Raw genomic sequence first — 57,671 nt, forward strand, 5'->3', positions numbered from 1 at the left:
TTGCCCAGCTTCCTGTGTAGGGCAGGATCAATAAGCCAATCAGGTAACCTACAGATACAGAAGTAAAGAACAAAAAGTAATCCACAAATCTGATTGTCATTCTGTACTCAACATCTGCGTAATATCTAAATACTGTCACTATCATAAGGATCAGCATCTGGATATAGCTTGCAAACGTTAGCTCTTTTAACATAAAAAGAGAAATGAAAGTCACAAGAAATGACACTCCGGCGATCATAGATAAAAACAAGTTATAGTCGCCGTTTTCATGAGTTCTCTCCTTGGCTGCCACCATTCGTGAATAGCTGGCTGCAGTGCCAAAGCCCGATCCCATGATTGATACAAATGAAATCAAATAAAGAACGGTGCCAAAAGCCTCCGCTCCAATCCTGGCATTGAGGCCAGGATTGATCACAAGCTGTAGGACACCGTTGTAAATTACTAGTGCAAGTACACTAAATATAAAATCTCTGGAAGCGCCCAGTACCAGGCTCTTCTTCCCAGTATTACCCATTATAATCATTCTCCTTGTGTCTCTGGAGCATGTTAAGCTGCATCTCAAACTGTCTTCTGTCACCTATAGCCATAGTTGACAATATGACGCCGGCAAAGAAGCTCTGCACCGCAGACAACATGATAAAGCAGCACACAATAAGCGTAGGGAACCTTGGCACAAGGTGTGTAGCCCAGTATTCCTGCAGAATTGGTACAAAGAAAATAACAGAAATAAGTGCCAAAAGCGCTGCTATAAGTGTAAAGAAGCCAAAAGGTTTGTAGCTTCTATATAGTCTCATGATAGTTCTTAAAACCTTGAAGCCGTCAGAGTAGGTGTTGAGCTTACTAACTGATCCTTCTGGACGATCTCTGTAATCAATGACAACATTATCAATCTGCATGTTGTTATATACAGCGTGAATAGTCATCTCAGTCTCAATCTCAAACCCCTTGGACAGTACAGGGAATGTCTTAACAAACTCATAGCTGAAAGCTCTAAAGCCTGTCATGATATCTCTGATATTGCAATCAAAGAGTTTGTTGATACTGCCTCTTACAAGGTTATTTCCAAAGTTGTGGAAAGGTCTCTTATTCTCCTGATAATAAGTTGAGGAAAGTCTGTCTCCAACAACCATATCCGCATTGTGGTTAAGAACTTTATCCACCATCTCAGGAGCTGCATCCATAGGATATGTATCATCTCCATCAACCATGACATAAACCAGGGCATCAATCTCGCGGAACATGCGTCTGATTACATTTCCCTTACCCTGCATATATTCATTTCTAACAATAGCTCCGGCCTCTGCAGCAATTTCAGCTGTTCTGTCCTTGGAATTATTGTTATACACATAAATAGTTGCATCAGGAAGAGCCGCCTTAGCGTCGCGAACTACCTTCCCAATAGTTTTTTCCTCATTGTAACAAGGAATAAGAACTGCAATTTTGTCCATTAAATCACCCTCATTTTGTATTTATGATATACGGATTGCTCGAATCATTTAATATTGTCATCCTGATTATTCTTGTTACCAATCTTCATTCGCTCATGTCCGCCAAGCTTATTGGCAGCATCCTGATCACCACGAAGAATAGCATTTACAATCTGCATTCTAAATCCGGCATCGATGAAGTCACAATGCTTACAGAATGGATAATTCTGACGGCCTGCTGCTATATCACGTCTAACCTTCTGGAATCTCTCACTGCCCCATGCCTCTTTAAGAGTCATCTTTGTAAGGTCACCAAAATCAGTCTTCTCGAAGTTATCACAGCAGCACAAGCCCATCTTGCCATTTGGCATGATCCACATATCTGTAAATGGTAAAAGACATGTCTCTTTAATTACCTTTTCTGTAGCCTGCTTGTTTGGCGCACTTCCTGCACGGTTTGTAAGAACTTCCTGAAGGTATCTCATCTGAATCTGGATATCAAGATTCTTAAACTCCTCAGGATTAGCCTTAACATAGTCATAAAGCTCCTGAATGTTCTTGTGGAGCTTCATCTCCATTGAATAGTTATTGATAATAAGCTGATTGATGTAAGGCGCTACCTCTTTTACCTTATCAATTGTAAGGATAAGACCGTTAGTAGACATAAAGATAAAGCTGTCAGGAAGCTTCTCTCTGGCATACTTGTGTCTTTCAACAATCTTGGTATCAAGAAGTGGCTCGTTGTTACCATAAAGTGTAAGATGTCCCTTGTAACCCCAGTCCGCAAGCTGATCGATTATGCTCTTGTAAAGATCGTCATCAATCTTCATAAGAGGTCTGCACTCAGCATGTACATTGGCGGTACAAAAAGAACAGGTTGAGTTACATCTGTTGATAGTCTCGATATTTACAACATTGGGCATTGGAACTTCCTTGGAATTAAGGAAGTAGTCGCAATACGCCTTCTGTGATTTACTTCTTGTAATAAACTGAAGCTTGAGGTAAGCATCACTTGCAAGGGTTGGAAAATGCTTTCTTGCAAACCAACCAAATTTTCCCATAAAACTGTTAACTCTAATTGGCATTTCTAAAATTCTCCCAAATTAGTTATTGTAATATTGCTTGTACCACTTGGCAAAAGACCTAAGTCCATCCCTAAGCGGTGTAGAAGGCTTAAATCCAAAGTCTTCCTGAAGTGGAGTCACATCGGCATAAGTTACTTCTACATCTCCAGGCTGCATTGGAACAAGTTCCTTGTGAGCCTCAAAATCATAGTCCTGTGGAAGAACACCAGCGCTTATAAGTTCCTGCTGAAGGATATCCACAAAATCAAGAAGATTTACAGGATCGTTGTTACCAATATTATAAACCTTATATTTTACACCGTTCTCGTTTTCAGAAGGAGCAGTTCCCATCACATTGATGACGCCTTCAACAATATCTGTAACGAAGGTGAAATCTCTTTTACAATTGCCATAGTTAAAGATCTTGATAGTCTCGCCCTTAACGAGCTTGCTTGTAAATCCAAAGTAGGCCATATCTGGTCTTCCTGCTGGTCCATATACTGTAAAGAAACGAAGACCTGTGCTAGGAATTCCATAGAGCTTAGAATAGGAATGTGCCAGAAGTTCATTGGACTTCTTGGTAGCAGCATAAAGAGATACCGGATTATCAACCTTGTCGTCTGTGCTATATGGAATCTTCTTGTTAGAGCCGTAAACGCTTGAACTAGAAGCATAAACAAGATGCTCAACGCCGCGATAGTCAGCATTATCTGCATCTATCCCATCATAGGAATGACGGCAGGCCTCCAAAATATTGTAAAAGCCAATAATATTTGACTCAATATAGGCATCAGGATTCTCTATTGAATAGCGAACCCCCGCCTGGGCCGCAAGGTTTACTACAACCTCAGGTTTAAACTCGGCAAAAGCCTTGTCCACAAAAGATCTGTCAGCAATGCTGCCCTTGTAGAATACAAAATCCGAAGAACCGATAGTCTCGCAAACTCCGTACTCTCCAGCCTGTCCATTGTCCTTAACAAGCTCTGCAATGGCCTTGAGTCTATCCTTCTTGATACCAACATCATAATAATCATTCATGTTGTCGATACCAAGAATCCTGATATCTTTATATCTTTTTACAAGTTCCATGCACAGATTAGCACCGATAAAGCCTGCCGCTCCTGTGACAAGAACTCTTTTACCATTTAAATCAATATTCTTATCTAACATTTCAAATTCCTATTATCTGCAATCAGCAGAAACGCACCTCACAGCAAGATGCGTCCACTGACCATATATTTATAAGTTACTTGGCGCCACGTCCGAAGAGAACAACGCCAACTGTCTTAAGAAGGATCTTGAAGTCCTCAGTAAGGCTCCAGTTGTCGATGTAGCGAAGATCAAGCTTAACTACCTCATCGAAATCCTCGATATCACTTCTACCACTGATCTGCCACAGTCCTGTAAGACCTGGTGTCATAGACAGACGTCTTCTGTAATGCTCATTGTACTGCTTAAACTCATTCTCTGTCGGTGGTCTTGTTCCAACAAGGCTCATATCGCCCTTAAGGACGTTGAGGAACTGTGGAAACTCATCAAGACTAGTTTTTCTGATGAACTTACCAACCTTAGTTACTCTTGGGTCGTTCTCCATCTTGAACATAAGACCATTCATCTCATTCTGAGCCTCAAGCTCTTTCTTGCGCTCTTCTGCATCAGTATACATAGATCTGAACTTGTAGATCTTGAAACGTCTTCCGTTCTTACCAATTCTCACCTGTGAGAAAAAGACAGGTCCTGGTGAATCAAGCTTGATTGCAGGCGCAAGGAAAAGAGTAATAATTCCTGTAAGTATGATTCCTACGATTCCGCCCAGGATATCGATGACTCTTTTGATGAAGAGTCTCTTATAGCTAGTGTGGAACATTGTATATGTAATAACTGAGTAATCCAGGAAATCTCCAACGTTTGTTGCAGCCTTGCCTACATCTGGAAGTTCAAGGTTATAGTGAGTTGTAACACCCATCTCCTCAAAGCCAAGGATAATATCCTGCATCTCGCGCTGAGGAATGTTAGGAGTGTTGATAAATACTTCATCGAAAGGATCAGTTATAAGGCGCTCTGTAAGGTTCTGGATTCCATGATGAATATGAACTCCATCGATGTACCATTCCTCTGATGAATCTCCATCAGCTTCTGAATCCACGCAGTATGCTCTTACAACCTTGTAGCCAACACCCTTACTGTTCTCCACAAGTTTCTTGATAGTCTGCTCCATCAGAGCCTTCTCTGAAACCACAACGACTCTCTCTACATTGAGGTCGCTTGAGATGTACTTTCTAAAGAACTTCTTGAAGATGATCCTCACTATATAAGTAAGAAGAATATCTCCCCAGATAAAGTTAAGAACTACAAATCTGGACAAAATATTGGACCAGCCCAGGAAGAATACCATGGACATTGAGGCCAGTATCATGATAGCCATAAAGCGTATCACATATAAAAATTCTGACAGATAACCCCTTATTATGAAGTCTCTGTTCCAGTCTGCCAAAAATGCGTAGCCCACGCAAAATAGGAGAAACACAACGCATACCATATAATGAAGCGTTTTATCTCCCCAGTCATTGTTGTTGTTGAATCGCAGCCACGAAAAGAAAATGTAGGTCACAATTATGCACGCCATGTCAATTGCAAGGAGTACATAGGTCTGAAGCGTCTTATACTTGTTGCTCATATGATTTTCCCCATATTTATAATAATATATGCAGGTTCCTAAAGATCATTGGAAGCATATATTGTCTCTCCCTGCAAAACAGCATCCAAATCATAGTCCCACGCCATAACATTGTAACATATTTATTCAATAATCCAAGTACTAGTGTGCTGACTTGTTCATCTCTGATATTCTTTTTTCTTTTTCCTTGTTAAAAGAACTACAGAAGCAAGGCCAGTAGCCATTCCCGCAAATACTCCGGTACTCAACCCGCGTCTTTCGTACTCCATAAGCGCTATCTGGCTGTCAAACTTATACATAGGCGTACTTTCATCAACATAGCCTACAATATAGTTTCCCTGAGTTTTCAATTCCTGAGCCTCTTCTTTTGTAAGGTAAGTAGCTTCCATTCCAAGGCTTCTGCCAGATTCATTTAATTCTCTGCTGCCGTAGAAGGCAGATGGTTCCTGGGTTAAAAGATAAAACAACATAATAGAAGCTATTCCGGCTGCCGCTCCAAAGCATATGCCCTTGATAAGTACAGCTACTGGCATGGAACTAATCCATGAATTTCCAATATCATCTGATTTTCTGTTGCCAGCCAAAGCCGTATAGATAGCTGCTCCCATAAATACAAATACAAAATTCTTGAATGAAAGATTGTATAAATGTGGCTCCCAGATACCCATCACCAGCATTCCCATTAAAACTGCAAGTTCAGCCATGTGGGAATTTTTCAGGCTGTAGTGGATAAACCACATAGTAAGGCAGGCCATGACTACAAAGGTCACAATTCCAAGCTGCAGGAAAAGATATAGCTGAGACATATCAATACCATAAGTAGACATCCACTCATCAGGATTATTCAACCTGATTCCAAAAAGCGCCGGAGAATTGTTGGACCAGAAGTACTTGGCTATAGAAAATCTGGTAGTAAATATTGTCGTATCAATTTTTCTAAATACGCTCTCTGGCAGTATAAATGGCATAACGATTGCTATAAAGCATGTCCCTGGAAAAGAAATATAACAAGCGATTTTTTCAAGGATTCCAGGTTTCTCCCTAAGACAAAACCACAGATTGATAATAAGGTAAGCTGTTCCTGCAAGAAGGCCAGTTCTACTGCCGGAATACTGGAATATATAGAGGTTAAATAAGAACGCAAGGACTGAGAATATTATGAGTTTAATTGTGTTTTTTTCGCGCATCAGGCTCTTGCTAACATAGTACATAACCAGCATCATAACTGACAACACTGTCATGTGAAGACTGTTTGGATGAGCATAGCCAAGTCCATGCCTGAACATCAGGCCAATGCCAGCTCTCTCCTGTGGATAATATATCTCTTCTGCCAGGCCAAACACACCAGTGAATATCTTAAATAACGTTATAATACCAGATACTATTGCGCCCGTCTTCACAACCTTAAGAACACTTACCTGCTTCATTCCAAGCATCATGCAAAAGTACAGGATAAGTCCCTTTTCGCCTGTGTTAACGTACACAATTCCTGCAAGCAGTATAAAGAATGCAACTACTGCGTATTCCTTTATAGTATGCTTTGTCATCAGCATCTTAATTGCAAATAGTCCAAATACAAATAAAAGAGACAAATTAAATATCATCTGTCCCTCATAAAATCCAAAGGCCTTAACAGCTATCATAACAGCAAAATAGAGAAGGTATATGCCTTCTCCAATCTGCGCTCTATTATCTTTAATTTTTTTTAGAAAATCTGATTTCATCTTTTTCCGCCGCAAATTTATCTATTATATCGCACTCTTTCTGTAGATCATACTTTAGTAAACTGTTGGTTCTTATCTTCTCAATTTATCAATCGTCTGATACCACAAATACTTCGCGTTAGTCACGAGATATCTTTTTACAAGACGCCTTGGATCCTGGAACAGTCTGTAAAGCCACTCAAAGCCGATATTCTGAATCCACTTTGGAGCTCTCTTAATTGTTCCTGCGTGGAAGTCAAAGCCAGCTCCAACCCCCATCATAACGCCTTTTATCTGGTCCTTGTGTGCATTCATCCACTTTTCCTGCTTGGGCGCGCCAAGACCAATCCAAACAATGTCAGCTTCTGAGTTGTTGATCATCTCAACATAAGACTTATCCTCTTCCTCAGTGATTGCTCTAAAAGGCGGAGAGAACATGCCCTTTATCACGATGCCAGGGTACTTTTCTTTCAGGTTCTTTTTAAGCTCATCCAGTGTTTTCTGGGATGCTCCGTAAAAGAAATGACTAAGGCTTCCATCAGCAGTTGCCCTGAACATATGCTCCATAAAATCAGGGCCTGCCACTCTTTCTGACAGTTCAAATCCTTCCTTGTGCTGGAACTGAGCTATAGGATTGCCATCAGGAAATACAAAAGCAGCTTCGTTAAGTACCTTTCTGTAATCCGCATTTTCTTTTCCCATAACAGAGGTATGTACATTAGAAAAGCAGATATACTGACCAGATAATTCCTTTATATGCCTCTTAACATGAAGAACCGCTTCTTCCGTCCTTGCAACAGCGTAGTGAATGCCGAAGACATCACATTTTTCAGAACGCACTGTAAAGGGAACTGCCGCATAATCCCTGATATCGCTGACAATACCGCCACGAACCTGATAATCCAGAGCTTTGAGGGCTACATAAGGATGAAGGCCACAGTCTTCAAGAGTTTTGATTACTCTATCTGTATCTCTATTTGTATCACTACATATATTTCTGTCATGAATAAGCGCCTTAGCGTAATTGCCTGACTTCACCATTTCTTTTATCTCTTGATCACTTGGAAATGGTGCATACAGCTCCAAAACTTCCTCTTTGATATCTCCAACTCGCTTTAAATAGCGGATGATAGCTACTTTTCTGAAAAGATATACAAAGATCAGGTCAAGGCCTATAAAAGCTGCGATGACAAATCTTGAGGAGTTCACTCCCTGCTGGAGAACATAGAGATATAGGATAACTGCGATGAAGAGCATTATCCTGCCCTTTACGATTGTAGCAATATTCTTGATCCCGTCATGGACAAAGCTGCCAACACGCTTTGCATCGTAAGCCATGAAAATAATAGCCTGCACCAGCACCACAAATATGGCAAGTGCCACGTACATGCCATCATAGATATCATCCCAGGTGTGAAATCTTTCTCTATATCTTATAAAAAGCGCACCGAAATAAGCCAGCAATAAAGCCAGCTCATCCAGTACTAATAATTTCTTTTTAGAAAATCCCCGAAGTCTCTCTGTCACTTTTTCAACCCGTCATTTGCTACAGCACACATATCGCAAGTGCTGCATTTATCTAATTCTTCCTTAGTAACCTTGCCATCACGCAAGTCTCTTACCACCTTGAGTTCATACATTGAGTAAGGCTTCTTCATGAAAAGAGCCTTGAACTTGTGACGAATTACCCACCAGGCAGGAACCCAGATGTATTTGTGCATCGCAGGTGAAACTGAACCAATCATCCAGCAGTTTCTGTCACAGTGCCTAACAACTTTTCTAACTCTTTCTGCCTGCTCTGAATTCCAGAGTTCATCCCAGCTCTGAGTGTTAAGGTTTCCCATAACCTCTTTATCCTTGGTTCCATTACAAGGCATAACGTCTCCGTATGGATCAATAAAGAAGGTATCAAAACTCATGTCGCATGGAAGAAGTCTCTTTTGCCCATAAATATAATTGATAAGGCCGTGGTTAAAGTACGCTCTGAACCACTTCTTGGGACTCTTTGACTTAAGGAGCATGTTGATAAGTTCCTCAAAGTGCTCAGCCACCATTGGCCTGTCATGTATGATATTCTTGGCTTCAACAAAATAGAAGCTATTGTGAAGTGAGGCTGTAGCAAACTCCATATCAAGCTCATCAGACAGCTTGTAAAGTTCGCACAGATCAGGAGCATTCCTATCCTGCACTGTCATACCAAAGCCTACATCCTTAAGTCCCATTTCACGGAGCTTTTTAAGAGTTGTATATCCTCTGTTAAAGCCATCCGGAAGTCCACGGATCTCGTTATTTGTCTGCTCAAGACCTTCTATGGAAATTCTGATTCCTATGTCAGGAAATTCCTTGCACAGATCAATTATCTTATCTGTGAAAAATCCATTTGTGGAAATAACGATTCTATCGCTCTTTTTGCGAAGCTCTCTTACTATATCCTTGATATCCTCACGGATAAAGGGTTCTCCACCTGTTATGTTAGTAAAATACATAGGCGGAAGCTTTTTTATTGTCTCTATTGAAATTTCATCCTTGGGATCAGATGGTGCCTTGTATCTGTTGCACATAGTGCAGCGGGCATTACATCTGTAGGTAACGATCACGGTTCCATTTAACTTCTTTGACATTTGAATAAATCTCCAATTGCTATAAATAATGTTGGTGATATGATAAATCAACGTACATTATAAAACATGCCGGACAACTTCTCAACATGTACGGCTTCTTGGGCTTTTGGAGGCTTCTTGAGTTCTCTCCAGCATCCTATTTCTGCTATTTTGCACGAAATCCGTCGTTGGACTAGCTTGCATATAAGCTTGCTTTTGTGCTTCTGACTCTGGGTTTTATACGAAAGCCAGCATTTTCCTTACTTGCGTATAAGCTTGCTTTCTTACTTCTGTCTGCGTGCATTATACGAAACCTGCATACATTAGATTTGCATGTAATCCTATTATCACCCACAAGTATTGCCTATTACACGAAAATCATAGCTTCCACAAATTTCATATAAGCTTGTTTGAAAACTTTCTCTACCGGCTATTACATGCAATCCCAGTTATTACCACTTTTCGTATAAACCAATTGTACAAAACCAATTTTATCTTATTACACACAAATCTATCTTTTTACTTTTTCGTATAAATTCCTCGTGCGCAATCCAATTTTTGCCTTATATGAAATCCCCTTTTCTTTCATTTTCATATAAACTAGTCCTGTTCAATCTACTTTTTACTATTATATGAAAACGGCAATTCCTCTTATTGCGTATAAACCACTCAATATCTTACTCAATAAAATGCTCAATACATTGCTCTGTGTATCACACTGTAAATTGCTTTGTGCATTTCTCACTAAACTGCTCAATGTACTGCTCGGTAATTTCCTCGATAAACGGCTAACTCCCCCTAAAATAGCAGGCTTACAAAATACACAACAACCTACAAACTTAACCATTCCATCACTTTTGCATGCATCACTCCGCAGAATAGTATCAAATACAAACCATCACACATCAATATTCTCAATCATCACCGGAATTCCGCGGTTTACGCACTCCCTGACAAGTGGCGCGGCATCGCCGTAGTAGCCAGCCCACTTGTCCATATGTTCAAGTGAAAAGCCATTTGGATCATATATACAATTAGATATATTCCCTTGTTCAAGCTTTCCTACAAGTTCCTGATACTTCTCCCAGAGTTCACCGTCAATCTCCGGAAGTTCAGTAATGACCTGGGCCTGAGGTACTATTACCGCCACAACCCTATCTCCAGCATCCGCAAATATCTTGAAAGACCTTATTATCTTGTCTATTGACCTATCCCTATCCCGCAAAAGAAATCCCAAGGTAATGTGGTATATGATAACCTTTCGCCCTGCATATTTCCCAAGAAACGCAGACCACCTGTCCTCCTCGCCGTCAGTACATCTTCCTCCATCACTTACGCCCGGAGATACTTGCTTGTTTCCTGCATTCTCAAGTCCATTCCTGCCATTTTCAAGATTTTCCCCTTCATTCCCAAGTCCATTCACAGCACTCTCAAGCTCCACCACTTTCTGATTCCAGAAGCTTGCAGTATCTGCCCCTGTCATCTCAACCAAGGACTCCACATAAAAGTCCCTAAGGGCCTTGTCTCTTACCACAACTCTGTCCGCATTAAAGACCCCCTCTTGCTGTACAAATGTCTTTATTGCTGTAGAAGCCTTGTCACCTGGCTCTGCTGGCGCATCCATATCAAGATAGGGCACATATACTAGCTCATCAGTGAATTTCAAAAGATTTGCAGAGTAAAAGAACTCATGCACAGTCATAGCCGTATTGTGACCGTCATAAGGAACCTGCATCACAATCACATCGGGGTGGATTCCTGCAAAGTCAAACTTCTCACAGTCAGAAACCTGCACATATTCAGGGAAAAGAGCTCTCTCATCATGCTTATCATAGATATTACCCTCAAAATCGCAGTCATAGTAAAAGATAGGTAGCACGTAAACTTCATATTCAGGATCCGCTGAGTATGCCTTCCACAAAGGCTCCATTGTATCCCACCACTTTGCCCTTACTGGAAGAAACACGGCGATTTTCTTTTTTTCTATTTCACCACTCCAATCACCTGTACTGGCTGACTTATCCACAATTTCTTCAAGGTTATCACCTGGATTAGTCAAATTGTTCTCTGCTTCTGCCTGATTACCTCGGTTATCATCTTTCACTTCAACCTTATCCGCCAGCATCTGGCTGGCCTTCTGCACATATCTCTGCACTGAAGAAAGAAGTTGCGTGGGCTCCCAGGTATAACAATAGGGATCTTTTCCAAAGTGGTCTCGAAGCATGCGCTCCTGCTCTGCATAAACAGGATACTCATGCATACCACCTGACTTTACGATCCGCATAAAATCACCGTATTCAAGTTCAAGAAGTTCGTCATATCTGGCATTTACATCGATATACGTGTTCTCAAAGGGCATTTTGACTATGTTCTTATAAAGGTCCTTGGGGAAAATATGATGTCCATAGGGGGCATAGAAAACCATGAGTGCCACATCGTCGGCTTGACTCACAGGGCACTCACTAAAAATCTTTTCAACCTTCTTCCGAAGTTCCCAGACAAGCTTCCCACTCTTACCGGTATCCTCGGCTTCCTTTAGCTTACTGATCGCAATATTTGCCCTTTCTCTTCGCTCTTTTTCTTTTGCCTCATCCTTGTAAAGGCCGTCCAAAGGGAAAATATCGATGCCAACAGTGTAAGGACAGCCGTAAAACTCTCTCATGTGGGCTATTCCAAAATCAATTGCATGGCTGTTGACAACGCGACCTATAAACTCGCGATATTCAGGTTCTCTGTCTATAGTAAGTATCTCAAAGCCCTCTGGCAGCTCTTTTGCCGCGACTTCAAAAAACTTGTTATAGTCATCACGCATCATACAAATATCAAAATCATCATCCCAGGGCACATATCCACCGTGCCGCACAGCCCCTAGAAGTGTGCCGTAATCTGCATACCACGTAATTCCGTACTTTTCGCAAATGGACGCAACTAAAGAAAGGACCTTTAACTGCGACGCGAAGTAGCGTTTCATCATCGTAGATATGTAAAAGCCCTCTCGAACCTCCGGCTGAAAATAAGCTGGAGGAAATGTTAAATTTGTCAGGTCATTCCGTATTTTCTTCATCAGTCAACCATAAGTGGTCCGTAGGGACGAAGTCAGCAGTCCATTTCTTGTCTCATCAACTCATATAATCAATTTTCTTTTGTGTTTTTTCATTCTTCAGATAGCTAAAATCCAGAGCCCTGGCAGATGAAATGATTTCCTTGTAGCTTGTCTTTTTCCCAAATAGGAGTGTTGTACCAAGTACAAATCCGTCCACACCGTGAGGTGCATATTCTTGCAGCCTTTCAGGCCCGCAGGCGCCATCCCAGTAGAGCTCAAATTTCATCTTGGAGCGTAACTTTAAAAGCTGCTCAATCTTTTCACCAACATAAGGGAGAAACACCTGGCTGGCATTTCCTGGATTTACCGCCATTACCAGAACCCTGTCCACAATTCTCAGCATCTCTTTTACCGTCTCAACAGAAGTGCCCGGATTTATGGCAATTCCCGGATACATCTTGGCATCAACTATCTTTTGAAGCGTGGTTGAGGGATGATACTCAGCCTCAGGGTGGATGTACACAGTATCGCCAGGACGGAGCCTAGATAGAAAAAGATCTATGTTGCGCCTAGGGTGTTCAATCATAAGGTGCACATCAAGGGGCTTTTTGCTGACCTTAGCGATGTAAGCCATATCGTAAAGTGACATAGCAAAATTATCCACATAACGACCATCCATTATGTCGATGTGGAAGGAATCAATCCCAGCCTCTTCCAGAGCTTTTACCTCTTTTTGCAGATTGCCGTAATCTGCGCACATCATAGATGCGCACAGCCTAAAGTCCTTCTTTTTATCACCCATATTCCGCTCCTCGCATGCTGAAATAGCTTCCTGAACTGTGTCTTTAACTTCTGCCTGCGCTGAATTCTGCCATGCTTAAATGCATTCGGTATTAAGTATATTTTATCACATTTTAATGATACAATATAGATGAAAACTATATTTGAACCCGATTACAAGGAGCACCTATGAAACCTGACTCATCCTTTATCCCAGCAGAGTTCTTTAAATCAGAAACCCGCTTAGACTTCGAGATTCCAGAAACCATGAAAAGAGCCTGGGCAATCCAGCTCACTCTTTTACACCAGGTTCTGGAAATTGCCCAGAAAAACCATATAAAACTCTGGCTAGACTATGGCTCGCTTCTCGGTGCAGTTCGCCACAATGGCTATATACCTTGGGATGATGATATTGATATTTGCATGGAGCGCCCCAATTATATGAGATTTCTTTTTATTCTGGAAAAAGAGCTGCCGGAATACTGCAGAATTCGAAGTTTCTACACAACTCCTGGCTACGACCAGCCCAAGGCCTTCATTTCCAACAGGGATAAGATTGACCTAGGCGGCATACGGCCTATGCAGCTTGAGAAAGATATCACTCCCCTCTCCGAGGCGGATATAACTGACATCTACTATGGGCTTCCCTATGTTGCCGGAATAGATCTTTATCCTCTTGATTATGTGCCAAAAAGACAGGAAAAATGGGAGCTTATCAGGCAGATTTATATTGCAGTCTACGATCTTGCCATGGATTACGAAAAATATAAGAATGCAGGGGAATTGGAAGGATATATTGAGCAGCTTGAAGACCTTCTAAACGTTAAGGTAAAAAGAGATGGTGATGTGCGCTTTGAACTATGGAAACTAGCTGACAGTGTAGCCCAGATGACAACAAGACAAGAAGCAAACTCCATGCTCTGGTACCCGGACGCCGCCATGCGCTCCAACGACATGCGCAGACCAATTTCTGCCTATAATGAGACTATAGAGACAGACTTTGAAATGCTAAAAGCCCCAATCCCTGCTGGCTTCAAGGAGGTTCTCAGCGCCTGCTATGGAAGCAGCTTCATGACTCCTGTTCGACAGGTCTCTACTCACGACTATCCATTTTACAAAATGCAGCAGGAATACATTGACAGTTGCAGATAATGTCGACAGTCAAAAAAAGAAATCATTTGAAAACGAAAATCTGACTCACAGCTCGTAATTTGCAATCATTACGGGCTTTTTTTGTGCGATAAATTCCTGGACGATGGGCAAGGAGCTTCCATAATATGCGGTAAAAGAGCTGACGAAACAAGCTGCTGCCCTAGAATCAGTCATTTCTCTACTTCCGTACACTACATCAATTGTTGCCTCTCCTGCCAGGCTCTTGACTTTAGCATAAAAAAGTTCCAGTTCATTACTACAAGTATCAGTTCCTCCAGGCACACAAACCTTAGGCTGATAGAGATAGATAGTAGCCTCCACTTTATCAGCATTCTCTTTAAATATCTTAATACGCTCTCTTAGCGCCTCTTCAAACCGATCCTTATTTTCAAAATACTCATAGGGAGCTATGCCAAAGAGAATTTCCTTTTTAGACTCCTCTTTTTGTCTACCATCAAAGCCATATAGCCCCCTTGTAGCAATAATCTTGTTCTCCCAATAATTTCTATATTCTATTTTCTCTGACGCTTTGTTTGAATTATCTGCATAAACCTGACCGGATATATTACATAAGTCCGAAGTATTTTCCCCAAGAGCAAATTCAGTAAGCGCCTTAACATAGTGACTTCTGATATTCTCAGACTGAACCAGCACCTTGTCAGCATAGATCACACCAGGCTTTAAGACATAGAACTGCATACCAAGCATATCCGGAAGATCATTTTCTGTATACTCACCCACAGGGCCAATAGGAATGTAAATAAGTTCACGGGTAAAGTTTCGAAGATTTCTTGAATAGTAATACTCTGGCACCGTGAGGACTGGATTCCACTCATCGTACGGATTTTGGATGTATATTCTATCTGGGCAGTGCTCTGCTAGATCAAAATCTGTAAAGCCAACCAAATAAACATGATCAAGATTCACACTACCGGCATCAGCACTGTTTTCATCGCTACTTTCATCATGGCAAATTTTGGTATCACATTTTTCGCCATCTCTGTTCCAGCCGCATTCTGCCTCATTGTTACAACAATCATTCTCACCTGATTCGTTATCGCGACTCCTACTCTCCAACTCTTCTAAAATCCTCACATAATCCTCAAAATGCTCAGCCTCAAGGATTTCCTCGTCTGTGCTCTGGATTCGTCCGTAGAAATCCCTGTGCATAAGAGGAAGTGGCACCACATATACGTCTGTATCAGAATCTGCACACTCTTTTATAAAAGAGTTCTCAAGGCTCTTCCACTCAGAAGGCCCAACTGGAAGAAACAAAACTTCTCTCCTATTTCGCTCATGTACAGCCATCTGCTCCGAACAGCTTGCACTAGCTGCTTCCGCCGGATTCAGATTTCGTCCCTTATCATTACAGAAAGGCTCTGGCCTCTCCAGCATTTTTTTATCAAAAGAAAACTGTGGAAGTGCCGCTCCTGTCTCACTTTCAAATGCCTTTCTCTGGCCTTCAAAAGAAGGATAATCATGGCCTGCTACTCCCTTTTTTACTACATTGTAATCACCATAGCGGCCGCTTAATACCTTGTTGTAGCAGGCAGGGACTGGAATAAGGGTATCTTCAAAGGGCAGGTACACAGTCTCTTTGTAGTATTCAAGTTTCTCTCCTTTTCCGCCCTTTAAAATCCAGGGAAAAATCTGCCCTATATGATGCGTATTATTCGAACCAGTCTTTTCATCTATTTCAGATGGAGACGCCACTTCCGCCATGATGCTTTCCGCACGCCTGTACAGATCCACTGCCTTTATAAGCGCAGCTTCATTATGTCCAGCGTCATTTCCAGTTCTACCAGAAATATCATTTGGGGAAATACTTCCCTTATCACCGCTTGTCTTCTCAAGCTCTGTAATATAGGGCTCTGCTTCTGCCAGAAGGCGCATTATCCTATCGTCTCTCTCTTTTTCTTTTGCCGGATCATCATAAAGATAGTCCTTCAGGAAGATGTCTACTCCTGAAAGCCACGGAAAATTATAGTTATTTAAAAGATGTTCATCATCGAATCTGATATGATTGTTGTTCACCACTCTTGCAAGAAAAAGCCAGTGTCCCTGATGTCTCTCGTAATCATGGATGCAATAATTATCGGGAAGTTCTGCGTCACAAACTGCCCGAAACTTCTCGTAATCATCCCTCAGCATGCAAATATCAAGGTCATCGTCCCAGGGCACAAAACCACCGTGACGCACAGCGCCAAGGAAAGACCCCCAATCCGCAAAATATCTGATATTGTGAGCGCAACATATCCTGTCAATCTCCCAGAGCACGTCAAGAGCAGCAGCCCAGGACTGCTTAACCGCTGTCGGTATGTAGAAACCATTCCTGATCTCATCTCGAAAGAAATCCACTCCGTGTCGCATTAGATGCACCACCAAATCACTATTTTGCCCACTACATCTATATATCCAATATTTTTCGCCAAATATTCATCTGTATGTTCATGTCACTATAAGTAGTCTTTATCTCTGGCATTACACACTTAGTAGTGCCTCAATCCTGTCCTCATATCCAAAGGCTTCTTGAATCCGGGCCCTACCTGCTGCCGCAATCTGCTGCCTGATATCCTCATGGGCCAGGTAAAAGTCCGCCTTGGCTATGGCATCCTCAAGGGATGTATACAGCACGCATTCCTGCCCATCATAGAAATACTCTGCCAGCTCACTCTGATAACTTGATAAAAGAAATCCACCAGCCCCCATTACATCTAGTGCCCGAAGGGGGATTCCTGACCTATTTGCCTTAAGAACTGGGCACAGATTGATCTTACTTGCCGCAAATACCTGCGGCATCTCATCAAGGTAGTCCACAGAGCCACAATACTCCACCTTTGGGAGAATTCGCCTCTCATCCTCAGTCAGCTCAAAGGTATAGAGTTTGACCTGATGTCGCCCTGACAATACGCTAAGTAGCGTCATCCTCTCCAGGTGCGTCACGTGGGAAGCCACCGCCCAAGCCAGTTCCATGCGGCTTATCTGGATAGCCTTCTCAGAAAGCTGGCGGTAGCGCTTTCTTACGCTTTCCGAAAATTCCTCTGTTATCACATCATCCACAATATATCCGCCATATAGCTGCAGCTGCGTCTTCACAACGCCATCAATGTATCCCCTCTGATATTCATCCATATGGGACATCATAGCCGGAAGCATGGACTCATATAACTTTCCAACAAAAGAAATCTCACAGCCATATTTTTTTTCGTCAACCCGCAAAGTGCTAAGCCTCTCTGCATTAACTGCAAGAGGCAGGTAATACACATTGGATAGCCCCAGAGCCTTATACCGCTCATAATCAGCCCTTGCGAAAAAGAAAATCCTATTGCACTCATACTCCATGCACTCCGCAGTTGGCAAATTGGGCGGAGAATCAAAGAACCATGACACATACTTGATTCCACGCCTGTTACAAACCTTTGACACCACCGGCCAGAAGTTTGTGGTCAGCACTAGATCAAAACTTCCGCCATCTAAGTCTTTTTCCATCCTGGCAGTAAACTTCTCGTCTTCGTACTTGTCAACACCCTCTCTGTACAGCACATTTGCGCACTTATGCCCTGCCTTTTCAAGGTAATGCACAAGGTCATACTGAATATATGAATTTAGGAAATCGTAGAGAAGAATGTTCATATAAACTTACCAGAATTAGCTCTTTGGCTATATTCATATCGTTGTTAGCACTAGGTCAATATTGCTTGACCATCCATCATTTCTCAGCTTCTTTACACTGTTCCAGATACTCTTTTGCCTTATCTTCTGTAAGTTCAAACCTAGACACAAGCTTATTTACAATAGTTTCATCATCTACGCCATCTTCAAGCTTATCCTCTATAAAAACACGTATTCCCTGTTCAACTCCCTGCTCAAATATCGCTTCTGTGGCTCTGCACATCTTGACCTTTCCTCCTTCTTGCTTATCTGTGGGGATGTTGGCACCAGTAAACTCATTGATCACATTAATCGACTCAACGCTCATGCACCAGTCCTCCTCATGCTCAGATTGCATTTCTGCTAATAAATTATCTTCATTCTGTCTTTTGATAAACTCAAAGACATCTCCAACTTCTGTCTTAAACTTTTTGAAATCAGTAATATCATGTGGTGTAATAATATTTAATCTGTAATCATTACAATACCTTTTAATTTCAGATGGAACCTCCAAATACAAATCTGATAGGTTTCGTGGTCCAGACCATTCCTTATCATTCCAATATACCACAAGAGTTATAATGGGGACTATTCTATCACTTACTTTTAGCCCCGATAAAAAATCATCCCCTTCGTCCAATAGTTTTTCAGTTCTGTTTTTCTCTGCTATTTTCCTAATCTGATTTGTATAGTTGATTGCATCATATAAGCTAGCCCTAACCGGCATTGAACGGTCCATAGCAGTCTGGTTCTCTATGCCCAAAAGAACATAAACCACCCTGCCATCCATTTTGATACTACACGACTTTATTATGTCTCTTAGCTTAGAAAAATAAGTAGACTTAACAGAATCCAAAAAAGCCATTAGCTCTTTAGAATCCAGTTCGACCAAATCCTCAGCTTTTATAACTCCTTTTCCATCATGCAGATAATAATCGAATATGTCAGCAAATCTCTCTGAATTACCAAGATATTCATTCGACAAAATATCCTTTTTGCCCAATCTCTTTTCTCCTTTGCTAGTTTTACCTAAACGTCATAAAGGAGTCAGATTCACTGAAAAAAGAAAGATTATTAAAATAATAAAACAAACTTCATAAAAAAACTCACAATATAGGGAATCACGAGCGAGTTGCTCAGATACCTTTATGGCATTTAGACTCGAATAATAATATATCCAATAGTCCTAGATGTCAATGTCTGGTAAAAGAACTCCCTCGCCCGAAAATACTTGAAATTCACGCCCCAAACCTCATCTCGCACTCTTTCAGGATTGCCAGGTCAAGCTCTGCAATCTTGCTCATAATAAAATCATTCTCTTCAAAAGGAATCTTTATTACTTCGTTTCTAAGAGCCACCAGCTCTTTTATCATAGAGAGTTCCTTGGAAGGAAGTCCTTCAAAATACCTCTTCACATTTCTCTTATCTGCCCCGAGCCTTGCAATCTGGTTGTACAAACATCTGTTGACTGCATATGAATACACATTGGCCATCATAAACTCAATGGCCATCTGGCATCCGGGGTATTCCGGCCTGTCATGGCACTTGTCATAAGTCCCCTGCATAGCCCTGTAAACTGCATCATAGTATTTATCCAGATCCATCATCTTGGTGTTAGACCCTGCCGTGTCACAATAGTTGTAAAAAATCTCTTTTACCGCGGCAATTCTCCTGGCTCTTAAAAACGAATAAGTAAAAATCTCAAGATCCTCTAAGGCCGCCATATTGCGCTGCATTCGGACTTTGGGTTCTTCAAAAATCTCACGCCTGAAAATCTTGGTGACTAGATAGCCACCGCTGACAATAAGCCTTGAGCGCTTAATATCATCAAGGTCTCCTGCCAGGTCATCACTTACCTTCAAAAGAGCTGTATCTGTAGCCTCTGCATAAAACCCTGAATCCACAATGTCTGCCCCAGTTTCAATGGCCTTCTCATATAACTTTTCATACATGGTCGGCGCCACATAGTCATCCGCATCTGCCATTCCGATAAACTCTCCGGAGGCTGCATCAAGTCCAAGACTCCTGGCTCCTCCGCAGCCAAGGTTTTCCTTGCTGTCAACAACAACCACCCTGTCAGGAAACGCAGCCTTGCACCTGTTACAAATATCGATGGTGTCATCCTTGGAGGCATCATTAACAACCACTACCTCCATATCCTGAAGAGTCTGATTTACAAGGCTTCCCAGGCAGCGAGCCAGTGTATCATGGGCGTTATAGGCTGGAATAACTACGCTTACTTTTTTCATATAATCTCCATCAGTTCATCCATAAAGTGTCTTGAAAAAGCATCCATACTAAAAAACTCTTCGTAGGTTTCTCTGGCTTTATCAGCTATTTCCTGATAATTTAAATCCTGCGCCGCGCAATTAGCTCTGCTTTCCGGATTTTCTCCATTTGTAAGTCTCAATGAAACGCAGTGCCTCAGTGCATCTGCCAGTGAATCCACATTTTCTGTTTCGAACACAAATCCATTTTCGCCGTGTTTTATCCACTCAGTCACGCCACAGACACTTGAAACCACAGGAATTCTCCCCAGCATCATGGCTTCCACCGCTGTGGCGGAAAATGGCTCAAGCCTTGATGGCACCACCACATAGTCGCACTTACTTATCATCAAAAGAGCTTCATCATGAGGAAGTGTACCTAGTACCTTAAGTTCTTTTACCTCCCGTTCAGCATTAAGGAGTGTAGAGTAATAATCATCCTCTGATTCCATGGTGGCACCGCACATTATAAACTCACACTTCTCTCTAACATCCGAAGGGAGCCTTCGGACCGCTTCGCATAGAAGATCCTGGCCCTTAACATGTGAATAGGTAGCCGGGCATATAAACCTGACTTTCCCGGTATCTTCATCCCCAGAGGCTGGCATTTTCTCTTTTACATCCTTTATTCCGAAGGAAAGAAGCTTAGTCTCATACCCGCAGTATTTCTTAATAAACTCATTGGTCAGAGGGCTTACCCCGTATACCTTGATATTTGAATGTAAATCCGCTGGCTTTGGCAAAATCTGCTGATAATACTCAAACCAGTACTCATGCTCATGAATCCACCACATAGTGGGAACTTTAGTTGTATTCAGGGCATAAACCGCCTCAATGCAGACCAGGGTATTGGCAACCACCGCGTCAAACTTTCCAAAAATCCCCTGCCACATGGAAAGCTCATCCAGGAAATTGTCCGCTACTGTTACAAATACGCCCTCATTCTCCATCACTTCACGAAGAGGCCCATCTTCCATAGCAACCACATCCACGGAATGCCCCTCTTTCCTGCAGGCCCTCATGGCATCCAAAAGGACCAGCGGAGCACCGGTATTATTAAGACTATGGGTTATGAACAGCAGCTTATATCCCAAATCAACCTCCAAAATTCCCTACAATGAAATACTGTCCAACTATCGATATTCGCCAGTCCATCACCTGCTTTTCGTGGCAATGTACATAATTGCCTTGATCCTATCTTCAAAAGAGAAATCCTTTTTGGCCCTCTCGTGTCCTTTGGCCGCCAAAAGAACCCTCTCCGACTCATGGGAAAGGTAATAATCTATCTTTTCAATTGCTTCCTCCACACATTCGTAGGTAGCAATTTCATCCTCAAAAAAGAAATCGTCAAGCTCCGCCTGATGGGTTGTTAAAAGAAATCCTCCAACTCCAAGAACGTCAACCACGCGAAGTGGAATTCCTGTCCTGTTGGCTCTGAGCGTCGGATTAAGATTGATTTTGCTACTAAGAAAGACCTGAGGCATTTCCCTGCCATAGTTAACAGGGCCATGTATCTCTACTCCCTGACTTGTTAACAGGTCCCTGTTCTGATCTGTCACACTGGAGGCATAGAGTCTTGTACTATACCCATTTCCCGCACTTAGCCGCAGTAGCGCCAGTCTCTCCATGTGAGTTATATGGGCACAGATGGAATAAAAGAGCTGGGCTTTATTTGGCTGTACTGCCATTTCCGACTGATCCTTATAATGCCTGCAGACCTGTTCCACAAAATCCTCCGTAATAGCAGAATCCAACACCATACTTCCGGCATGTTTAAGCTGCACCTTGACCATTGCTTCCAGAAACTGTTGCTGCTCAGGTGTCATAATGGCTTTAAGCCCCAAGTATGAATCCGAATGGTATAGTCCTCCTACCAGGGACACATCGCACTTATACTCGCCAGCTGCCCTAAACGAAGATAATCTCTCTATATTTGCTCCAAGGGGAAGGTAATATACATTATCAAATCCTTGATTTTTATAAGTCTCGTAGTCATATTTGCAGAAAAAGAAAATTCGATTTGTGGTAAAGGAAAGTGTTTCCAGAGACTGTATCTCCGGCGGGCTGTCATAAACCCAGGCGGCATAAGAAATGTTGTTAACATAACAAATCCTTGCAACCGCAGGATAATAGTTAGTTGTGAGCACCATATCAAAAGAGCCCTCTGACAGCTCTTTTTTCATAAAAGCTGAAAACTCATCGTTTCCCTCTTTATCTGCCAATATAAATTGGACAATCTTACAGTTATGTCCAAGCTTTTTAATGCAATACAGCATATCTTCGGTCAGAAAAGAACCAAAGAGGTCAAGTAGTAGGATGTTCACAGGATTCTCCCAACTGATATCACATAGTGCATCAAACTGTCACATTAGCATCTCATTAAGGATTCGAGAAAACTTTTTGGCTCCATCCATAGTTAAATGATCCTGATCCAAAAAATCCTCGATATCCACTATCTGTTCATCATTAAAATCAATGAAATTCACTTCAAATGGAAGCCCATTTAGAATCTCATAAACAATCTTTTTGTATTCTGGATTTATGTGCCTTATATATTCTCTGGAAAAAGGCATTATCATCACATATATCCTTACTCCGCTGTGAGATAATATCTGGCATAGTTTATAAAAAAGCCCAATATTTTCCTCAAGGGTTGCCTTGTGCTGTATGTGCTTGTTCTGAAGTAGCGCCCTGTTTTTTGCGAACTTCTCTCTCTCATCCTGAGTAATCTTGCTCCATCCGCCACTTGCTACCACAATATTGGCATTTGCATCTCTTTTTATCCTGTCATTAAAATATGCTCTGTCCTGTAGAAAAAATGAATGATATTCATCTACAAATGTCTCATCAGAAAGCCTGCTGACAGCCCCCTCTTTCTGCTCGTCAGTAACATAATAATTGTGGGTTGTTCCAAACAGAGGATAATATATATCAAGACACCTTTCTTTAAACATTGTCCGCGACAGATCATAGTGAAAACTATAATAACCCAGTGCAAATACTACAGTTTTAACAACATGCTCCGTATCATTTTTTAGAATATCGACCAGGTGATGCGTGTCGTAAAAAATATCCTGCGAATGCATACAAAAGCTAAGAGAAGCTTTACTTATGCAGGAACAATCGATAGATTCAAGGCCATAACTAAGCCCGGTAAACACTATTTCCGGCTGCACCTTGTGTGTATTAAAGAGCCAGTGCATACTTTCAAGATAGCAATAATCGTAGTTTGCCAAAAAAAATGGATTTTGCTCAATACCCATTACCCCAAAGCTCCTATCCAAATATCTGCAATCAGATCACAACCCAATTATCAAGATACAGCATTCTCGAATCTCTATTTCTAAACCAGTTCGCCGGTGCAACGGTTATTCCGTCTCTATTTGAAACGGCAGCTCCCCACCAGCTAAAAGTAGAATTTGCTATGATGTGGTGTCTTGCTCTGGTCAAAAGATATAAATCCTCATAATCCCTTCTCATAGGCATAAATACTGTTTTCCTCTGCCAAATATCATCCATAAAGCTCTTGCAGTATTGGATATCATCACTGAAAACATAAAGAGTAGTGTTGTCATCTTTTCCGGGAATTGCATCCATTGCTCTCTTATAATATTCCAGAGTTATATCCCCATATTTTCTGACATTATCTTCATCCAGATAATCTCCGCGCCTTACATGCAGGGAAATCGAATTGCCTTCTTCAATTTCCCTGGCCACATTTCCAAAATCAGGATCAGGGTTTTCTTCCCTCAATCTTAGATTCTCTCTGCACCAGCTAATGAGCGGATCACAAAACTTCTTATCCTGCCAGAATCCGCTGTAAAAAACTTCATCATCTCCCTGCATCACTGTAAAAGGCTCATATTCTCTGCATATTTTCGTCACATTAAGGGCACCCTTAACCTCTTTATATTCAAAGTTAAAGTTCTGCAAGGAGTAATCTCTTTTTACTATGTCAGGATTATCCTCCAGCCTGTCAAAGAAAGAGGTGTAAAGCGCTGATTCGTTGCCCGTCACCTCTTCAATACATTTAGCAAAAGCATATTGAAAAAGCTGGTTTCCCAAACCTCCCATAACTTCAACGTAATTCATCCTGGCCAAATCTCCTGTCACACTCTTCCATGATCTTTATATCAAGCTCTGAAATCCTGCTTGTCACCTCCGGATTATCTCTATAAGGAATCTTTATGACCTTTTCTTTTAACTTGGCAAGTTCAGATATCATCTGCCTTTCTGAGTCATTTATTCTATCAAAGTAATCACTGACATGCTTTTCATCTGCGCCAAGCTTTAATATCTGGTCGTAAAGGCATCTGTTGATTCCATAGGAATACCATACGGCCTGAGCATACTCTATTGTCTGCTTTGCAGCCTCATAACTTGGAAGGTCATGGCAGAGCCTATAGGTTCCCTCAATAACACCATAAATACTTTCAAAATACTTGTCCTGATCAATGATCTTAGTATCTGAGCCTGGGGCATCACTGTAGTAATATAGGACTTCTTTCACAGTCCAAATGTCTTTGGCCTTGAGATACAAGTACTTTAAAACATCATTATCAGATAAAATCCTTACATGATTACGCATTTTGATTGGTGGATCAAAAAACAATTCTCTTCTGATAAGCTTACTCCAAAGATAACCACCTTGAAGAATGAGAATACGCCTCTTCTCATCATCAAGAATGCCTTCAGCCTCATTTGGCGTTGAAATCGTAGTGGCATCAGATGCTTCCACATAGAATCCACAATCTACCATGTCTGCATCTTTTTCTTTGGCTTTTTGATAGAGAAGTTCAAACATGTTTGAAGCGCAATAATCGTCGCTGTCACAAAAGCCTATATATTCACCTTGGGCAATCTCAAGACCTGTATTCTTGGCTCCGCCGCAGCCAAGATTCTGCTCATTGTTTAGAATAATAACCTTATCCGGAAACTGTTCCCTACACCTTTGCATTATTTCCCAGGTATCATCCCTTGAGGCATCATTAACAACAATTATCTCTATGTCATCCAGAGTCTGATGAACAAGACTTGTAAGACATTTAGCCAAGGTGTTATGAGCATTATATGCACCTACAATTATGCTAACCTTCTTCATTTTTCTTCTCCAAAGAATAAAGATGCGCGAATTGTTAACGTATTTATGTATATTTTATCACAATTTATAATATAATAGTATTAGGCACATCCGCTTATACAGCTATATGGAGGTATTTATGTCAAACCCACTTGAACAAAAATTCGAATGTATCATTCCATCAATAGTTCCTGACTACCTTCGATCAAGATCTTTTATACCATCATTTTTCAAATACCTTCCCATCAAAAAAATTGTATTTATCGGACCTTTAAGTCTGAAGGAACAGATTGATTCTGATATTACTGATGGAGTATTTGATAACCATGATGTTTCTTTTCTTGAAGAGGGGGCACTTATACCTTTTGCGCCTGTAAAAGAGATATTTTCCAAACTAATAGCTGAAGGCAAAAGTTCAAATCCTTCATCGGTGAATTGGTACTATCAGCAATTTCTCAAAATGGGCTATAGCAATATCTGTGAAGATGAATATTACCTAAGTTGGGACGCCGACACACTTCCACTTAGAAAAATAGAAATGTTTGCGCCAAATGGTAAGCCCTTCCTCGATGTGAAATATGAACTTCAGGAAAGTTATTTCTTAACAATAAACAGACTTTTTGGCTTTACAAAAGTCATTGAAAATTCCTTTATCTCAGAGCATATGCTTTTTAACAAAGAGCTTATGCAGGAGATGATTTCGGAAATAGAAAAAACTGATTTTGAAGGAATTTACTTCTATGAAAAAATCATGTCAGCAGTTGGCCCTGACAATCTTTATATTGGCTTTTCAGAATTTGAAACCTATGGTACCTGGGTTGCCATGAGACATCAGTCCAAGTACAGATTGCGCAACTGGAAGTCCTTCCGAAACACTAATTTTTTTGTCAATATTTCTGATCTTACCCAGGAAGATATGGACTGGCTGGCAATTAGCTATGACGCTGCTTCTTTTGAAAAATATCAGGAGACAGAGGAAATATTAACAGAGCTTTTCAGAAATCCTCGTTACAGAGAAAAGCTCACCCCGGAGCAATTCTATCTGTCTATCTTAGAAAGCGGCGCAATGGGAGAATACAAGGACGGAAAACTTATAAACAATGACGGCTACGCTCCCATATAATCCGGAAATGTGAGGCTGCCACCATGATCAACAATAAAATATGCTTTATTTGCTGCATCACAGATATCGAAAACGACAGTAGAATCGCCCAAAATATAAGTATGCTCTCTATTCCGGAGGGTTATGACGTGGAATACCTTGGCGTAACGCAGGCCAAGTCTATTGCTGATGGCTATAATGAGGCAATTGATTCTACTGATGCGCTTATAAAGATATTTCTAAAAGAAAGCGTCACGATAACTAGCCCTGATCTTCTAGCTGATATTGTCCGCATCTATTCAGGAAGCGATAAAATCGCAGTAATTGGGGCCTTGGGTACTGACAAGATGCCTGTTGATATGGTAATGCAGCATGGAATAATGTATGGCCAGGAATCAGATAATACCTATGCCGTAAATGGAGAATATCAGGAAGTTCTATGCATATCTGATGATCTGTTTACAGTAAAAGGTGATTATCGTTTTAACAGTGAGCTTTTTGATGGTGACAGTTTCTATAATGTGGATCTATGTGCCAGTGTCCTTAGAAGCGGTAAAAAAATAGTTGTGGCAAGTCAGTCTCCGGTTTACTGGACGAATGGTACTACTCCTCCCGTATATGATGATTCTTTTGAAAAATACAGGAAAATAGCTCTTGATAGGTACTCAGGGATCTTCAGGATTGATAAATCTGCAAGACGAATTGGCGTAGCTTTCCTTGAGGAGATGTCTGCCAATGACATGTTGTGGGCTCTTCTGCAGACCAGACATGATGTAGAGATTATGGATCTTGGTATTTCAATCTATAGAAATACCCCTGAGGATGTTGATAAAATCTACCATTTCATCACTGATCACCACATTGATATTGTTTTTAGTTTCGACTTCTGTCCTGCCATATCTGCTGCCTGTGAAAAGAAAAACATTAAATATGCCTCCTGGATCTATGACGCACCACAGGAAGCACTTTTTGACGCGCAGGTTCTAAACTCCTGCAATTATGTTTTTTCTTTTGACAAAGATCAGGTTAAAGATACTACTGAATTTGGATGTCCCCATGTTTTCTATCAGCCCCTTGCAGCCAACACCACAAGAATGTCAACGCTCGCAACAACGGCACAAGATGTAGACAGATTTTCCTGTGAAGTTTCATTTATAGGATCCCTATATTCTGATAATTTATACCGAGATGTATTAGAAAGAGTGTGCAGCAACACTCATAAAGAACTTGACAGAATAATTAAAGACTCTATGGGAATTTGGGATGGTCAGGATCATATCAGTGGCAAGCTATCGGACTCAGCCAGAGACGAGCTATTGGCTCTTCTATGCCAAAATAAAAATCCTCTTGCCAGGTTTTCACCGGACGCATACATAAATGCCATTTTTATTTCCAGATATCTTACAAGCCTTGAACGAACCGAAATACTAAGACGCATTTCCAAGTATGGCCTTCACTTTTACACCAGAGAAAGTAATGTTTGTATAGAAAATGTCACCCCTCTCCCTGCACTAGACTACAACTTTGAGCTCCCAAAGGCCTATGCCCTTAGCAAGATAAATCTTAATATCACCCTGCACACCATCACTTCTGGAATCCCACTGCGGGTATTTGACATTATGGGCTCTGGTGGATTCATGCTGACCAACTATCAGCCTGAAATCCAGGATCTTTTTGTCATAGGAAAAGATCTTGATGTTTTCCACAATATAGATGAACTGGAAGAAAAGATACAATTCTATCTTGGACATGATGACCTTAGAAGGCAAATCGCCAAAAATGGTCAGGAAATAATTAAAAAGAGCCATTCCTACGAAGTAAGCATGAATGCCATGCTCAGTAAGATGGCTCTGTAATTAGCCTAAAAAAAATTATCCCAGATACTGAGCCACCAGATCAAACTCCTCAAGTTTCATAGGAAGTTCACTGACGCTCTTAAAAACTTTGACACAGGAAATAGTAAATCTTCTGGCATCATCATTTTCTTCTACGCCATACAAGTCAGCATTTGGATACATGAAATGTATTCTTCCAAGCATATTTCCGCAGCCGCAGCCTACATAAACAATGCTAAAGCTATCATCCCTCTTGTAGCCCTTTTTTTCTATCTCATTGATATATTTAAGCTCATTCACGCTTAAAACCGCGTATTTTGAAGAGTCAAAGCCCCACTTATCCACAAGATATTCACGGTGCTGTGCAAAAAGCTCCCTTAAGTCATTTCTCTTTATAAAGCTCTGGCTTCCCGCATGATAAATAAACGCGTTATGGCATACCATAAGCTTATATCCTTTTTCTCTGATCCTAAGGCTAAGGTCATCATCTTCAAGGAATCCCGGAGTAAATGCCGGATCGAAGCCCCCTACTTTATCATAAGCTTCTCTTTTTAAGAACATAGCAAAACCACAAAGTTTACTCTGTTCCTCAAGAGGATTATCCATAGGAACATTATTGGATGCCCCAAATTCCACATACTGCTCAGGAGCATCAAATCTCACATCCAGAAGCTGATCTCCCTCTGAATAGTTCTGAACCGCGCCCACAGCACCGATTTCCTCCGATGAATATAGTGCCATCCTCAACCAGAACAATGCATTTGCAGGAACTCTTGTATCGTTGTTTAGGTAAAAGACATCGTACCCTTCAGGGAGATACTCGCAGGCCGCATTATTTCCAACCGAAAATCCCAAATTCTCCTCATTAAGAATGATCAGAGCCTCGTCGTGGTCATTCCCCCACTGAGCAAGCCATTCACTGGTGCCATCCTTGGAACCATTCTCAAATACTACCAGTAAATATGCATCAGGATTACAGTTGGTATATATGCTCTCTATGCATCTTTGCAGGTAATAAGTGTTGTTGTAGGACAGTATGATAAAAGCAGCCTTATTGACCGCTACATTTCCGGATTCTTTCAAGCCATTCTTTTTCCCGGTAATACGCTCTTTCTCTGATGTATCCTCGCATAGATACTCAGCATTTTCATAACACAAGAAAGCCTGATTGATGTTCTTATCCTTCAGATCATCCCCAAGCTTCTCGTAAATCTTATAAGTGTCCTTATCAAGGTATTTGAGCCTGTCCTCTGGAATAACATCAGCTGACATAGAAAAGCCGCCGCTTACGTTATTGGCTCTTGCTGCATTTGGATCATCTGCCCAAACCTCCTTGTAGCCTTCCTTATACTCCATCTGGGCAGCCTGCAGCATCTGCTTGGGAGTAAGCTTTTCCTGATAATAGGGATTGTCAAAAAGATTGGCATTATCCTCCCTGACTTCGTGGCCCTTTTCAAAAGATATAGCATCAAAGTCCTGAGCCAGCCAGGTAAAATCCCTGTCACATATGGTATCAATAGAAAAGAAATTGCCTCCCTGCCTGAAGGAATGCCACTCTCTGAGCTTGTATACATTCTGAAATCTAAGAGCCACATAAGTTCCATAAGTTTCAAATTCGCTAAAGGATGAATCCTGTATTTTCTCATCGGGAATAGCATTTATAATCTTTTCCCAGAACTTTGTTCCTTCAATTGCGTCATTTTTCTCTATATCCTGGATAAGACTACGCATAATGTCTGTTCGGAAAAGCATATGTTCGGAGATAAAGGATCTCTCAATAACTTTGCCAAATCCCGGAAGAATCTTTCCCATGGTTTCAAAGTACTCAGCGTGGTACTCATGCTTCATATCAAGATAGGGTTTTCCTGACTCTTTCTGGAACATGCTTATTTTTTTGCAGGGAATCGTATCCCCGTCCCAAACCATGTAATACTCATCTTCGCATAAAAAAGCATACTGCATCTTAAGGAACTGCTGATAATACCAGCCTGTAATTCCTCTTGGAAGCTCACGCCCTGCCAGAATATGCTCCATGCGCTTTTTTATCAACGCATGAACATCATCAAATGGAATAATGTCACTTTCATTAATCCATTCAACTTTTCCGTTTAGTTCAGGCACACGGTCAAGGACTTCCCCTACTCCTTCACCGCTGACAAAGCAGACAGGTCCATACTTGATATTACGGACTAGCCTTGGGTAGAGTCTTAGAAGTCTTTCTGCATCCTTTGGAGTTATAACTATTAGTGTTCTAAAGCTTATGCCATCCATTATGTGCCTCTTTCAGATAGTAATCTTTTTCATGAACCAGGTGTTTTTGAAGATAACTTCATTTCTTTCTTTTTCATCAAGGTTAAGCGTTGGCCAGTCATTTATTAGTGCCAGTCCGCTCTCCGAAGTCTCACCATTATAGGTGCTGTATATCCCTTCTTTTAACAGCATGTGGAAAAAACACATTTCCATCCATCTGTTTCCAACCATGGCTCTGTCATCCAAAGTCCACTTCCACAGCCTCGTCACAGGGCTCTCCCCATCCGACTCTGAAAAATCCCTTATTGGGATAGTCTGCATTTTGCTGAAGTCCAACACCTATGGTGGCGTAAATGGCTTCCTTTTTCTCCATGTGGGACATGCAGTTTTCAAACCATCGTTTTCCCGGGATTGTATCATCATCGAAAACAGCAACATACGGGCAGGTCGCCACCTCATTGGCGTAGACAAACCTTCCCCATACACCCACGTTTTCACTGCAAATGCGAATGGCTGTGAATCTCTTTTTTATCTCTTCCTCGAGCTCTATGGTATAAATCCCATTGGAAATATGATCCTGGAAAAGAAATATCTCTTTAGGCTTTATTGTCTGGTTTTCGACTGCTTCCAATTGCCTCAGAAGCATCTCCGGCCTCTTGTATAGAGTCAGTACAACCGATATATCCCCTTTACCTTCCATCATCCATTCCTTTCACTTTTTTCAAGCTTTAAAAAGCATTATGTCCAACTGAAAATCAAAGTTTTCATAATACGTAATGTCTTGCATAGGGTGTATCTTGTCACCACCTTCCTGCATAATTAAAAAGGAAGTATACATTTCAAATAATAGCTCTTTGAATTCGTCCCATCTTCCGGTTTCCCTGTAAAGTTTGGGAGAATACTCAAAGATAATCGGAACATTTATACTGCTTAAAGTCTTCCTGGCGCCCTTAAAAAATGCAGGTTCAAAGCCTTCCACATCAATCCATACCCATTTAATCCTGTTTATATCGATTCCGTTTTCTTCCACATATTCATCAAATGGGATAGTTTCTACTTCCTCAACAGATACATCCGTCTCCCATCCGGAGATCAGGCCGCTTCCACCGGGGTTTGTGGCGCTATATTCAAATTTGCAGATAGCCCTCTCATCTGAAACTGCATATTTGGCAAGAGTTAACTCATCGTCGTTTATGTCGTTCAAAATAGCATTTACTCTATACAGCTTATGATTCATTCTCGCCGGTTCAAATGCCAGTATTTTCACGGAATTATCCAGTTTCTTTTTAAAATAAATAGAAGTGGTTCCAATATTTGCACCTATGTCACAGAACAAATCCTGTTTATCCGAAAAAGAAAAGTACTTATTACCAAGCTCATAAAAAGCATCTATGCTATCTTTTGAGAAATTTTCTTTCTTGTTGTACATTTCAACCATGATGGTGTCATCGCTGGCGATATTTACATAGGAAAGATCTTCTACTGTTACAAGGGCATATTCACCCATTATATTGGACTCATACTTCATTTTTACTTTCTTGTATTTCATCATTTCAAGATATTCATCCAGAAAATAACCTCTGACTTTTTCAAAGTCATCACATATGATTTCATCCAGTGACAGGAAAATCAGCTTATCAGATGTTAATCCTAAACGGGACAAAACACCTTTAATTTTTTCAAAGTCACGCTCCACAATAGTGACAACAGCATAATCATAGCCGCTATAATCACCAATAGTTGTAAGGTCTACACCGTCCTGTCCATCAAGGGTAAACAGCTCGCATAATTCAATTGCATCTGCCTTAAAAACATAATCCAGATTATCCGGTCCATTTTTATACGTATCAACAAATACCAGTTTTAATTTATCCATATTACTCACCACCATTTAGTTTATTGTTCCAGATTATTGCGCAACCATCACAGTAGGTCTGAAAGTTTTCAAGTTCTATTCCCTTCTCTAATACCGAATGAAACTTATTGGTTGAAGTAAATCTTTCATGAAGAGGTTTTATCCACTCCATTGTCAGATAGAATATAGCGGTCTTTACGTTAATATCGAGGTCATTAGTTCTGACATAGGTTAAAGCCATCTCGGAAAGGTGCATCTCGTACATATGCTGGTCGCATTCAATCCCAAGTTTTTCCATGTCCAGTAAAAAGATTTCCCTAAGCCAGTAAGCATCAATTGATTTAGGCTTTCCTTGTGACGTTGCAGATATTCCATTGTAATTTCTTCTGTACATATACGCTGGGTAGTCCAGTATGCAGGACTTCTTAAATCTTGGAGCTATCAGATATGCATATATGCCGTCCTCAAACCAATAGCTTTCAGGAAAAGCAACATTATCAAATAATTCTGATCTAAATATCTTTCCACACATGAAACCTTCTGCCGTTTCTGAAGACAGCTCCTGTATCTTCCCTGTAAATCCGCTGTAATCCGGCTCATCATCATCTAAATCAAATCTAAGAATTCCTCCACCTACAATGTCAGCATGCTTTTCTTCCGCAATTTCAATGAGTCTTTCTAAACAATCAGGAAGTATGTAATCATCCGAGTCAAGGAAAAAAATGTACTTTGCATCCACGTACATAAGTCCTGTGTTCCTGGCTCCGGAAAACCCTCTGTTCTCCTGATGCACTATGATTACATTCTCATTGTCACCATAGCCATCAAGGATATTCCCTGTAGAATCAGTGGAGCCATCGTCAACAGCAATTATCTGAATGTTTCTTGTGGTATCCTGTTCAAGAACCGATCTAATGGCCTTCTCAACGTAGTTTTCAACGTTATAGCAAGGTATAACTACAGCGACATCGTATTTATCTTTTTTAATAACTCTATCCACAACGCATGAAATATCGCGCTTTGGATTTATGTGATTTAAAAACATCCTGGATAGTTCAAGCTGTTCAGGTGTCATCCTATGCTCCTTACCTATCACACATTATTTATCCTCTACAAATCCTGTAAGGCCATTTATCTTGTCCATTATTTTTCCAAGGGTTTTCTGCTGGCCGCTTACAGCATCCGCAAGTCCCTTAATATACTCTTCGACAGTTTTATCTCTCAGGGCACTGTCTTTAAATTCCACTAACAGACTGTCATAAAAAGGTGTTCTTTTGGCATAATCCCACCAAAGTCTTTCTATATCAAAGTGGAAATTCCCGTTATCCCAGGGCTTTGCTCCGGCAAAGTGGATAATAGCCGTTTCCTCTTTTACCTCTTCATAGGTTATCTGAGCGTTGTGTGCAACTCTGGCAAAAAGGTCGTACACCATGCAATCAACATAGGCTACCTTCTTCCAGTGAACCCAGTTCAGGATATCCTGATCTGGGGCTTCCATCTTGTAGTCCCAGGCATCTATAGCATCAAGATAAGTCTGGAAGGAGTATTTTTTTCGCATCTCTTTAATGTTAAGAAGCATTACTCCTGCGTTGAAATATCTATATCCCTGTGCGTAAGCCTCCCTAAACATCTCATTGTGCTTGGGCCCATAGCTATCCGGTGTGTTCAGGCCACTTTTATCATCACAGGCTATTATTTCTGCCCCTTCAAATTCGGCATGGTACAGATCAGATAGAGATTTATTGATGACCATATCTCCGTCAAGATAGAGAATCCTGTCAATAGTCTGCGGAAGGAGTTCCAACATCATGAGCCTGTAATAAGTCTCGATACTCCACTGTGAATTGTAGGGGAGTCTGTCGCTGAATTTCTTTCTGTCTACAGATAAAGAGTGGGCCTCTACATCATATTCAGAAAGAGCATTTCTGATCTCCTCCATATCTTTATTTGTAAGCTCACTGTTTAAAAGATATGCATCTACATGCTCATTTTCATTAATTCCAAGTGAAACCAGCATGGTTACTGTATATGGGATATATTTCCTGTTTAGAGCGGTGATAATATTCATAGTAATCCTCTTACTTCACTCCAAATCTTGAAAGAATCTGCATTACTTCATCTATAGCCTTGGCATATTCTTTATTTTCATTACATAGCCTTATAGCTTCGTTTTCCAGGTATGGATTTGTCAAAGCACATTCCACAAAGTTTTCTAAAAGTTCCTTGTATACCGGAGTAAGAGCCGCACAGTCCCACCAGAAGCGCTCAATCTCATAATGTGTATTGTCAAAATTCCAGGGCTTTGCTCCGGCAAAATGAATTATCTTGTTTTTCTCTTTTACCTTTTCGTATCTCCAGCCGGCGTTATAAGCCATCTTGGCAAAAAGATCATATTCTTCCCAGTTCATGTATTTCACTTTGTCATGGTGAACATAGTTAAGAATGTCCTGATCCGGAGCAGACATTTTATAGTCCCACTTTTCCATGGCATCAAGATAAGTCTGGAAGGTATATTTGCCGCGCATCTGGGCAATATTCATAAGGAGAACGCTGGAATTAAAATAGGGAAACTCTTCTCCATATAACGGAAGAAGCATCTCTTTAACCTTATCTTTATAAGTATCAAGAGTATTGGTATTATTTGAGTCATAGCAGGCCCTTAGATCTGCCCCCTCAAAATCTTCTTCATACAGCTCTTGAAGCGAACCATGGACAATAACGTCCACATCAAGATAAAAGACCTTGTCCACATGCTCCGGCAGTTTATCCGGAAGAAGAAGCCTATAGTATATCTCAGGGCTCCAATCCACTGTTACGGGGAGATTAAGGTTACTAATCTCCTCTGAAACATCTATCGGGGTAACATCAACACCGTATTTTTGCAGCGCGGATGAAAGCTTCTCTATATCTTCTTTTTCCAATTCACTGTGCATTATAAAAACATCATTATGCCCCGGATTACTTTCGCAAAATGACGTAAGCATAACTATGGCGTAGTTTACATATTTTTTGTTAAAAGAAGCTGCCACATTCATTAAATATCAGCCCTCATTTCTTAATAGAATCGATATTGTACTTCTTTCTGTCTTCCCCAAACTCTTTATCAATTACATCAAGCGCAGCAACTACCTTCTTTCTGTGCTCAGGATTGTCATTAAAAAGAAGCCCCTGGGATGTCTGATAATAGTCGTAAAGCGGTTTCTTCATAAATCCAACTTTGAAATCCCTGACGATTCTGAGAGTCATTTCCCAGTCCTCAAAAGAAAACAGGCTCTCATCAAAAAGCCCTGATTTTTCAAAGCATTCTTTTTTTATCATCATTGACGGACCGGTAATGAAATTCCAGGGTAAAAGAGCTGGGAAAATGTAGCCGTCTTTTTTGACATCCGGAATATTTCTTGAAGGCATTATGATCACATCGCTTCCCCTATTTTCCAGCCTGTTGATGTGGTTTATGGTCTCATGATAGGTCATGCCGATTTCTCTGTCTCTATCCTGAAGAAATCTAACCTGGTCTTCTATTTTCTCGAGTCTGCACAGATCATCGTCATCCTGGAATGTGATGTAATAGCCTTTGGCATTTTTCACGCCTACATTTCTTGAAGCGGCAAGACCCATATTTTGAGGATTCTTAAAATACTTAACTCTCTCATCTGTGAACCTCTTTACCGCTTCTTCCGTATTATCCGAAGATCCGTCATCAACTACCACAATCTCAAATCTCTGATAGGTCTCGTATAGGATATTATTTATGGCTCTTGGCAGTTCTTTTGCCCTGTTATAGGTGTCTATTATTACTGTGACCAGCCCATTCTGATAAAGAGTATCGTGAAGCTCAGCATCAGATGAAAACTGACGGCTAAGATAGGTTAAAAGTTCCCTGTCATGCTGGCTAAAGGTAAATATGTACTGGTTCTCAATCCACTTTGGGGCGATTTTAAGGCATGCATACTGAAGAGCCTGAAATACCGATAATGAGAATTCATTGTTAATGTCCAGGGCTTTGGCAAGCTTAATGGTATTTAAGTAGTATTTTTCTATAAAGTGAGCAATGATTATTTCTCCATACTCATTCATGATCTCCGGAACTTCGCTAAGCATTTCAAAGAGAGCAGTCTGAAGCTGCATGTTATCAGCTATTCTCTTGTTAGCTTCAAGAGATGGCATATTATCTTCAAATCTGCAATAGCCATTCTCCGGGATAAAACACACAGAATATGCCATGAGTAAAAGAGGATATACAAAGACAGACTCGTCAGAAAATGCCTCTTCTGACAGTTCCTGCCCATAATCCATGAGAAACTCCCTTTTGAAGGCGTGGCAAAAGATTCTCTCATCAACAGTTTTTTTACCTAAAAAGCTCTTCCTACTGTCAGAATCAGCAAAATAATAGATACTTGCATTCTTAGTATCAAAAGGCTCATCTATGAATAGTTCAAAATCATTAAGGGCATTTGTCAGATTAAAAGAAAACATGTCCGGAGTATCGGATAATTGCTGACACAAAGTGTCTATAGCATCAAAAAGATGTGAATTTACTTCATCTCCGGAATTAATGAATAAAACATAGTCACCTGTGCTTTCAGGCAAAGCCTTCCCTGCATCTTTTTCAATTAAAATTTCGGTTTCTCCCAAGTATTTCTCCTGCGTTTCAAGGCTTTTCCTGGTTCTTTCAATATGCTCAGTTGTGTTTTTATCTATAATGATCGCAGTTATTTTCATAGCATCTCCAATTAGAATCCCTAGGTATATTATATCAAAGATAAACGTTTTATCGTATAATAATTATAATGATGACTAGGGAGGGAACCAGTTTGAACATAGTTTTTTTCAGATACAAGAATATATGTGAACCTGATTACATTGAAGCTTTTAAAAAGCTTGGAATAAATGTTATTGAGGTGTTTCTTGATTCTCTTGGTGCCACCGATCTGGAGTCTCAGGCTGCCGCCGTGGATTCACAGATCCGTGCTGCCACTCCCATGTTTGTATTCACAATTAACTTTTTCCCGTATATCTCAATTGTCTGCGAACATCTTAATGTTAAGTATGTAAGCGTCAGCGTCACTTGCCCCATGATGGAAATCTTCAATAAGACCATTAGAAATTCCTGTAATAGAGTATTTCTATTTGATAAAGAGCAGTATCTGTCTGTTAGGGATGAAAACCCGGAAGGAATATTTCATCTGGCTCTTGGAGCAGCTGTGGAAAGGCTTGATGCTGCCACTCAGAATGCGGTCGACTTTAAATATGATGTTTCTTTTGTTGGATCTTTGTATAACGAAAAAGACCCTTTCGTTAATCTTCAGATTTCCGATGAAGAAAAGATTCGCTATGAAGAGCTTATGAAAAATCAGATGGAAAGCTCTATTTGCGGCCAAAATCTCCTGGAAGGAGAAATAGGCGATGAAGACGTGGTTCAGATAAAGCTTTCTGCAGACGACTTTTACCCTTCTGATCTGAGCGTTTTTAACCTGGACAAATTTGTCGCCATCAATAATTATTTAAGTCCCCACATGACTTATCTTGAAAGAGTCCTGATTATGAACAGGCTTGGAGGAAGCTTCGGCGAAAAGATTCATCTTTTTACAAACTCGGATGTTTCAGCCATCAGAAATATATCCTGCCACGGGCCGGTTAACACAATTACTGAGATGCCTTTGGTTTTCAGACAGAGCAGGATCAACCTGAATATCAGTACCAGATCAATAAAGACCGGTATTCCTCAAAGAGTGTGGGATGTCCTTGGAATCGGCGGATTCTTACTTACGAACTATCAGGAGGAGCTTAATGATTATTTCAGAATAGGAGAAGATTTAGAAGTATACAATTCTCACGATGAGTTAATAGAGAAAATCGATTATTATCTGCACCATGAAGATAAGCGGCTTGAGATAGCAGCTAAAGGTTACCAGACAGTAAACGCTTCTAATTCTACTCTTAACCGCGTAATCGAAATCATAAAGTTAATTGCCAATTAAAAAACATATTTTTACTCAGAAAAAGGGCCCCGGAAAACCGGGACCCTTTTAGGTAGTTGCAATGTTTCAAACAGATGTTTTAAACATTTATAGCAGATATTATTAGCCGAGAAGTGAAAGAACACCCTGGTTAGACTGATTAGCCTGTGCCAGCATAGACTGACCTGCCTGTGCAAGGATGTTGTTATTTGAATACTTAACCATCTCGGTAGCCATATCTGTATCACGGATAAGTGATTCAGCACTCTGAGTATTCTCAACAACGTTATCAAGGTTCTTGATAGTATGCTCAAGTCTGTTCTGGATAGCACCAAGATCAGATCTCTGCTTAGATACTGACTCAAGAGCTGACTTGATATTTGTGATTGCAGATTTAGCCACATCGTGTGAGCTTACCTGTACGTTATTTGCCTGTACACCAATCTTAGATGCGCTCATACTCTTAATGCAAACCTGAATCTGGTTCTGAGAATCTGTCTCAGATCCAACCTGAAGCTCTTTTCCTGTGAAGGAACCGTTAAGGAGCTGCTGGTTGTTGAATTCTGTAGCAGTTGCAGTACGTGTGATCTCAGTTGAAAGAGCATCCAACTCTGACTTGATGTAGCTACGGTCAGAAGATGTAAGAGTGTCGTTAGCTGCCTTTGTAGCAAGCTCGTTCATTCTCTGAAGCATATCATGTACTTCGTTTAATGCACCTTCAGCTGTCTGTACTACAGAGATACCGTCCTGAGCGTTAGCAGAAGCCTGTGTAAGACCCTTAACCTGACGTCTCATTTTTTCTGAAATAGCAAGACCTGCTGCATCATCTGCTGCTCTGTTGATCTTGTAACCAGATGACAGTTTCTCACTTGACTTAGCCTGTATACCAGTTGTGATACCAAGCTGTCTGTTTGAATTCATCGCTGTAATGTTGTGTTGTACTACCATAATTTTTATCCTCCTTGATAAATACGGCTGCTTCCATGCAGCTCGTTTGCTTTGTTTAGGAAATGTTTTCAGTGCTGGCCTAAAAACATTTCATTTGTTTTACACCTTTATTATCGACTATAATTCTAAAAACTTTAGCCCTAAATTTATTAATAAAATATAAATTATTAAGAGCGCTTTTTATGATATAGGAATTTCGGAGAAATTTCCTCTCATAAAAAAGGCGGCAGCTGTAAGCCACCGCCTTTTTGCTTATGGATTTTTATCGCTTTATCTGCATTAACTTTATTACTGAAGGAGTGAAAGAACACCCTGGTTAGTCTGGTTGGCCTGTGCCAGCATTGACTGACCTGCCTGAGCGAGGATGTTGTTGTTAGAATATCTAACCATCTCCTCCGCCATATCTGTATCACGGATCTGAGATTCAGCAGCCTGAGTATTCTCAACTACGTTGTCGAGGTTCTTGATTGTATGCTCAAGTCTGTTCTGAATAGCACCGAGGTCAGATCTCTGTTTTGAAATAGATATAAGGGCCTGCTTAATGTTCTCGATGGAGTGCTTGGCCTGTGAGTGTGACATTACACTGATCTGATCCTTGTCAACAGTTCCGATACCATCATCAGTTTCCTTAAATACAGCACCTACGCCGATACTTGTTGCGGAAAGTTTTACGATACAGATCTCAATCTGGTTTCTGCTATCAGTTTCTGAACCAACCTGAAGCTCTTTGGCTGTGAATGTTCCATCAAGAAGATGCTGGTTGTTGAATTCTGTTGATCCGGCTGTTCTTGTGATCTCATCGGAAAGCTGTGTGATTTCCTGCTGGATATAAGAACGATCCTGTGTTGTAAGTGTATCATTGGCAGCCTTAACAGCAAGCTCGTTCATACGTTGTAACATGTCATGAACTTCGTTGAGCGCACCTTCAGCAGTCTGAACTACTGAAATACCATCCTGAGCATTCGCAGAAGCCTGTGTAAGACCTCTTACCTGTCTTCTCATTTTTTCGGAAATCGCAAGACCAGCAGCATCATCGGCCGCTCTATTGATTCTGTAACCAGAAGAGAGTTTCTCTGAAGATTTAGCCTGGATATCAGTTGTGATACCGAGCTGTCTGTTGGCGTTCATCGCAGTAATGTTGTGTTGTACTACCATATTCAATTCCTCCATGACCGGGGCCCGCTTCCCTGCTGCCTTTCCATCTTATTTTTTATTGTGCAGACCTTTGCGGAGTCCCTTCCATGGCTGCTTGTTTTTCTCTTTTCACTATGAATATCGGCACTTAATTTCATAACTTAACCCTTTTTGAAACTTTTTTTTAAATTTTTTCTACAATTTGAAATTTATTTTAAAAAAATTGCATTTTGCTATTAAGTTTTGAAAAAAATTGCCGATATAGGCGCAAAAGAAGCATAAAAACAGCACCGCCGAAAGCAGTGCTGTTTTCTATATTATTCACTCAATTTTGTTTGTCCAAAAACTGTGGCGGAATATCCTTAAAATTATTCATTGTCTGATAGTAATTAAAGGCCGCCGCCGATGCCTGCCTTCCAGCGTTCATCTTCTGTCTTGCTGCTGAGAAGAACTGCTCAGCCAGGCGCTTGTTTCTATGTTCCGAGGCTTCTATAGAAGCGCTCTTGCCAGTTATTTCTTCTATTAACTTCTGCATTCGTTTGATCTGATCTTTATAGAGGTCTTTGTTTGCTCCAACTTCCTCTTTTACCCTGTCAAACAAGGACTGGAAGCCATCGTCCAAAAGCGTTAGCTCATCGATAAGCTTAGCTTTTTCATCGAGGCAGGCATCAAATTCTGGTTCCCTTTCTTCGTCCATGCTTGAGAGGATTTCTTTTTGCTTGTCGTTTTCCTCTTCAAGTTTAGAGAGAATGCTGATCTTCTTAATAAGACTTTCTTCTAGCATATCCAGACTTGCTGCTACCATGGTTCCTCCTCTTTTACCAATTATCACGCATCCTTAACGTAAACGTGATTGGCTTTCATGACTTCAATCCAGTTATCTCTTATTGCGTGCATGTGCTTGTTGACTTCGGCTATGATTTCTTTGTCTTTAGAAATGTTGGCCTCAACAAGTCTCCTTGCAATATAAGAATACATGTTTTCGAAATCCTGTGCAACTGCGTACTTCATATCGAGCGTATTGCGAAGGTATTCGATGATCCTCTCTACCTTTATTATATTGTCGTGGGCCTTCTGGATATCTTTTTTCTCAATTGCAAAATCCGCAATATTGAGGAATTTTATAGCTCCGTCATAGAGCATCAATGTGAGCTCCGGGCCTGAAGCTGACATAACCTTAGTGTTCTTATACTGTGCATAAGCATTTTGCTGTGCAGTCATTACTGGCATAATTGTACGCTCCCTCGTTTATTATTATTGTCCTTCTGTTATGACACATGTACTAATGAATACACGCATCAGGTATTTTCGTCAGGCCACTGATCAGCCGCTGCCTCCGCCAAAGAAACTTGATAGCGAACCGCTTGCTGAATTAACCTTGGCAAGGGCTGTCTCCATTTTGGAGAACTGCTTGTAATACTTATCCTGCGCTGCCTCGTAGGCCTTCTGGGCCGTTGATATCTTGGTGTTATAGGCACTGTACTGAGAAGCCATAAGCTTGTCTTCGTAAATGGTAAAAGAACTGCTGTACTCGGTACCTTTCATGAGATCTGAAAGTTTACCATAGAGGTTCTTGGCAAGTGTAGAGAAGAAATCCTGTACCATCTGTGGATCAGAAGAGATAAATCCTGAAAGAAGATCTGTATTTCCACTTGTGGTTGTGTCATCTTTGTCCCCATCGATGTGGAGAACCTCTCTCTCGTTTTCTTCTGTTCCAAAGTAGCTTCCTGTGGATATTCCAAAGCTTGCAAGTGACATTTTCTGAGTTGTGCCATCCTTGAGCTTAACATCTATTGAAGAATTCATGATGTCTCTCATGGCTGTTCTAAGAGTTCCTACTGTGTCGTCCTTAGCAAGTAGTCCTGTCTTTATCTTATCTTCCCAGGCTTCTACTTCCTTGTCGCTCATGGCATCTTTTTCATCGTCAGTTAGCATCTTATATTTCTTGGCTGCATCAGCGTTGTAGACTGTAGCAAGCTCTTTTACCAGGTCGTTGTACTCTTTTACCAGGTTCTTGATATTGTCCATGATGCCGCTGGTATCCTGCTTGGTTGTCATGGTGATGTCGTCAGCCACCTGATTTGCAGTGATTGTAAGGCCGTTGATCTCGAAGGTGTTTGAATTTGACTCAAAGGTCTCACCGTTAAGTATGATCTTGGCATTTTCGCCAGCTATGTAGTTGGAGCCATCCTCTTTTTTGGCAAGTCCAAGTGCTGTCATTGCCTCAGATTCTACCAGATCAAAAGAGTTATCTGCTCCTGCTTCCTTGGAAGAAACAAAGAATCTTCCGTTGTTCTCGTCATAGTTAAAGTTCAGAGATTGGCCAGATGCTGTCTTGGCATTTCTAAGTTTTGAAAGGACAGTATCAATGCTGTCGCCTGCTGCAACGTCAACTGATAAGGTCTCTCTATTATCCTCAGCTCCGTCTGCAGGAGCTTTTCCAACCTTGAAGCTAAGTGTTCCGCTTGTGATACCGAGTTGCTCCATAGTTGTGGATTTTGTAGCCTTTGTAGCATCAGCCCCTTCGCCTACCTTAACTTCTTTTCCTGTAAGGTATGCGGACTTGGCAAGGCTCTTGATATCAAGATCCTGTGCTGAATCCATTGCGCCATCGCCTGTTACAACAGTTGCTGCGCTTGTATTTGATACTGTGGTTGTTTTCTTGGTGTAGGCTGTTGAAAATCTCATGCTGCTGAGTGCACCGTTATAAAAAGAAACAACCTTCTTATTTAGTTCTTTCCACTTATCCTGCTTCCAGGTGAGCTTTTTCTGATCACTTACAGCAGTGTCCCATTTGGTTTTCTTGGTACTTGTAAGAGCAGTGATGATGCTCTCAGTATCAAGACCTGAATTCATTCCTGTTATTCTGATAGGCATAAGCTTTCTCCTTTCTCAATCCGTGAGCGTGTTACATTGACGTCCTTGTCTTGTTGCAGATGGGGATTTTTTGCCGCATATAAACAGTCCTGCGCGTTAACGGTGCATGTACAGAGTACATAACAACATCTTTTTTGTCTATTGATATTTACTGCGCAGTTGTTCATATGAACATAGCGTGAATCATCAGCGCTTCTCGTCCACCATAAGTCCTGCAATTTCCCATACTTTGGCTATCATGTCCAAGGTCTCATCTGGTGGGAATTCCTTGATGACTTTCTTGGTCTCTTTGTCCACCATCTTGATGGTCACACGATTTGTCTTTTCATGAATTCCAAAAACAGCTTCCGCTGAGGACTTGGCATTCTTGGTCATCTCAGAGATAGCCTGTTTAACCTTGGCATTGTCAGCCTGAATCTGCTCCTCTGTCTCTGCCATCTTGGTCTGAGCCTGAGTGTAAGCCTGCGCTCCATTCTGGGCATCACCACCTGAGCCAGAAGAATTATCTGTGGCTTCTACTTTTAGTTCAATTGACTGAGAGCTAGCACTAGCCTCATGATTTACAATCTCTGACTGAGACTGGCTCTGCTCCTGTACTTGTGTTCTTACCTGCGGCTGAGTCTGCTGAATAAGCGGGCTAAAGCCGTTAATTGCTTCGATTCCCATAATCCTATACCTCCATGTCAGAATCAGGAATGCTCCTTAATTTATATGTTGCGCATTTGTTTTGTTTTAAATCTATGTAATGAAAAGTGTGGAAAATTAGGCAACCCACAGTCTTTCTTATCACATATATCGGATATGGGGAGGTAATGTTTATAGGTGAGATGATAAAAAAATGAAGATTTAAGAAAAATTTTAGAATTTACACCTGCAAAATCTCTGGCAAAAGTTTGGTATATGCAAAATTCTCCAGTACTTTCTTTTGGCCGGCAGCCGCAATAGCTTTGCGTTCATCGTCATGCTCCAGGTAATAGGCAGTCTTTTCAATCATATCTTCCGGAGTGTAGGCAATAACAAGATCCTGGCCATCCACAAAGTACTCCGCAATCTCCTCCTGATAATTTGTCAAAAGAAATCCACCAGCCGCAAGGATATCCACAACGCGAAGAGGAACCCCAGACAGAATAGACCTTAAGGTGATGTTAAGGTTTATCTTGCTGCGGCGGAATACTCTAGGCATCTTGGTTGTATAATCTGCAACTCCAAGATTGCAGACACCAGGTATCTCTTTTGCCCCTGGAGTTGTGTAAAGAACTGTCTCAAAGCGCTTGCCCATTTCAGCGAGGATGTGGTGGCGCTCATTTACTGTAACTTTCTTGCGAAGAATGTCACGAATAACGTTATCGTAGTTGGTATCGTACTTGCCAGTGTTTTCGAACTTGATATATTCCCTTAGCTGCCTTACGTGCTCATCAGAAAAAATCGCATCTTCCGTAAAAAAGTCTGCACCAAAGACCCGCTCCTGAGCTGCGATAACTGCATCAACGTAACCTTTTAGATATGACGGAAGATAATTGACCTGATCATAGAAATTGTATTCGTTGTCATAAAGACTTCCAAGAAAGCACACTTCATGCTCGTAGATTATTCGGCCATCGGTCTCTGCATCAAGGTCGTGGCATAGCTGTGAAAGGCGTTCTGCGTTGACTGCCAGTGGACTGTAGTGGAATGTCTGGGTGCCAATTTGTGCTGCGGTGTCATTGGCAAGCCGTGAGTTCTTGGCCGCCATCTGGACATAAAGGCGCTTATCAAAAAGATATATGTGATTCACCGGATTAGTGGTGGTGTGAGAATCAAGAGTGTAATGCGGGCAGTCAAAAACCCAGGAAATGTATGGAATCTGGAGTTTCTGGCAAATTTCGGAGATATTTGGAAAGTAGTCAAAGCTAAAAACCAGGTCGTATATAAGTCTATGCATATGCCCAGTGCTCACAGATTCTCCATCACTTATCGAATTGGCATTTCCTATAATTGCAGATTCCACCATACTCTTGGCATCGGCAGTTTCTTCACTCTCTGCTTGCAAGTTTATCCCTGTGATTTTCTCGTAAAATGCCCTCTCTATCTCGGGTGTCAGGTCATACCCCTCCATCTTGAGCTTAATGGTATCAACCTGGTGGCCCAGACGCTCCATGGCGTCACGGCAGTCTTTTCCATTAAATTCATCCCAGTCATAATAAAGAATTCGCATTTGATCTCCTATAATCACTTATATTTATCATTATAACGTAAAAGCCGATACACTTTCCAGTGTACCGGCCTTATCTTAATCCTATTTAACAACTATAAATGAAAATGTCATGCCTGCTTAAGCTGAAGTCCTCTGATATCTTCAGAATTCTTCTGAATGGCACGTTTCATTACTGAAATATCAGCAATAGCGTTTTCAAACTCTTCAGTCTTGTCCATATAACGCTTAGAAGTATCAAGATAACACTGCTCAATTGTATTGAGCCTTGGTATAACATTGTTCTCAAGCATATCAACTTTAATAACTGTGACATCATGCTCCAATGTATCTAGACGTGATTCGACTCCGTCCAAACGTGATTCGACTCCGTCCAAACGTGATTCGACTCCATCCAAACGTGATTCGACTCCGTCCAAACGTGATTCGACTCCATCCAAACGTGATTCGACTCCCTTTAGATTCTTTTTTAATAAATCTTCTATTGCTAAAATATCCTCATTTGTTAAAAGCATATTTTTTCCTCCATATTACTCTTTAAGAGGACCCCGTCTTGTATTTCTATGTTATCACACTAACAGTGTCATGTCATTTGTAACAAATTAACAACAATTTACCTTACAAAAATGTCAACCTTATTGCGAAACTACATAAGCTTTATACAACTTGTGCAATCGAGTAGGCTGACTCCTACTCGATTTCGCACACGAACATTCCGCACTTAGTGCTCCATGTTCTTACGACCGGCAAATGAATTTGTATGCAAGCATCCATTCGCTTGCCGGTCTTGTGCTACAAAAAACAGGTGCCAAAATGATCTGGCACCTGTTTAACATCTTTTTCCGAATATATCTTACACATGACTTTTTACAGCAGTTTTTTGAGTTCCTCGATTCCTGAAACATCAGTAGCCTGCTTGTTCTCGTTCTGAATCTGGATGTAAACTTCTTTACGGTAGATCGGAATCTCTTTTGGTGCGGCGATTCCGAGTTTGATCTGGTCACCCCTAATGTCCAGAACTGTGATCTCGATGTTGTTGTTGATTACAATTGCCTCATTCTTTTTTCTTGATAATGCTAACATTTGCCTTCTCCCTCCATGGTTTTGCTAGTCTTGTTTGTCAGTGCCCGGATTATGAATTTGCTTCTTTGTTTTTCTGCAAGATATCATAAATTGGGAACTTTACTGGATAGTCATCATTATCGATAATGGTCTGGGCTGCCTTTCTCTCTTTTACATTAATAATAAAAGGCCCCATGAGATTAACAGTCATCTGCTTCAGGTCGTGAGGCACGGTAACTGTAACCAGCACCAGAAGGTCGTCGTTCTGAAGATCCCCTACATCCTCAGTGATGCTAACATCTACCTCAGGCTTGTAATCAGGACACACAATAAGCGGATCCATTACCGGCATTGCGAACGTAGGCTCGTCAATGGATTGAAGCCACTTGATAGTGTCAGTTCCTTTCTCCTCATCGTACATAAGAGTAAATTTCTTGAGGTCAGGAAATCCGATTATTCCATTAGGAAAAGAAATTATCTTGCTATCATCAATTTCTACTTCGCCAAAGATTCTAGTTGTTAATTTCATTGCTTAACCTCCATGATTGATAATGATACCCATTACATAATTAATTATATACGCTATTTCGACATAATTCCACAAAATGTTTATACCTCAGCATTACATTTGATGATTTCGGATTGCTCCTCTTCGTTCTCGCAATCCTGCAAGCATTCGGAAATCGCCATTCTCACTTTGTTCGTCCGGCTTTTTTCCTCATGCTTGTTCGGTCTTCAAGGTCATATGTTGCTTCGTGCTAGCACGGCAACATATGACTTTGAATCTATATACCTCAACATTACATTTGATGATCTCGGATTGCTCCTCTTCGTTCTCGCAATCCTGCAAGCATTCGGAAATCGCCATTCTCACTTTGTTCGTCCGGCTTTTTTCCTCATGCTTGTTCGGTCTTCAAGGTCATATGTTGCTTCGTGCTAGCACGGCAACATATGACTTTGAAGACCTATATCATCAAATGTAGTTCATGAGTGAGCTCTGACTGATCTTGCCGGTTGCCATGAGGCTTGCTTCGTAGGTGACCTGAGCAGTTGTGAGCTGCGTTGCAGTCTCAGCAAGATCAATGTCCTCGTTATCTGACTGGAGAGTCTTGAAGGTTGTTGTCTGGTTCATGAGACGCTGATTTACCAGGTCAAGTCTCTTTGCCCTGGTGCCGTTTGCGGTAACAGCGATATTGGCTACATCAAGGGACTTCTGGTTGGAAGTTATCTTGTGCTCAAATTCCTGCTGCATTGCATCCCTAAGGTAGTTAAATGCTTTCTGGGCAGAGTCAATTTCCGCCTGAACCCTTGCCTTTACTGCATCATCTCCGGTGGAAGCCAATTTTTCTTTTAACGTCTTGATAGTACCGTCGATCTGCTGAAGCTCTGAGAGCATCTTGGAGAGGTCCTGGACATCTCTTCTGACACTTGTTGTAAAAACTGCATCAGCTGTAGTATTGACAACAACGCTCTGGGCAAATCCCACATCGTAAGCGATATCGTGGCCAGCCGATCCTCTGTTATACAGAATTGACTTGGCGTTTTCATCTATATAAGTGCAGTTAAAAAGATTCTGTGGCCTGATGTCGCCCTCAACCCACTCTTTTTTATCGTAAATAACGTCAATTGACTTAGCATTTATAAGATCTGGCAGAGTAGAGAGCTTGGCCTTCAATTCTTCATTCAAAAGAACTTCACCTGTAGCTGCATTCAGAACTGCCATAGCTTTTCCAGATGCAAGTTTTGCGTAAGCCTCATCAATCTCTGCTTCGCTACTTGTTGAGTAAAGAATATTGTTGTCATCATCTGACATTATCAGCGTTGTTTCTTTATACGAAGAGTTGACACTTCCGTTGGCGGTCACGTTGATGATAGTGTTGGTGTAGGTTCCATCGGTGTTCTCATAGGTATTATTGTCAACAATTGTGAAGGTTCCGTCGCTATTGACTGTTGCGGTATACCCGGCCTGATCCAGGGTGAGCTCGTAGGTCTGCCCGATTGCTGGTAAAAGAGGTAACTTAACCGAAATTCTACCTTCATCTCCGGTATATGTGACTGTCGTAACCTGCTTACTCTCTATATTTGTGATGGCTGAGTCAACATTTCCTGTTGAGCTTAAAAAGATTCCATCGCCAGAAAGTGCGAAAGTGCCTACCTCAAGGCCTGTAGTAGCGTCAACAGCCTCGATATTATAGTGGCCGTTTGTGTTAAGCGTCGCTGTGTAGGTGACTCCATCGCTTGTTATCTTGTAGTTTCCTTCATTATCTATAGGAACAGAAACAGTTCTCGTAATACCGTCAAGTGTCTTGTAGGTAAGATTAATAACATCTGTTTTGGAATCCACTGAGCTTGTAGCTGGCTGTATCAGTTCTTCTCTGTATTTGAGCATTGCCTGATTTGTTTGTATATTTCCATTTTCATCAGGAGTTGGCTTAACGTAATTTAAATTATCATAGGAAAGTCTGATCCTGCCTACAGTGCTCTCGACGATACTGTGTTGATAAACTGTTTCTTCATCGGTCTTACCAAGAACTGTGGAGGAATCCAAAAGATATTTTCCCAGAATTCTCTTGGAATCACTGATAGAATCTGCATTGAATTCATCATTGATATCACGGTAATCTGCTGTTGTTGTCCTATCAAAGGTAAGAGAAGTATCAGTCCTGTATCCGGTAAAGACGTAACGTCCGGCGTAGTCTACATTTCCTGTCGAGTAATACTCTTTTGCCAAAGCATCCATCTGAGTTACGATTATCGAAAGATCGTCCAGGGTCAGGTCCTTGTTGGCGCCCTTGGTTGCCTGCTTTACAGAGTCTGTCAAAACGCTAGTCACCGTAGAAAGCGCATCTGCTGTGACTTCAAGCCAGCTCTGGGCATCCTTGGCATTTTTCTCGTAGTACTGCGAAAGCTGGGTTACGTTACTTCTAAGGCGCAGTGCACGAATTGCGATAACTGGGTCATCTGAAGGGCGAGTTAGCTTTTTTCCCGTAGACATCATGGTATTGAGCTGATCCTCAGTAACTTTGTTGTTATTTATGTTGTAAAGGGAATTGTTCTGCATGATCTTGTTGGTGATGCGCATATAAACCTCCGCTATAAACCGAGACTTTCCGTGTCTATCATACGCATCCATGCGACTTTATTTCTCATATCTTTTATCGGACAATTCACTACAATTCTGAAGTGGGAAAGGAAGATTTGCGTTGGACTTGGTGTGGATTGAGGAAACTTGGTGATGCTAGGTGATGCATAACTAGCTTAAATTCTATTTTTGCATCACTTGGACTGGAGTAAGTGATGCTAAAAAGCTTGTTTTCTTGGCTGTGCATCACTTGGGCTGGAGTCAGTGATGCTAAAAGGCAGGATTATGCAGTTATGCATCATTCTGGTATGTCTTGCTGATGCATAACTAGCTTAAATTCTATTCTTGCATTACTTTTGCTTGATCCAATGATGCTAAAAGGCTTGTTTCCTTGGCTGTGCATCACTTGGGCTGGAGTCAGTGATGCTAAAAGACAGGATTATGCGGTTATGCATCACTCTGATATGTCTTGTTGATGCATAACTTGTTTAATTGCTAATTTTGCATCACTTTTGCTTGATTCAGTGATGCAAAAAGACAGGATTATGCAATTATGCATCACTCTGGTATGTCTTGTTGATGCATAACTTATTTAATTGCTAATTTTGCATCACTTTTACTTGATTCAGTGATGCTAAAAAGCTTGTTTTCTTGGCTATGCATCACTTGGACTGGAGTAAGTGATGCTAAAAGGCAGGATTATGCAATTATGCATCACTCGGATAAGTCTTGTTGATGCATAGCTCATATAAATGCAATTTTAGCATCACTTACGCTGGATTCAGTGATGCTAAAAGGCTTGCTTTCTTGGCTGTGCATCATACTCCGGTCTGGAGTATGAGTCTGTCGTAGATTTCTGTAAGGGTCTGGATCATCTTGGAAGAGAGGGTGTAGGCGTTCTGATATTTAACAAGATTTGAAGCTTCCTCGTCTTCATCAACGCCAGAGTCTGAAAGTCTCTGATTATCTATAGTGTTCTCAAGAGATGTATAAGTGTCCTCAAGTGTCTGAGAATTGCTCTTGTTAAGTGAGATGTCCGCAAGGACCTTGGTCAGGAACTCGCCGGAGGTGGCGCCGCGGAAGATCTTCTTGGTATCAAACATCTCTTTTAACTTCTTGAGATTCATGAACTCGGATTCGCCTTCTGTAATGTCTGCCTTGGTTGCAAGTCTGTCTGCATTGTCCAAAAGAACTTCATTAACGCAGAAGTTGCCGCCAGTCAGGAAGTAGTAGCCTTTATTTTCTGAGAGTGTTGTGAGATCCTCATAGCTGTACTGGGCTACAGAATTGGTGTCCATCATTCCTGTCAAAAGGTTTACGCCCTCCAGAGAGTCTGATGTGAAGCCATTTTCCATGATGTCATTAGTTGCAGCTGAGAACTGGCGAAGCCATTCGTTCATCTGAGCCATGTAATATGGAAGGCCCTGGTATTTATTGGAATAGCCGATTTTTACAGTCTTGCCAACGTCAGGAATACTTGAAAGAGATCCTGGGTCGATGGTAAAAGTGTAAGTGCTGTCGCCGTCGTACTCCCACTTGTCGTATCTGTAGTCCTTGGCTCCGATATGGATGCGGCCATCCTTTGGAATCGTGCACTTAGTCATATCTTTCAAATAAGATGCCTCAACTTTAACAGTCACAGTAACTGTGCCGTCTGGATACTGCTTGACTTCAGTACCCTTCCCGTGGAAGTACTGGGCGTTGTTACCATCTCTCATTGCCAAAAGACCTTGCAACTCCCCACCAATTAGCTGAGAATCAATTGCAAAATCTGAAAGTTCATTGACATTATCGCCGTCCTTGTAGCTGCCATAGCCCCACTTGATGTCAAAAAGACCGCCAACGTCATTTTGGCCTGTGCCGCCGTCTTCATCTCTTGCAACACAAATCATCTTTCTATATTCATAGGTATCAAGCAGTTCATAGCTTCCGGCAACCCAGATCTGATATCTTGTAGCTCCGGTTATCCTGCTTGGATTGTTTTCGTCAACAATAGGTGTTTCCTTGGTTTCAACTGATATAAGCTTGGAAAGCTCATCGATCATGGCATCTCTTTTGTCTCTAAGCTCGTTAGCCTTGGCGCCAGTCATCTCGATGATGTTGATCTGCTTGTTAACGCTGGCAATCTCCTGAGAAATTGAACTTATGCGGTCGCAGCAAAGCTTGATTTCTGCGTTAACGTCAGCTTGCTCGTTCTGAAGTGAGCCGTATACATTGTTGAAATACTCAGTAACTGCCTTCATCTGGGAGATGTAGGTTGCCTTGGTCTCTGTAGTTCCCGCTGCTGTCATGACTGATTCAAGGGATGCTTCCATCTTGTTAAAAAGAGTTGAGAAACCGCTTGTTCCGTCGTCATCCAGGTACTTTTCAATAAGCTGGTTATAGTAGTTCTTTTGCGAAACATTACCAAGAAGCTGCTCGTTATTGCGATATTTGACATCATAGAATTCATCCCTGACACGTTCGATGGCGATAGTGTCTACACCGGCTCCCGCGCAGCCATATCTTGCAAACACTCTAAGAGAGTTACTTGCAACCTGGGTTACTTTCTGACGACTGTAATTGTCAGTGTTTGCATTGGATATATTGTTGCCTGTGGTGTTCAGGGAAGCATTTGCGGCACGAAGTCCGGACGCTGCAATATTCAGACCAAAAAATTGTGATGTCATATCTTTTTCTCCTATAAAACAAAATAGAATTTCGAAGAAATTTCCTAAATCATAAAAATGTCACATTGATGCTCTACCTGCCCATCCTCATAAACTACGAAGGCTACTGGTATCTCACATCCATGTGACTTTATCGTTAATATCCATATGTCGAAGCATAATTACTTCGCTTCAATCGAGTAGGCTGACTCCTACTCGGTTTCGCACACGAACATTCCGCACTTAGTGCTCCATGTTCTTACGACCGGCAAATGAATTTGTATGCAAGCATCCATTCGCTTGCCGGTCTTGCTTCACAAATAATATCGGCATGAGACCGGCTTTTCTTTAGCCTTTCCCATGCCGATTATGATTTCTACACCTCTACATCACGCGCCGAGAGTTGTAACAAGGTGCTCCAGCATCTCGCTGACAACGTTGATATATCTTGAAGAAGCGTTGTAAGCGTTCTGGAACATGATCATGAATTCCAGTTCTTCGTCACTGGATACGCCCACAATCTGTTCTCTGCCTGATGCAACGGCATCAACAGTCTGCTGCTGAGCCTCCTGGATGCTCTTATAAACATCGCCTGAGTTTGCAACCTGAGAAACCAGGCTGTTGTAGTAGGTCACGAAGCTGTTTCTTGTAGTAACATTGGGATTTAGAACGTACTCTTCCTTGGTAAATGCCTCTTTTAACAGAGTCATGGTCGTGTTGTCCTCTTCGCCGTCGATCTTTCTGAAGGTAAAAAGAGTTGGATCCATGAGGAGCTTAGGATTTACCTGAGCGTTCATAATGGTAAAACCTGTTTCTACGGTGCCTGCAGGCTTTTCCTTGTTAAAATCGTAGGTTATCTTGTCGCCTTCGTTGGCAACCACAAAAAGCGTAAAGTCTGAAGGAAGTCCCACTGTCTCATCAAGATAAGCAGGATTTGACTCAGAGTTTTCCATTATCTCGTTTATCTTGGTCATGACCGCATGGATCATCTGATCGAACTCAGCCTGAATATTCATGATAACGGACTGGGAAATATTCTTGTTGTAATAGTCCTGATCCTCCACGATATCGTGATAGGTCGCGTTGTGATCACCTCTTGCCAAAAGAACTGACTTGAGTTTTCCAATATCTGTATTTATGGTAGTTGAAACGGTCTGTGTAAGGTCGTAGAGGTGTCCGCCGTCGATTGAAACTATAACCTTGTTGCCATCCTTGTCGTACTCTGACTTGGCAGCGTACTCCCAGTATGGAGTCGCGTAGCCAACAGGGCTTTCAAGGGTTCTATCTATTCCAATGTGGTTAACGTGGTCAGTTGTTACAAAGGATGATCCTTCGAAAAGAACTGTCACATTACCAAATATATCTTCCATGTACTCAATCTTGCCGTATTCACCAAGCTTGTCCAAAAGTACATTTCTCTCATCGCGAAGGTCATTTGCTTTTTCCTGTCTTCCAGACTCGATTTCCACAATGTCTTCGTTGAGCTGGCGAATACGATCACCGTAGTTATTTATGTTTTCCACCATTGTTTCAACTGTGGAATCCATGTTTTCCTGATAAGAAACAAGTCCTTCGTAAACACTTTTTGCTCTTGTAAGAAACTCATTAGCACGAGTTACCATTGAGCTTTGATTTACCGCAGAACATGGGTCTTTTGCCAACTCCTGTATTGAAACCCACAGGTTGTTAAGGGAATCTGCAAACTCTGAGCCGTTCATCTCCTGAAGCTGATCCTCGATTTCCTCAAGAGCCTTTACGGAAACATCATAAAAAGCAAGTCTTCCGCTTTCCTGCCTATAGGAAATATCAAGGAATTCACTTCTGACCTGCTTACAGTGATTGTAGTTAACACCGGTTCCAATCTGCTTCCAGGATATCTGCTCATTCTTTTTCTCGAGAGTCTGATAAGCTCTGGTGCCCTGGCTCACCTGCTGCCTGGTATAGCCTTCAGTATCCACGTTCGACATGTTGTGAGCCGTGGTGTTCAAGGCGTTTTGTGAAGTTTGAAGGCCTGACTGGCCAACATATAGGTTTGCCATTAACATGGGCGGTTCTCCTTTTTCTACCACCGAAAATGGACCGTTAACTCCGTCCCCTAGGTCCATTTTTGGGCGCAAAAAAGACACTATCGGGAAATTGTCTATTCCCGGGTGGGTTATCAAATGCTTCACTGCTTTGCATCAAACCCGCCCGATGTGTAACCTAGACAATCGCCTGTAGTGTCTAAAGCTCTGGAATAATTAGCTGTCTGTGGAGCTCTTTTAGACGCTTGGATGATATTCATCTCGAATCGAACCATTTCAAGGGAACTGATAAGAAGTTCCTGGTTCTGTCCGTTTACACGCCTGACATTTTCAGTGACGCTTTTTAGGCGATCTCTCTGAATAGACAGGTTTTTCTGATCTTGTGGTCTCTTTTCCAAGATTGTGATCAGATCGGTCAGTTTCAATGAATTAACATCCATGTTAAGCACGCTGGCTATGTTCTCCATCGCCACGATACGCTGCTTATCAAGGCGTTGGATCTTGCCTATCACATGCTGCTCTTCATCCGTGATTTCCGCAAGTGCCTTCAGATCGCCTGATACGATGATGGCGGTCTTTCGGCTTGACAACCCCAGTAATTGCTCGTACATAGTGCATTCCTGATCAAGTACCTGCACTAGATTTTCCATCAAACTAGCCACTGGAATTATCCTCCTATTATTCTTATATGTAATTTATTAAATTGTGAGCAATCTCGCATCTCGTCTTGCGACGCCTATATCATCATGTTTCTCAGTTCCACACGCGATGAATCATCGCGCCCAGAGCCGTACTTTATGATAATCCTTCAGATGCTTCGAATTTAGCCAGAAGTTTATCAGCAAATGCCTCTCCACTCACATCATAAGTTCCGTTCTTAATTGCAGCTTTGTACTTTGCTACGAGGTCCTCCCTGACATCAGGAGAAGCGCTTACAGCCTGTTTGGCAACCTGGATATCTTTTCCTATAGAAGAAAATGATACAGTATCTCTGATGTCATTTGTCTTCTTTGTAGGCTGTGCCTTATTAACTTTGTTGTTTGAATAGATCTGCTGAACCTGACTGTATGCTTCTATACGCATATTCTTTTCCTCCTTCCTTGGAGTATTTTTTTATCTACTTCATTTATCGGTAGATATTTGCATTACTTTAGTCTTTTTGGACTATTTCTTTTAGATCAAAAAAAATTTTTCCCCACTCATTTAATGATCTTTGGATGCCTCATGTGACCTCTGCAATGCGCCTACTCCCAAGGGATTTCAACACTTTTTATCTGTTTCTACTTTTATTATCGGATACTTGGTAAAAAAACTTTAGGCTTTTTTTAGAATTTTTTTAAATTTTTTTGTGGGCTTATACGAAATCTGTCTAAGTCTTGTATTTCGTGTAAGGCCATAGTTTTCGGCTCTTCGTAAGTCTTATATGCAAATTTACTTTTCATTAACTTGCATATAAAGATTTCTGAGGAGCCTGAGCCTCTGGCTAGCGTCTGGTTTACACGAAACTAGCTCACTTTTCGATTTTCGTGTAAGGCCTCCAAATTTACGGCTTATACGAAATCTACCTTAGTCATGTATTTCATGTAAGGCCGTAGTCTTCGGCTCTTCGTAAGTCTTATATGCAAATTTACTTTTCATTAACTTGCATATAAAGAGTTATGAATAGCCTGAGCCTCTGGCTAGCGTCTGGTTTACACGAAACTAGCTCGCTTTTCGATTTTCGTGTAAGGCCTCCAAATCTACGGCTTATACGAAATCTGCCTTAGTCTTGTATTTCATGTAAGGCCATAGTTTTCGGCTCTTCGTAAGTCTTATATGCAAATTTACTTTTCATTAACTTGCATATAAAGAGTTATGAATAGCCTGAGTTTCTGGCTAGTTTCATGGCAGCAAGCCCTGTCCGTAGGACTTGCTGTCATGTTCATATCAAACAAATGCTACAACAACCTCCCTCATTCTAGCCACTTTTCCACAATCCACTAATTAATCTCGTCCCAAAAAGCAGAACTCACAATCTCGCGAGGTCGATCTGGTGCATGGTGCCGACGCCACCGCTCTCTTTCAAGAACAGGCCGCTTGCGCGCATCATAGCTGCAACTGTAAGACCTGCAGCTACGGGAGCAAATGCATTTCTAACTTCAACACTCTGGTCTTCTTCAGAACCAGGCTTGTACCCGTTATTCCCCTGCCCCTGATACTCCGTAAACTCAGTTGCTACGCTGCCAAGGAAAATAGCGCCAACATCAGCTTCCTGCAAAGACAAGAGCCTGTCTGTGCCATCTTCATCTCTAAGCCAGACCTGAAGCTTGCCATAGGCCTCATCATTTTCATCAATCCAGCCGTTGCCATCGCTGTCGAATTCAGCCAGATCAGCAAAGCCATCACCGCTCTTGGTGCCAAAAAGCTCTGAACCATCATTCACCACGCCATCGCCGTTTCTGTCATAGGCAAGAAAGCCTGAGCCTGCGCCGAGTCCTGCAACTTTTTCCTCAACGCCATCACAGTCAAGGTCAAAGAAAAAGCTCTGGTCACTGATACTAGTCACATCGCTTCCAACGTTGATGACAAGCGGGTCAATAAAATTCACAGCACTAGGCATGCTGATTCCAGCTGCCTTTGTAAGTCGCCTTGACAAAGAAAAGTCCACATTAAAATCAATTTCACGGCCATCCTCCGTCTTGGCAATTCCCTGTCCGCTAAAAGATGTAGCTTCTTCCTCAACATGTCGCATCTCAATAGTAGTAACTCTTACCATTCCACTATTTGACAGTATTGACCTGACATCTCCAAACAGATTCCAAGCGCCGCCTCTTCCTATTGCGCTAACATTATCATTAGAATTGCCTCTTTCAAGGATATCCCAGTAGTCTGCTCCAGCCTCGATATATTCACTATTTCCACTTTCAGCCCCAGCGCCATCACCTAACCAGTTTCCTCTCAAAGCTCCTGAGCCGTTGTCTAATCTTCTTGCGCTTCCCCCTCCCAGGATCTGCAGAAAACTCATTAGTGTCTCCAGGAGCCTTGCTCTTATCTGGGCTATCTGCTCAACAAAACTTGTCTCCAAGCCTTTACCAAGCTCAGTCATACCAGGTCTTAGAGAATCGTAATTCTCACTTCCAAGAGCCATCTGTCCTGACATTTGATACTGCCAAGTGCTCTCATAAATATCCATCTTTCTGTTTGCCTTCTGCATCGCAGCATTGTCATCGCTGTTATTTTTTTGAGAATTCTCTTTATCCTCTGCTCTCTTTTCTAAAGT

Annotated in this window: 47 protein-coding genes (2 of these 47 cut by a window edge); 4 read left to right on the top strand and 43 right to left on the bottom strand. The window is 41.4% G+C overall.

Translation table 11 applies throughout. The annotated features are described in order from the left end of the window. From BLO53_RS09460 to BLO53_RS09505, 10 genes are all read right to left on the bottom strand, one after another. On the bottom strand, positions 1 to 514 hold the beginning of the coding sequence (locus BLO53_RS09460) for a lipopolysaccharide biosynthesis protein (RefSeq protein WP_092060872.1). 689 nt of this gene lie to the left of the window's left edge; 514 of the gene's 1,203 nt are visible here — the first part of the coding sequence; it begins with the start codon at positions 512 to 514; the stop codon falls past the left edge of the window. Further along, positions 507 to 1,448 carry a glycosyltransferase family 2 protein gene (locus BLO53_RS09465; RefSeq protein ID WP_092060874.1) on the bottom strand — a complete coding sequence of 314 codons (942 nt, stop codon included), beginning with the start codon at positions 1,446 to 1,448 and terminating at the stop codon, positions 507 to 509. The genes BLO53_RS09460 and BLO53_RS09465 overlap by 8 nt, the downstream gene beginning before the upstream one ends. A gap of 44 nt (positions 1,449 to 1,492) precedes the next feature. Continuing rightward, positions 1,493 to 2,512 (bottom strand): radical SAM/SPASM domain-containing protein, encoded by a 1,020-nt coding sequence (locus tag BLO53_RS09470; protein ID WP_092060876.1) that lies wholly within the window; start codon positions 2,510 to 2,512, stop codon positions 1,493 to 1,495. Between the two features lie 18 nt (positions 2,513 to 2,530). After that, positions 2,531 to 3,661 carry an NAD-dependent epimerase/dehydratase family protein gene (locus BLO53_RS09475; protein WP_092060878.1) on the bottom strand — a complete coding sequence of 377 codons (1,131 nt, stop codon included), beginning with the start codon at positions 3,659 to 3,661 and terminating at the stop codon, positions 2,531 to 2,533. Positions 3,662 to 3,737: 76 nt separating this feature from the next. Then, positions 3,738 to 5,168, bottom strand: a complete 1,431-nt coding sequence (locus BLO53_RS09480; protein WP_092060880.1) for a sugar transferase — start codon at positions 5,166 to 5,168, stop codon at positions 3,738 to 3,740. 158 nt (positions 5,169 to 5,326) lie between these two features. Then, the gene (locus BLO53_RS09485; protein WP_092060883.1) at positions 5,327 to 6,892 is read right to left on the bottom strand and encodes a hypothetical protein; all 1,566 of its coding nucleotides are present in this window, start codon (positions 6,890 to 6,892) and stop codon (positions 5,327 to 5,329) included. A 72-nt stretch (positions 6,893 to 6,964) separates the two neighbouring features. Next, positions 6,965 to 8,398 (bottom strand): WecB/TagA/CpsF family glycosyltransferase, encoded by a 1,434-nt coding sequence (locus BLO53_RS19640; protein ID WP_242875351.1) that lies wholly within the window; start codon positions 8,396 to 8,398, stop codon positions 6,965 to 6,967. Beyond that, entirely contained in the window at positions 8,395 to 9,492 is a 1,098-nt protein-coding gene (locus BLO53_RS09495) for a radical SAM protein (protein ID WP_092060885.1), read from the bottom strand. Before BLO53_RS09495 ends, BLO53_RS19640 begins: the two co-directional genes overlap by 4 nt. Positions 9,493 to 10,369: 877 nt before the next feature. Next, positions 10,370 to 12,535 (bottom strand): LicD family protein, encoded by a 2,166-nt coding sequence (locus BLO53_RS09500; protein WP_092060887.1) that lies wholly within the window; start codon positions 12,533 to 12,535, stop codon positions 10,370 to 10,372. Positions 12,536 to 12,590: 55 nt separating this feature from the next. Further along, a complete protein-coding gene (locus BLO53_RS09505) occupies positions 12,591 to 13,316 on the bottom strand; it encodes a ribulose-phosphate 3-epimerase (protein ID WP_092060889.1) in 726 nt (241 codons plus the stop codon). Between the two features lie 167 nt (positions 13,317 to 13,483). Between BLO53_RS09505 and BLO53_RS09510 the strand changes: the two genes are divergently transcribed. Further along, positions 13,484 to 14,446, top strand: coding sequence for a LicD family protein (locus BLO53_RS09510; RefSeq protein ID WP_092060891.1), 963 nt, complete (start codon positions 13,484 to 13,486; stop codon positions 14,444 to 14,446). Positions 14,447 to 14,491: 45 nt separating this feature from the next. Here BLO53_RS09510 and BLO53_RS09515 read toward each other — a convergent pair whose 3' ends face one another. The 9 genes from BLO53_RS09515 to BLO53_RS09555 all read right to left on the bottom strand — a co-directional run bounded on the left by BLO53_RS09515 (position 14,492) and on the right by BLO53_RS09555 (position 25,465). Further along, positions 14,492 to 16,816, bottom strand: coding sequence for a LicD family protein (locus tag BLO53_RS09515; protein ID WP_092060893.1), 2,325 nt, complete (start codon positions 16,814 to 16,816; stop codon positions 14,492 to 14,494). Positions 16,817 to 16,927: 111 nt separating this feature from the next. Beyond that, entirely contained in the window at positions 16,928 to 18,079 is a 1,152-nt protein-coding gene (locus BLO53_RS09520) for a CgeB family protein (RefSeq protein WP_092060895.1), read from the bottom strand. A gap of 76 nt (positions 18,080 to 18,155) precedes the next feature. Continuing rightward, positions 18,156 to 19,100, bottom strand: coding sequence for an Rpn family recombination-promoting nuclease/putative transposase (locus BLO53_RS09525; RefSeq protein ID WP_092060897.1), 945 nt, complete (start codon positions 19,098 to 19,100; stop codon positions 18,156 to 18,158). A gap of 235 nt (positions 19,101 to 19,335) precedes the next feature. Continuing rightward, positions 19,336 to 20,346 carry a glycosyltransferase family 2 protein gene (locus tag BLO53_RS09530; RefSeq protein WP_092060899.1) on the bottom strand — a complete coding sequence of 337 codons (1,011 nt, stop codon included), beginning with the start codon at positions 20,344 to 20,346 and terminating at the stop codon, positions 19,336 to 19,338. Beyond that, positions 20,343 to 21,458, bottom strand: a complete 1,116-nt coding sequence (locus BLO53_RS09535) for a glycosyltransferase family 4 protein (RefSeq protein WP_143003229.1) — start codon at positions 21,456 to 21,458, stop codon at positions 20,343 to 20,345. Before BLO53_RS09535 ends, BLO53_RS09530 begins: the two co-directional genes overlap by 4 nt. 60 nt (positions 21,459 to 21,518) lie before the next feature. Continuing rightward, positions 21,519 to 22,688 carry a CgeB family protein gene (locus BLO53_RS09540; protein WP_092060903.1) on the bottom strand — a complete coding sequence of 390 codons (1,170 nt, stop codon included), beginning with the start codon at positions 22,686 to 22,688 and terminating at the stop codon, positions 21,519 to 21,521. A 39-nt stretch (positions 22,689 to 22,727) separates the two neighbouring features. Continuing rightward, positions 22,728 to 23,627: a hypothetical protein gene (locus BLO53_RS09545; RefSeq protein ID WP_092060905.1), complete on the bottom strand. Its 900-nt coding sequence runs from the start codon at positions 23,625 to 23,627 to the stop codon at positions 22,728 to 22,730. 31 nt (positions 23,628 to 23,658) lie between these two features. Beyond that, the gene (locus tag BLO53_RS09550; RefSeq protein ID WP_092060908.1) at positions 23,659 to 24,456 is read right to left on the bottom strand and encodes an alpha-1,2-fucosyltransferase; all 798 of its coding nucleotides are present in this window, start codon (positions 24,454 to 24,456) and stop codon (positions 23,659 to 23,661) included. Further along, entirely contained in the window at positions 24,443 to 25,465 is a 1,023-nt protein-coding gene (locus BLO53_RS09555) for a glycosyltransferase family 2 protein (RefSeq protein WP_242875352.1), read from the bottom strand. The genes BLO53_RS09550 and BLO53_RS09555 overlap by 14 nt, the downstream gene beginning before the upstream one ends. A 118-nt stretch (positions 25,466 to 25,583) precedes the next feature. Between BLO53_RS09555 and BLO53_RS09560 the strand changes: the two genes are divergently transcribed. Then, the gene (locus BLO53_RS09560; RefSeq protein ID WP_092060912.1) at positions 25,584 to 26,567 is read left to right on the top strand and encodes a DUF6492 family protein; all 984 of its coding nucleotides are present in this window, start codon (positions 25,584 to 25,586) and stop codon (positions 26,565 to 26,567) included. A gap of 23 nt (positions 26,568 to 26,590) precedes the next feature. Next, positions 26,591 to 28,402 carry a glycosyltransferase gene (locus BLO53_RS09565; RefSeq protein WP_092060914.1) on the top strand — a complete coding sequence of 604 codons (1,812 nt, stop codon included), beginning with the start codon at positions 26,591 to 26,593 and terminating at the stop codon, positions 28,400 to 28,402. 15 nt (positions 28,403 to 28,417) lie between these two features. Here the strand turns inward: BLO53_RS09565 and BLO53_RS09570 are convergent, their stop codons facing one another. Genes BLO53_RS09570 through BLO53_RS09605 form a run of 8 tightly spaced genes read right to left on the bottom strand, consistent with a single transcriptional unit; the run spans position 28,418 to position 37,208 of the window. After that, complete coding sequence (locus BLO53_RS09570; protein ID WP_092060917.1) at positions 28,418 to 30,652, bottom strand: glycosyltransferase family 2 protein; 2,235 nt, start codon at positions 30,650 to 30,652, stop codon at positions 28,418 to 28,420. Positions 30,653 to 30,664: 12 nt separating this feature from the next. Further along, complete coding sequence (locus BLO53_RS09575) at positions 30,665 to 30,901, bottom strand: hypothetical protein (RefSeq protein ID WP_143003230.1); 237 nt, start codon at positions 30,899 to 30,901, stop codon at positions 30,665 to 30,667. Next, on the bottom strand, positions 30,870 to 31,334 hold the full coding sequence (locus BLO53_RS09580) for a glycosyltransferase family A protein (protein WP_092060922.1): 465 nt from the start codon (positions 31,332 to 31,334) through the stop codon (positions 30,870 to 30,872). The genes BLO53_RS09575 and BLO53_RS09580 overlap by 32 nt, the downstream gene beginning before the upstream one ends. Before the next feature lie 18 nt (positions 31,335 to 31,352). Next, the gene (locus tag BLO53_RS09585) at positions 31,353 to 32,507 is read right to left on the bottom strand and encodes an FkbM family methyltransferase (protein WP_176757232.1); all 1,155 of its coding nucleotides are present in this window, start codon (positions 32,505 to 32,507) and stop codon (positions 31,353 to 31,355) included. A 1-nt stretch (position 32,508) separates the two neighbouring features. Beyond that, complete coding sequence (locus tag BLO53_RS09590) at positions 32,509 to 33,561, bottom strand: glycosyltransferase family 2 protein (RefSeq protein ID WP_092060926.1); 1,053 nt, start codon at positions 33,559 to 33,561, stop codon at positions 32,509 to 32,511. 24 nt (positions 33,562 to 33,585) lie between these two features. Beyond that, a complete protein-coding gene (locus tag BLO53_RS09595) occupies positions 33,586 to 34,554 on the bottom strand; it encodes a glycosyltransferase family 8 protein (RefSeq protein WP_092060928.1) in 969 nt (322 codons plus the stop codon). Positions 34,555 to 34,564: 10 nt separating this feature from the next. Further along, entirely contained in the window at positions 34,565 to 35,521 is a 957-nt protein-coding gene (locus tag BLO53_RS09600) for a glycosyltransferase family 8 protein (protein ID WP_092060930.1), read from the bottom strand. 13 nt (positions 35,522 to 35,534) lie between these two features. Next, positions 35,535 to 37,208: a glycosyltransferase family 2 protein gene (locus BLO53_RS09605; RefSeq protein WP_092060932.1), complete on the bottom strand. Its 1,674-nt coding sequence runs from the start codon at positions 37,206 to 37,208 to the stop codon at positions 35,535 to 35,537. A gap of 92 nt (positions 37,209 to 37,300) precedes the next feature. On the opposite strand from BLO53_RS09605, the gene BLO53_RS09610 reads away from it, so the two are divergent. Continuing rightward, positions 37,301 to 38,467, top strand: coding sequence for a glycosyltransferase family protein (locus BLO53_RS09610; protein ID WP_176757233.1), 1,167 nt, complete (start codon positions 37,301 to 37,303; stop codon positions 38,465 to 38,467). Between the two features lie 102 nt (positions 38,468 to 38,569). Here BLO53_RS09610 and BLO53_RS09615 read toward each other — a convergent pair whose 3' ends face one another. From BLO53_RS09615 to BLO53_RS09690, 16 genes are all read right to left on the bottom strand, one after another. Beyond that, positions 38,570 to 39,394, bottom strand: coding sequence for a flagellin N-terminal helical domain-containing protein (locus tag BLO53_RS09615; protein ID WP_092060936.1), 825 nt, complete (start codon positions 39,392 to 39,394; stop codon positions 38,570 to 38,572). Between the two features lie 288 nt (positions 39,395 to 39,682). Continuing rightward, entirely contained in the window at positions 39,683 to 40,549 is an 867-nt protein-coding gene (locus BLO53_RS09620) for a flagellin N-terminal helical domain-containing protein (RefSeq protein ID WP_092060938.1), read from the bottom strand. 304 nt (positions 40,550 to 40,853) lie between these two features. Next, complete coding sequence (locus tag BLO53_RS09625; protein WP_092060940.1) at positions 40,854 to 41,333, bottom strand: hypothetical protein; 480 nt, start codon at positions 41,331 to 41,333, stop codon at positions 40,854 to 40,856. Positions 41,334 to 41,356: 23 nt separating this feature from the next. After that, complete coding sequence (gene fliS / locus BLO53_RS09630) at positions 41,357 to 41,749, bottom strand: flagellar export chaperone FliS (RefSeq protein ID WP_092060990.1); 393 nt, start codon at positions 41,747 to 41,749, stop codon at positions 41,357 to 41,359. A 102-nt stretch (positions 41,750 to 41,851) separates the two neighbouring features. After that, positions 41,852 to 43,405, bottom strand: coding sequence for a flagellar filament capping protein FliD (fliD, locus tag BLO53_RS09635; RefSeq protein ID WP_092060942.1), 1,554 nt, complete (start codon positions 43,403 to 43,405; stop codon positions 41,852 to 41,854). Positions 43,406 to 43,591: 186 nt separating this feature from the next. Then, entirely contained in the window at positions 43,592 to 44,071 is a 480-nt protein-coding gene (locus tag BLO53_RS09640) for a flagellar protein FlaG (protein WP_092060944.1), read from the bottom strand. Between the two features lie 199 nt (positions 44,072 to 44,270). Further along, the gene (locus BLO53_RS09645; protein WP_092060947.1) at positions 44,271 to 45,599 is read right to left on the bottom strand and encodes a glycosyltransferase family protein; all 1,329 of its coding nucleotides are present in this window, start codon (positions 45,597 to 45,599) and stop codon (positions 44,271 to 44,273) included. Positions 45,600 to 45,706: 107 nt separating this feature from the next. Then, positions 45,707 to 46,036 carry a hypothetical protein gene (locus tag BLO53_RS09650; RefSeq protein WP_143003231.1) on the bottom strand — a complete coding sequence of 110 codons (330 nt, stop codon included), beginning with the start codon at positions 46,034 to 46,036 and terminating at the stop codon, positions 45,707 to 45,709. A gap of 427 nt (positions 46,037 to 46,463) precedes the next feature. After that, on the bottom strand, positions 46,464 to 46,679 hold the full coding sequence (csrA, locus tag BLO53_RS09655; RefSeq protein WP_026488690.1) for a carbon storage regulator CsrA: 216 nt from the start codon (positions 46,677 to 46,679) through the stop codon (positions 46,464 to 46,466). 49 nt (positions 46,680 to 46,728) lie between these two features. Beyond that, complete coding sequence (gene fliW / locus BLO53_RS09660) at positions 46,729 to 47,187, bottom strand: flagellar assembly protein FliW (protein ID WP_026488689.1); 459 nt, start codon at positions 47,185 to 47,187, stop codon at positions 46,729 to 46,731. A gap of 444 nt (positions 47,188 to 47,631) precedes the next feature. Then, the gene (locus BLO53_RS09665; protein ID WP_092060951.1) at positions 47,632 to 49,791 is read right to left on the bottom strand and encodes a flagellin N-terminal helical domain-containing protein; all 2,160 of its coding nucleotides are present in this window, start codon (positions 49,789 to 49,791) and stop codon (positions 47,632 to 47,634) included. Positions 49,792 to 50,558: 767 nt separating this feature from the next. After that, the gene (locus BLO53_RS09670) at positions 50,559 to 52,409 is read right to left on the bottom strand and encodes a flagellar hook-associated protein FlgK (RefSeq protein ID WP_092060953.1); all 1,851 of its coding nucleotides are present in this window, start codon (positions 52,407 to 52,409) and stop codon (positions 50,559 to 50,561) included. A gap of 368 nt (positions 52,410 to 52,777) precedes the next feature. Next, positions 52,778 to 54,433, bottom strand: a complete 1,656-nt coding sequence (gene flgK, locus BLO53_RS09675; protein ID WP_176757234.1) for a flagellar hook-associated protein FlgK — start codon at positions 54,431 to 54,433, stop codon at positions 52,778 to 52,780. Positions 54,434 to 54,555: 122 nt separating this feature from the next. Beyond that, positions 54,556 to 55,074, bottom strand: coding sequence for a flagellar protein FlgN (locus BLO53_RS09680; protein ID WP_242829069.1), 519 nt, complete (start codon positions 55,072 to 55,074; stop codon positions 54,556 to 54,558). A 133-nt stretch (positions 55,075 to 55,207) separates the two neighbouring features. Then, positions 55,208 to 55,495: a flagellar biosynthesis anti-sigma factor FlgM gene (flgM, locus tag BLO53_RS09685; protein WP_092060957.1), complete on the bottom strand. Its 288-nt coding sequence runs from the start codon at positions 55,493 to 55,495 to the stop codon at positions 55,208 to 55,210. Between the two features lie 925 nt (positions 55,496 to 56,420). After that, positions 56,421 to 57,671: the 3' portion of a hypothetical protein gene (locus BLO53_RS09690; RefSeq protein ID WP_092060959.1), read on the bottom strand. Its footprint extends 180 nt past the window's final position; 1,251 of the gene's 1,431 nt are visible here — the last part of the coding sequence; its start codon lies beyond the right edge, outside the window; the stop codon is at positions 56,421 to 56,423.

It is taken from the genome of Butyrivibrio sp. INlla14 (assembly GCF_900102515.1).
Taxonomy (GTDB): domain Bacteria; phylum Bacillota; class Clostridia; order Lachnospirales; family Lachnospiraceae; genus Butyrivibrio.

What these genes read in the sequence shown, in the direction of transcription:
- fliS (WP_092060990.1), bottom strand. Translation starts at nt 41,749, where the DNA reads ATGACTGCACAGCAAAATGCTTATGCACAGTATAAGAACACTAAGGTT.
- BLO53_RS09580 (WP_092060922.1), bottom strand. Translation starts at nt 31,334, where the DNA reads ATGATGGAAGGTAAAGGGGATATATCGGTTGTACTGACTCTATACAAG.
- flgM (WP_092060957.1), bottom strand. Translation starts at nt 55,495, where the DNA reads ATGCGTATAGAAGCATACAGTCAGGTTCAGCAGATCTATTCAAACAAC.
- BLO53_RS09465 (WP_092060874.1), bottom strand. Translation starts at nt 1,448, where the DNA reads ATGGACAAAATTGCAGTTCTTATTCCTTGTTACAATGAGGAAAAAACT.
- BLO53_RS09605 (WP_092060932.1), bottom strand. Translation starts at nt 37,208, where the DNA reads ATGAAAATAACTGCGATCATTATAGATAAAAACACAACTGAGCATATT.
- BLO53_RS09475 (WP_092060878.1), bottom strand. Translation starts at nt 3,661, where the DNA reads ATGTTAGATAAGAATATTGATTTAAATGGTAAAAGAGTTCTTGTCACA.
- BLO53_RS09500 (WP_092060887.1), bottom strand. Translation starts at nt 12,535, where the DNA reads ATGAAGAAAATACGGAATGACCTGACAAATTTAACATTTCCTCCAGCT.
- BLO53_RS09620 (WP_092060938.1), bottom strand. Translation starts at nt 40,549, where the DNA reads ATGGTAGTACAACACAACATTACTGCGATGAACGCCAACAGACAGCTC.
- fliW (WP_026488689.1), bottom strand. Translation starts at nt 47,187, where the DNA reads ATGAAATTAACAACTAGAATCTTTGGCGAAGTAGAAATTGATGATAGC.
- BLO53_RS09590 (WP_092060926.1), bottom strand. Translation starts at nt 33,561, where the DNA reads ATGACACCTGAACAGCTTGAACTATCCAGGATGTTTTTAAATCACATA.
- BLO53_RS09485 (WP_092060883.1), bottom strand. Translation starts at nt 6,892, where the DNA reads ATGAAATCAGATTTTCTAAAAAAAATTAAAGATAATAGAGCGCAGATT.
- BLO53_RS09480 (WP_092060880.1), bottom strand. Translation starts at nt 5,168, where the DNA reads ATGAGCAACAAGTATAAGACGCTTCAGACCTATGTACTCCTTGCAATT.
- BLO53_RS09560 (WP_092060912.1), top strand. Translation starts at nt 25,584, where the DNA reads ATGTCAAACCCACTTGAACAAAAATTCGAATGTATCATTCCATCAATA.
- BLO53_RS09600 (WP_092060930.1), bottom strand. Translation starts at nt 35,521, where the DNA reads ATGAATGTGGCAGCTTCTTTTAACAAAAAATATGTAAACTACGCCATA.
- BLO53_RS09495 (WP_092060885.1), bottom strand. Translation starts at nt 9,492, where the DNA reads ATGTCAAAGAAGTTAAATGGAACCGTGATCGTTACCTACAGATGTAAT.
- BLO53_RS09505 (WP_092060889.1), bottom strand. Translation starts at nt 13,316, where the DNA reads ATGGGTGATAAAAAGAAGGACTTTAGGCTGTGCGCATCTATGATGTGC.
- BLO53_RS09585 (WP_176757232.1), bottom strand. Translation starts at nt 32,507, where the DNA reads ATGGATAAATTAAAACTGGTATTTGTTGATACGTATAAAAATGGACCG.
- fliD (WP_092060942.1), bottom strand. Translation starts at nt 43,405, where the DNA reads ATGCCTATCAGAATAACAGGAATGAATTCAGGTCTTGATACTGAGAGC.
- BLO53_RS09510 (WP_092060891.1), top strand. Translation starts at nt 13,484, where the DNA reads ATGAAACCTGACTCATCCTTTATCCCAGCAGAGTTCTTTAAATCAGAA.
- BLO53_RS09565 (WP_092060914.1), top strand. Translation starts at nt 26,591, where the DNA reads ATGATCAACAATAAAATATGCTTTATTTGCTGCATCACAGATATCGAA.
- BLO53_RS09545 (WP_092060905.1), bottom strand. Translation starts at nt 23,627, where the DNA reads ATGGGTATTGAGCAAAATCCATTTTTTTTGGCAAACTACGATTATTGC.
- BLO53_RS09570 (WP_092060917.1), bottom strand. Translation starts at nt 30,652, where the DNA reads ATGGATGGCATAAGCTTTAGAACACTAATAGTTATAACTCCAAAGGAT.
- BLO53_RS09640 (WP_092060944.1), bottom strand. Translation starts at nt 44,071, where the DNA reads ATGGGAATCGAAGCAATTAACGGCTTTAGCCCGCTTATTCAGCAGACT.
- BLO53_RS09550 (WP_092060908.1), bottom strand. Translation starts at nt 24,456, where the DNA reads ATGAATTACGTTGAAGTTATGGGAGGTTTGGGAAACCAGCTTTTTCAA.
- BLO53_RS09615 (WP_092060936.1), bottom strand. Translation starts at nt 39,394, where the DNA reads ATGGTAGTACAACACAACATTACAGCGATGAATTCAAACAGACAGCTT.
- BLO53_RS09665 (WP_092060951.1), bottom strand. Translation starts at nt 49,791, where the DNA reads ATGGATGCGTATGATAGACACGGAAAGTCTCGGTTTATAGCGGAGGTT.
- BLO53_RS09470 (WP_092060876.1), bottom strand. Translation starts at nt 2,512, where the DNA reads ATGCCAATTAGAGTTAACAGTTTTATGGGAAAATTTGGTTGGTTTGCA.
- BLO53_RS09595 (WP_092060928.1), bottom strand. Translation starts at nt 34,554, where the DNA reads ATGAATATTATCACCGCTCTAAACAGGAAATATATCCCATATACAGTA.
- BLO53_RS09530 (WP_092060899.1), bottom strand. Translation starts at nt 20,346, where the DNA reads ATGAAAAAAGTAAGCGTAGTTATTCCAGCCTATAACGCCCATGATACA.
- flgK (WP_176757234.1), bottom strand. Translation starts at nt 54,433, where the DNA reads ATGTTAATGGCAAACCTATATGTTGGCCAGTCAGGCCTTCAAACTTCA.
- BLO53_RS09515 (WP_092060893.1), bottom strand. Translation starts at nt 16,816, where the DNA reads ATGCGACACGGAGTGGATTTCTTTCGAGATGAGATCAGGAATGGTTTC.
- BLO53_RS09520 (WP_092060895.1), bottom strand. Translation starts at nt 18,079, where the DNA reads ATGAACATTCTTCTCTACGATTTCCTAAATTCATATATTCAGTATGAC.
- BLO53_RS09555 (WP_242875352.1), bottom strand. Translation starts at nt 25,465, where the DNA reads ATGAAGAAGGTTAGCATAATTGTAGGTGCATATAATGCTCATAACACC.
- BLO53_RS09670 (WP_092060953.1), bottom strand. Translation starts at nt 52,409, where the DNA reads ATGACATCACAATTTTTTGGTCTGAATATTGCAGCGTCCGGACTTCGT.
- BLO53_RS09625 (WP_092060940.1), bottom strand. Translation starts at nt 41,333, where the DNA reads ATGGTAGCAGCAAGTCTGGATATGCTAGAAGAAAGTCTTATTAAGAAG.
- BLO53_RS09645 (WP_092060947.1), bottom strand. Translation starts at nt 45,599, where the DNA reads ATGCGAATTCTTTATTATGACTGGGATGAATTTAATGGAAAAGACTGC.
- csrA (WP_026488690.1), bottom strand. Translation starts at nt 46,679, where the DNA reads ATGTTAGCATTATCAAGAAAAAAGAATGAGGCAATTGTAATCAACAAC.